General features: G+C 68.1%; 38 protein-coding genes. 25 read left to right on the top strand and 13 right to left on the bottom strand.

Going from position 1 to position 47,010, the window contains the following annotated elements; genetic code table 11:
* Positions 1-92: 92 nt before the first annotated feature.
* The 3 genes from AVE30378_RS27945 to AVE30378_RS27935 form a co-directional block, all read right to left on the bottom strand.
* Positions 93-1,370, bottom strand: a complete 1,278-nt coding sequence (locus tag AVE30378_RS27945; RefSeq protein ID WP_129245774.1) for a TRAP transporter large permease — start codon at positions 1,368-1,370, stop codon at positions 93-95.
* 36 nt (positions 1,371-1,406) lie between these two features.
* Positions 1,407-1,907, bottom strand: coding sequence for a TRAP transporter small permease (locus AVE30378_RS27940; RefSeq protein ID WP_129245772.1), 501 nt, complete (start codon positions 1,905-1,907; stop codon positions 1,407-1,409).
* A 104-nt stretch (positions 1,908-2,011) separates the two neighbouring features.
* On the bottom strand, positions 2,012-2,986 hold the full coding sequence (locus tag AVE30378_RS27935) for a TRAP transporter substrate-binding protein (RefSeq protein WP_129245770.1): 975 nt from the start codon (positions 2,984-2,986) through the stop codon (positions 2,012-2,014).
* 104 nt (positions 2,987-3,090) lie between these two features.
* Between AVE30378_RS27935 and AVE30378_RS27930 the strand changes: the two genes are divergently transcribed.
* The 9 genes from AVE30378_RS27930 to AVE30378_RS27890 all read left to right on the top strand — a co-directional run bounded on the left by AVE30378_RS27930 (position 3,091) and on the right by AVE30378_RS27890 (position 11,926).
* Complete coding sequence (locus AVE30378_RS27930; protein WP_129245768.1) at positions 3,091-5,622, top strand: ABC transporter permease; 2,532 nt, start codon at positions 3,091-3,093, stop codon at positions 5,620-5,622.
* Positions 5,622-6,044 (top strand): group II truncated hemoglobin, encoded by a 423-nt coding sequence (locus AVE30378_RS27925; protein ID WP_165360327.1) that lies wholly within the window; start codon positions 5,622-5,624, stop codon positions 6,042-6,044. The genes AVE30378_RS27930 and AVE30378_RS27925 overlap by 1 nt, the downstream gene beginning before the upstream one ends.
* A gap of 58 nt (positions 6,045-6,102) precedes the next feature.
* A complete protein-coding gene (locus tag AVE30378_RS27920) occupies positions 6,103-6,771 on the top strand; it encodes a 3-deoxy-D-manno-octulosonic acid kinase (protein ID WP_425265800.1) in 669 nt (222 codons plus the stop codon).
* Positions 6,772-6,916: 145 nt separating this feature from the next.
* Complete coding sequence (locus AVE30378_RS27915; protein WP_129245764.1) at positions 6,917-8,020, top strand: polyamine ABC transporter substrate-binding protein; 1,104 nt, start codon at positions 6,917-6,919, stop codon at positions 8,018-8,020.
* A gap of 5 nt (positions 8,021-8,025) precedes the next feature.
* The gene (locus AVE30378_RS27910) at positions 8,026-9,153 is read left to right on the top strand and encodes an ABC transporter ATP-binding protein (protein WP_129245763.1); all 1,128 of its coding nucleotides are present in this window, start codon (positions 8,026-8,028) and stop codon (positions 9,151-9,153) included.
* Positions 9,150-10,070 (top strand): ABC transporter permease subunit, encoded by a 921-nt coding sequence (locus AVE30378_RS27905; RefSeq protein WP_129245760.1) that lies wholly within the window; start codon positions 9,150-9,152, stop codon positions 10,068-10,070. The genes AVE30378_RS27910 and AVE30378_RS27905 overlap by 4 nt, the downstream gene beginning before the upstream one ends.
* Positions 10,067-10,876 carry an ABC transporter permease subunit gene (locus tag AVE30378_RS27900; RefSeq protein WP_129245758.1) on the top strand — a complete coding sequence of 270 codons (810 nt, stop codon included), beginning with the start codon at positions 10,067-10,069 and terminating at the stop codon, positions 10,874-10,876. Before AVE30378_RS27905 ends, AVE30378_RS27900 begins: the two co-directional genes overlap by 4 nt.
* Complete coding sequence (locus AVE30378_RS27895; RefSeq protein WP_129245756.1) at positions 10,873-11,229, top strand: Spx/MgsR family RNA polymerase-binding regulatory protein; 357 nt, start codon at positions 10,873-10,875, stop codon at positions 11,227-11,229. The genes AVE30378_RS27900 and AVE30378_RS27895 overlap by 4 nt, the downstream gene beginning before the upstream one ends.
* Positions 11,189-11,926: a DNA-3-methyladenine glycosylase gene (locus AVE30378_RS27890; protein WP_129245754.1), complete on the top strand. Its 738-nt coding sequence runs from the start codon at positions 11,189-11,191 to the stop codon at positions 11,924-11,926. The genes AVE30378_RS27895 and AVE30378_RS27890 overlap by 41 nt, the downstream gene beginning before the upstream one ends.
* Here the strand turns inward: AVE30378_RS27890 and AVE30378_RS27885 are convergent, their stop codons facing one another.
* Complete coding sequence (locus tag AVE30378_RS27885) at positions 11,927-12,625, bottom strand: YrbL family protein (protein ID WP_129245752.1); 699 nt, start codon at positions 12,623-12,625, stop codon at positions 11,927-11,929.
* 142 nt (positions 12,626-12,767) lie between these two features.
* On the opposite strand from AVE30378_RS27885, the gene AVE30378_RS27880 reads away from it, so the two are divergent.
* From AVE30378_RS27880 to phoU, 5 genes are all read left to right on the top strand, one after another.
* On the top strand, positions 12,768-14,129 hold the full coding sequence (locus AVE30378_RS27880; RefSeq protein ID WP_129245750.1) for a DNA recombination protein RmuC: 1,362 nt from the start codon (positions 12,768-12,770) through the stop codon (positions 14,127-14,129).
* A 118-nt stretch (positions 14,130-14,247) separates the two neighbouring features.
* Entirely contained in the window at positions 14,248-15,777 is a 1,530-nt protein-coding gene (locus tag AVE30378_RS27875; protein WP_129245748.1) for an amidase, read from the top strand.
* A gap of 57 nt (positions 15,778-15,834) precedes the next feature.
* Positions 15,835-17,496: an isovaleryl-CoA dehydrogenase gene (locus AVE30378_RS27870; RefSeq protein WP_129245745.1), complete on the top strand. Its 1,662-nt coding sequence runs from the start codon at positions 15,835-15,837 to the stop codon at positions 17,494-17,496.
* Positions 17,497-17,534: 38 nt separating this feature from the next.
* The gene (gene rpiA / locus AVE30378_RS27865; RefSeq protein ID WP_129245743.1) at positions 17,535-18,215 is read left to right on the top strand and encodes a ribose-5-phosphate isomerase RpiA; all 681 of its coding nucleotides are present in this window, start codon (positions 17,535-17,537) and stop codon (positions 18,213-18,215) included.
* A 171-nt stretch (positions 18,216-18,386) separates the two neighbouring features.
* Positions 18,387-19,118, top strand: coding sequence for a phosphate signaling complex protein PhoU (phoU, locus tag AVE30378_RS27860; protein ID WP_165360326.1), 732 nt, complete (start codon positions 18,387-18,389; stop codon positions 19,116-19,118).
* A gap of 281 nt (positions 19,119-19,399) precedes the next feature.
* On the opposite strand, the gene AVE30378_RS27855 is transcribed toward phoU, so the two are convergent.
* The 3 genes from AVE30378_RS27855 to argA all read right to left on the bottom strand — a co-directional run bounded on the left by AVE30378_RS27855 (position 19,400) and on the right by argA (position 23,212).
* The gene (locus AVE30378_RS27855; RefSeq protein WP_129245740.1) at positions 19,400-21,343 is read right to left on the bottom strand and encodes a phosphocholine-specific phospholipase C; all 1,944 of its coding nucleotides are present in this window, start codon (positions 21,341-21,343) and stop codon (positions 19,400-19,402) included.
* Positions 21,344-21,474: 131 nt separating this feature from the next.
* Positions 21,475-21,747, bottom strand: coding sequence for an oxidative damage protection protein (locus AVE30378_RS27850; protein WP_129245738.1), 273 nt, complete (start codon positions 21,745-21,747; stop codon positions 21,475-21,477).
* A 106-nt stretch (positions 21,748-21,853) separates the two neighbouring features.
* The gene (gene argA, locus AVE30378_RS27845) at positions 21,854-23,212 is read right to left on the bottom strand and encodes an amino-acid N-acetyltransferase (RefSeq protein ID WP_129245736.1); all 1,359 of its coding nucleotides are present in this window, start codon (positions 23,210-23,212) and stop codon (positions 21,854-21,856) included.
* Between the two features lie 163 nt (positions 23,213-23,375).
* Between argA and hrpA the strand changes: the two genes are divergently transcribed.
* On the top strand, positions 23,376-27,308 hold the full coding sequence (gene hrpA / locus AVE30378_RS27840) for an ATP-dependent RNA helicase HrpA (protein WP_129245734.1): 3,933 nt from the start codon (positions 23,376-23,378) through the stop codon (positions 27,306-27,308).
* Between the two features lie 222 nt (positions 27,309-27,530).
* Here hrpA and lpxO read toward each other — a convergent pair whose 3' ends face one another.
* A complete protein-coding gene (gene lpxO, locus AVE30378_RS27835; protein ID WP_129245733.1) occupies positions 27,531-28,430 on the bottom strand; it encodes a lipid A hydroxylase LpxO in 900 nt (299 codons plus the stop codon).
* A 117-nt stretch (positions 28,431-28,547) separates the two neighbouring features.
* On the opposite strand from lpxO, the gene dnaE reads away from it, so the two are divergent.
* From dnaE to AVE30378_RS27800, 7 genes are read left to right on the top strand one after another with little or no spacing between them, the layout of a single operon-like run.
* Entirely contained in the window at positions 28,548-32,039 is a 3,492-nt protein-coding gene (gene dnaE, locus AVE30378_RS27830) for a DNA polymerase III subunit alpha (protein WP_129245730.1), read from the top strand.
* Positions 32,039-33,139, top strand: coding sequence for a glycosyltransferase family 4 protein (locus AVE30378_RS27825; protein ID WP_129245728.1), 1,101 nt, complete (start codon positions 32,039-32,041; stop codon positions 33,137-33,139). Before dnaE ends, AVE30378_RS27825 begins: the two co-directional genes overlap by 1 nt.
* Positions 33,136-33,984 (top strand): polysaccharide deacetylase family protein, encoded by an 849-nt coding sequence (locus AVE30378_RS27820; RefSeq protein WP_129245726.1) that lies wholly within the window; start codon positions 33,136-33,138, stop codon positions 33,982-33,984. Before AVE30378_RS27825 ends, AVE30378_RS27820 begins: the two co-directional genes overlap by 4 nt.
* Complete coding sequence (locus AVE30378_RS27815; protein WP_129245724.1) at positions 33,981-34,733, top strand: glycosyltransferase family 2 protein; 753 nt, start codon at positions 33,981-33,983, stop codon at positions 34,731-34,733. The genes AVE30378_RS27820 and AVE30378_RS27815 overlap by 4 nt, the downstream gene beginning before the upstream one ends.
* On the top strand, positions 34,730-35,839 hold the full coding sequence (locus AVE30378_RS27810; protein ID WP_129245722.1) for a glycosyltransferase: 1,110 nt from the start codon (positions 34,730-34,732) through the stop codon (positions 35,837-35,839). The genes AVE30378_RS27815 and AVE30378_RS27810 overlap by 4 nt, the downstream gene beginning before the upstream one ends.
* A 24-nt stretch (positions 35,840-35,863) precedes the next feature.
* Positions 35,864-36,589: a polysaccharide deacetylase family protein gene (locus tag AVE30378_RS27805; protein WP_129245720.1), complete on the top strand. Its 726-nt coding sequence runs from the start codon at positions 35,864-35,866 to the stop codon at positions 36,587-36,589.
* Positions 36,564-37,712, top strand: a complete 1,149-nt coding sequence (locus tag AVE30378_RS27800; RefSeq protein ID WP_129245717.1) for a glycosyltransferase family 4 protein — start codon at positions 36,564-36,566, stop codon at positions 37,710-37,712. Before AVE30378_RS27805 ends, AVE30378_RS27800 begins: the two co-directional genes overlap by 26 nt.
* A 293-nt stretch (positions 37,713-38,005) precedes the next feature.
* Here the strand turns inward: AVE30378_RS27800 and AVE30378_RS27795 are convergent, their stop codons facing one another.
* From AVE30378_RS27795 to AVE30378_RS27785, 3 genes are read right to left on the bottom strand one after another with little or no spacing between them, the layout of a single operon-like run.
* A complete protein-coding gene (locus AVE30378_RS27795; RefSeq protein WP_129245715.1) occupies positions 38,006-38,287 on the bottom strand; it encodes a YkgJ family cysteine cluster protein in 282 nt (93 codons plus the stop codon).
* A complete protein-coding gene (locus tag AVE30378_RS27790; RefSeq protein WP_129245713.1) occupies positions 38,278-39,042 on the bottom strand; it encodes a YdcF family protein in 765 nt (254 codons plus the stop codon). Before AVE30378_RS27790 ends, AVE30378_RS27795 begins: the two co-directional genes overlap by 10 nt.
* 12 nt (positions 39,043-39,054) lie before the next feature.
* The gene (locus AVE30378_RS27785; protein ID WP_129245711.1) at positions 39,055-40,026 is read right to left on the bottom strand and encodes a glycosyltransferase family 9 protein; all 972 of its coding nucleotides are present in this window, start codon (positions 40,024-40,026) and stop codon (positions 39,055-39,057) included.
* Positions 40,027-40,128: 102 nt separating this feature from the next.
* On the opposite strand from AVE30378_RS27785, the gene msbA reads away from it, so the two are divergent.
* The 3 genes from msbA (at position 40,129) to AVE30378_RS27770 (ending at position 44,204) form a co-directional block, all read left to right on the top strand.
* Positions 40,129-41,904 carry a lipid A export permease/ATP-binding protein MsbA gene (gene msbA, locus AVE30378_RS27780; protein ID WP_129245709.1) on the top strand — a complete coding sequence of 592 codons (1,776 nt, stop codon included), beginning with the start codon at positions 40,129-40,131 and terminating at the stop codon, positions 41,902-41,904.
* Between the two features lie 142 nt (positions 41,905-42,046).
* Entirely contained in the window at positions 42,047-43,852 is a 1,806-nt protein-coding gene (locus tag AVE30378_RS27775) for a monovalent cation:proton antiporter-2 (CPA2) family protein (protein ID WP_129245707.1), read from the top strand.
* Positions 43,853-43,973: 121 nt separating this feature from the next.
* Positions 43,974-44,204, top strand: a complete 231-nt coding sequence (locus AVE30378_RS27770; RefSeq protein WP_129245705.1) for a hypothetical protein — start codon at positions 43,974-43,976, stop codon at positions 44,202-44,204.
* A gap of 46 nt (positions 44,205-44,250) precedes the next feature.
* On the opposite strand, the gene AVE30378_RS27765 is transcribed toward AVE30378_RS27770, so the two are convergent.
* Together AVE30378_RS27765 and rng are read right to left on the bottom strand one after the other, a co-directional pair.
* Positions 44,251-44,952 carry a DUF3053 domain-containing protein gene (locus AVE30378_RS27765; protein ID WP_129245703.1) on the bottom strand — a complete coding sequence of 234 codons (702 nt, stop codon included), beginning with the start codon at positions 44,950-44,952 and terminating at the stop codon, positions 44,251-44,253.
* A 204-nt stretch (positions 44,953-45,156) separates the two neighbouring features.
* The gene (rng, locus tag AVE30378_RS27760) at positions 45,157-46,620 is read right to left on the bottom strand and encodes a ribonuclease G (protein ID WP_129245776.1); all 1,464 of its coding nucleotides are present in this window, start codon (positions 46,618-46,620) and stop codon (positions 45,157-45,159) included.
* Between the last annotated feature and the right edge of the window lie 390 nt (positions 46,621-47,010).

The raw sequence follows: 47,010 nt of genomic DNA, 5'->3' as shown, positions 1-47,010 counted from the left end.
TGCTTCGGCGTGCTTAAAACCCGATCACGATACCGACCAGACTACGTCTGATCGCTTGACGGCCAAGACGGTATCTTGTATCTTGGTCCCCATCACTTCGCGTAGACCAGGTCGCGCAAGCCCAGCGACAGCCCCGGCCAGTACGTAATCACCATCAGGCAAACGATCACCACCCCCACGAACGGGACCAAGGGCTTGATCAAGCGCTCCAATGGCAGCTTCGCCACCGCGCAGGCCGCGAACAGGTTCACGCCGAACGGCGGCGTGATCATGCCCAGCGCCAGGTTCACCACCATGATGATCCCGAAGTGCACCGGCTCCACGCCGAACTTCAGCGCCACCGGCAGCAGCAAGGGGGCCAGCACCACGATGGACGCCGAGGTCTCGATGAACATGCCGATCACGAACAGCGCCGCGTTCACGCCCATGAGGAAGCTGAACTTGGTGTCGAAGATCTGCGCCAGCCAGACGCCCAGCGCGTCGGGGATGCCCGCGCGGTTGAGCAGGAAGCTGAAGATGCCCGCGTTGGCGATCACGAACATGATCACGGCGGTGGACACCACCGATTTGTGCAGCGTGTCGGACAATTGCTTGAAGCTCAGGCGGCGGTAGATGAACTTGCCCACCACCACGGCGTACATGACCGCCACCACCGAGGCTTCCGTCGGGGTGAAGACGCCGCCATAGATGCCGCCCAGGATGATGACCGGCATCAGCAGCGCCAGCCAGGCGTTCTTGAAGGCCGGCCACAGCGGCAGGCGGCCTTCGCCGTCGCGCTTGCCGAGGTTGTTGCGCTTGGCGTAGAGCCACACGTAGAACATCAGCGCCACGCCGATCAGGATGCCGGGCATGACGCCGGCGATGAACAGCTCGCCGGTCGAGGTGTCGGTGGACACGGCGAACAGGATCATCGGGATGGACGGCGGGATGATCACGCCCAGCTCGGCCGCGCTGGCCTGCAGCGAGGCGGCGAAGGGCGCGGGGTAGCCGTGCCGGATCATGGCCGGGATCAGGATGGCGCCGACGGCGAAGGTGGTCGCCACGCTGGATCCGGCCACGGCGGCGAAGATCATGCAGGTCAGCACGCAGGTGCAGGCCAGGCCGCCCTGGATGCCGCCCACCACGCTCTTGGCGAACTCCACCATGCGTTCGGAGATGCCGCCGGCCTCCATCAGGTTGCCGGCCAGGATGAAGAAGGGAATCGCGACCAGCGGGTACTTGTCCAGCGCGGCGAACAACTGCTGGGCGACCACCAGCCAGGGCAGGCCGGAGGCGCCGACTCCCGCCAGGCTGGCCAGGCCGATCGACACGGCGACCGGCACGGACAGCCCGAAGAAAATCAGCATCGAGACAATCATTAATTGGGACATGGCGATATCTGCTGCTTGTGTTCGATAGGGGGCGGCTCAGCCTTGCGCGTCGTTGCGCACGGGCACGTCTTCTTCCTCGCCGGCGCACCAGCGGGCCAGCACGGCGATGGCGGCCAGCGTGGCGCCCACGGGGATGGCCAGGTAGATCCAGGAAATCGAAATGTCCAGGCTGGGCACGTTCTGGAAGCGGACGCGGTAGGTCATGTTGCCGCCGATCCAGGCCAGGAAGCCCAGGAAGCCGGCGCAGGTCAGGCCGATGACCGCTTCGAGCGCGCGGCGGCGCGCGCCGCCCAGCAGATTGCGCAGCAGTTCCACGCTGATCATGGCGCCGTGGCGGAAGGCCAGCGCCACGCCCAGCAGCACGGTCCAGATCAGGAGGGCGCGGGTCAGCACCTCGCTCCAGTCGGCGGGCGAGTGCAGCACGAAGCGGGCGATCACCTGGTAGAAGGCGGCGGCCGCGGCGGCCACCAGCAAGAGTTGGGCAAGAATGGAGACCAGCTTGAACAGCCCGCGGTCAAAGGCGCAGAGCAAACGCATGATGTATCCCGTTGGCGGTGTACGCGAAGGATGGGGGACGAAAAACGGCGGGATCTCGATCCCGCCGCCAGGGCAGAGGCGCCCCGGGTAGGGGCGCGCCCTGTTTACTTGGTGTCGCGGATCGAGTCGATCAGTTTCTTGTCGAACTTCTTGTAGTACTCGGGGTAGGCGGGTTCGACGGCGGCGGCGAAGGCGGCGCGGTCCACCTCGGACACCTGCATGCCTTCCTTCTTCAACTGCTCGGCGCCCGTCTTTTCAATGTTGTCCACGTAGGCGCGCATGGCCTGGGCGGATTCCTTGCCTGCCTTGTCGAAGTTGGCCTTGTCCGCGGCGGACAGGCCTTCATAGACGTTGGCCGACATCAGCACCAGGGCCGGGCCGTAGACGTGGCCGGTCAGCGACAGGTACTTCTGCATCTGCGACAGCTTGGCCGAGGTGATCACCGACAGGGGGTTTTCCTGGCCGTCGATGGTGCCCTGCTGCAGGGCGGTGGCCACTTCCGGCCACGCCATGGGCGTGGGCAGGATGCCGATCTGGCGGAAGGCCGTGATGTGGATCGGGTTTTCGGTGGTGCGGATCTTCAGGCCCTTGGCGTCGGCCGGGGTCGCCACCGGACGCACGTTGTTGGTCAGGTGGCGGAAGCCCTGTTCGCCCCAGGCCAGGGCGACGATGCCGCGGCTGGGGAACTTGGCCAGCATGTCCTGGCCGATCTTGCTGTCCAGCACCTTGCGGGCGTGGTCCAGGTCGCGCAGCAGGAAGGGGATATCGAAAACCCCGGTTTCGGGAACAAAATTCAGGGTAGCCCCTGTCGAAACGATGGCCAGGTCGATGGTGCCGATCTGCAGGCCTTCGATCACCTCGCGTTCGCCGCCGAGCGCGCTGTTGGCGAATTGCTGTACCTTGTACTTGCCGCCGGTGGAGGCTTCGACGGACTTGGCCATGGCGTCCGCGCCGGCGCCGTAGTGCGACGACGTGGACAGGGCGTAGGCCATCTTCAGGGTAGTCTGCGCCGCCGAGGGCAGGGAGGTTGCGGCCGCGCAGGCGGCCAGAATCGTGGCGGCAAGCCAGGATTTACGCATTGTCTTCTCCAGGTGTGGTTCTTTATTCATGGGCGGCACTGCGCCCCGCCCCGGGATGATATCGGGATTCGGCCCCGATATTGGGCGTTGGTTAACATTGTGGAATGATGGATTTCCCTGATATGTCACGGGCCAGGCGCCCCGGTTTCTGGTCCACCCTGCGCCTGGGCGCCAGGATGATGATGCGCGACGCCCGCGCCGGAGAGCTGCGCCTGCTGGTGCTGGCGCTGGTCGTGGCGGTGGCCGCGGTGACCAGCGTGGGCTTCCTGGCCGACCGGGTCGGCCGGGCGCTGGAGCGCGACGCGGGGCAGATGCTGGGCGCCGATCTGGTCCTGGATGCCGACGAGCCCGTGCCGGCGGCCTTCATGGACGAGGCCCGCGGGCGCGGCCTGGCCGTGTCCAGCACCTGGCAGTTCCCGTCCATGGTGGGCGCGGGCGACGGCGCGCAACTGGCCGCGCTGAAGGCCGTCGAGCCGGGTTATCCGCTGCGCGGCGCCCTGCGGGTGACGGACGCGCCGTTCGCGCCCGAGGCCGCCACGCGCGACATCCCGCCCGAGGGCGCGGTGTGGGTGGACGGGCAACTGTTGTCGCTGCTGAACCTGAAGGTGGGCGACAGCCTGAACGTGGGCGACGCCCACCTGCGCATCGACCGGGTGATCACCTACGAACCCGACCGCGGCATGCAGTTCGTCAACGTGGCGCCGCGGGTGCTTCTGCGGGCCAGCGACCTGCCCGCCACCGGCCTGATCGCGCCGGGCAGCCGCATCGGCTATGCCCTGCTGGTCGCCGGCCAGCCCGACGCCGTGGCCGGCTATTCGGCCTGGCTCAATCGGAACCTGAAGCGGGGACAGAAGGTGGCCACGCTGGAATCCGGCCGGCCGGAGGTGCGCCGCACCCTGGACCGAGCACAGCGGTTTCTGTCGCTGGTCGCGCTGCTGGCCGTGCTGATATCGGCGGTGGCGGTGGCGCTGGCGGCCGGCCGCTACATGGCGCGCCATCGCGACGGCGTGGCCGTCATGCGCTGCCTGGGGGCGGTGCAGTCGCAGGTGTCGCGCATGCTGACGCTGGAATTCACCCTGGTGGGCCTGTTTTCGTCGGCCGCGGGCTGCCTGCTGGGCTATGCGGTGCACCAGGTGCTGGTCATGCTGCTGGGGTCGCTGATCGACACCGCCTTGCCCGCGCCCTCGGCCATTCCGGCCCTGCAAGGGCTCTTGACCGGCCTGCTGCTGTTGCTGGGCTTCGCCCTGCCCGCGCTGGCCCAGTTGCGCCACGTGCCGCCCGCCCGGGTGCTGCGGCGCGACGCGGACGCGCTGAGCGCGCGCAGCGCCTTCGGCTACGCCCTGGGCGCAACGGGATTCGCGCTGCTGATCTGGTGGTTCGCCGGCGACGCCAAGCTGGGCGCGGTCGTGGCGGGCGGTTTCCTGGGTGCCTTCGCGGTGTTCGCGCTGGTGGCCTGGCTGTGCATCCTGGGCCTGGCGCGCGTGCGCGGGCTGGCCGCCGGCCTGCCCGCGCTGCGTTTCGCGCTGGCGGGCGTGGTGCGCCGGCGCGCCGCGACCATCACCCAGGTGTGCGCGCTGGCGGTGGGCCTGATGGCGCTGCTGTTGCTGACGATGACGCGGACCGACCTGATCCAGGGCTGGCAGCGGACCCTGCCGCCCGACGCGCCCAACCGCTTCCTGATCAATGTGCAGCCGGACCAGCGCCAGGCCGTGACCGACGCGCTTACCCGCGAGGGGCTGGGCCGTATCTCGCTGTCGCCGATGGTGCGCGGCCGGCTCATCGCGGTCAACGGCAAGCCCGTCGGCCCGGACGATTACGAAGAACCCCGCGCCAAGCGGCTGGTGGACCGCGAGTTCAACCTGTCCTACGGGGATGAGCTGCCCTCGTCCAACCGGATCGAACAGGGCCGCTGGCTGGCGCCCGGCTCGTCGGAGGTGTCGCTGGAGTCCGGCCTGGCCAAGACCCTGGGCATCAAGCTCGGCGACAGCATGACCTTCGACGTGGCTGGCCAGCAGGTCGTGGCGTCCGTGTCCGGCACGCGCCGGGTGGACTGGGATACGATGCGGGTGAATTTTTTCGCCATCCTGCCCCCCGCCTCGCTGGCCGACATGCCCCAAAGCTGGATCACCTCGTTCTACCTGCCGCCGGAAAAGGCGGCGGTGCTGCCCGCGCTGGTGCGAGAGTTCCCCAACCTGACGGTGTTCGACGTGGGCGCCATCCTGCAGCAGTTGCAGTCCGTGCTGAACGAAGTGGGCCGCGCGGTCCAGCTACTGTTCCTGTTCACGCTGGCGGCGGGCGTGCTGGTGCTGTCGGCCGCGCTGACCGCCACGCGCGACGAGCGCATGCGGGAAGCCGCGGTGTTGCGCGCGCTGGGCGCGACCCGCAGCCAGTTGGCCCGGTCCCAGCGCATCGAGCTCTGGGCCGTGGGCGGCCTGGCCGGCCTGCTGGCCGCCGCGGGGGCAACGGCCATCGCTTGGGTTTTGTCAACCCAGGTGTTCGATTTCACGATTACTCTCAGCCTCTGGCCATGGGTGGCAGGCATAGTCGCGGGCATGCTCGGCGCCTGGGCGGGCGGCGCGCTCGCCTTGCGCGGCGTATTGCGCACGCCGCCTTTGGTCACCCTCCGAGAAACCTGATGACGTCCCGCGTCCACTCCATTACCGAACCCGTGGAAAACTCCCACAGCATTTTCGATCTCCTCGGCGGCGAGGCCGGCGTGCGCGCCCTCGTCGACCGCTTCTATGACCTGATGGACATGGAGCCCGACCTGAAAGAACTGCGCGCCGCCCATGGCCCCAGCCTCGACGAGGCGCGCGACAAGCTGTTCTGGTTCCTGTGCGGCTACTTCGGCGGCCCGGACCACTATATCGAGCGCTTCGGCCATCCGCGGCTGCGCGCAAGGCACCTGCCGTTCTCGATCGGCGAGGCCGAGCGCGACCAATGGGTCACCTGCATCGGGCGCGCCATGGAAGACCAGGGCGTCGAGCCCGCCCTGGTGGACCGGCTGCTGCAGTCCTTCTACGGCGTCGCCGACTGGATGCGCAACCGTGAAGGCTGAGGACGACCGCCGCTCGGGCGCGCGCCGCCAGGCCTGGCCCGGCCCGCTGGCCGGGGCCATGCTCAGCGACGCCTCGCGGCTGCCCGAGGCGGGGCCGGAACTGTTCAACCCCGGCCACTACGGCGACCGGGCCCGGCCGGTGGACGCCGGCGGGCGCCAGGCGGCCTGGTTCGTCCAGGGGCAGGGCTGGCAGGGCGTGCTGCGGCGCTACCGCCGCGGCGGAATGATCGCCCGCGTCAGCCGCGACGCCTACGTCTGGAGCGGCGAGGACCGCACCCGCAGCTTCCGCGAATACCGCCTGCTGGCCGCCATGCGCGCCCAGGGCCTGGCGGTGCCCGCGCCGCTGGCCGCCGCCTATTGGCGGCAGGGGCCGATCTACCGCGCGGCCATCGTGGTCGAGCGCATTCCCGGCGTCAGGCCCCTGGCCCAGGCGCTGGCCGAGCCGATCTGGCAGGCGGCTGCCGAGGCCATCGTCCGCATGCACCGGGCGGGGGTATGGCACGCCGACCTCAACGCGTTCAACGCCCTGGTCGGCAACGACGGCCAGGTCTGGCTGATCGATTTCGACCGCGGCACGCAAGGCGCCTTGTCCGAACGGCAGCGCCAGGGCAACCTGGACCGCCTGCGCCGTTCGCTGCGCAAGGTGGCCGGAGAGGACGGCGAGCGCTTCTGGCTGCGCCTGCGCGACAGTTACTGGACGGCCTGGGGCGTCGGAATCCAGCCCTGACGGCTCCCACCCGGCCGGCCCGCGCGCCCGCCCGGGCCGTATTCGCGCCAGCCCCCCGAAGTTGGGCTGGTCGCCGCCAAAAAGCTTTATCATTTCGCCTTTTGGAACTCCTGTCACATACGGCATAACGCAAGGGGGGCTGGTAATGAAACTACGGGCGGGTATGCGCTGGGCGCTTGGGGCGATGTTGGCCGCGGCGGCGGCATCGGCGGCGGTCGCGCAGAACAAGGTCGTCAACGTCTACAACTGGGCCGAGTACACGGCCCCGGACACGATCCCCGGTTTCGAAAAGGAAACCGGCATCAAGGTCCGCTACGACGTCTACGACAGCAACGACACCCTGCAGGCCAAGCTGCTGGCCGGCAAATCGGGCTATGACGTCGTTGTCCCGTCCACGCATTACGCCTCGCGCCAGATCGAGGCCGGCCTGTTCCAGAAGCTGGACAAGTCCAAGATCCCGAACTGGAAGTACCTGGACCCCGAAGTGATGGCGCTGGTCGCCTCCGTCGATCCCGGCAATGAATACGCCATTCCCTGGGGCTACGGCACCAACGGCCTGGGCTACAACGTCACCAAGGTCAAGCAGATCATGGGCGACGGCGTGGACCTCGCCAACTGGGACATGATCTTCAAGCCCGAGAACGCGGCCAAGCTGAAAGAGTGCGGCATCTCCATGCTGGACGAAGCCGCCCAGGTGTTCCCGGCCGTGCTCAAGTACCTGGGCAAAGACCCCAACAGCACCAACGCGGACGACTACAAGGCCGCGCTGGAAGTGCTGATGAAGATCCGCCCGTACATCCGCCAGTTCAGTTCGTCGGGCTATATCGACGAACTGGCCGTGGGCGACCTGTGCATGGTCTACGGCTTTTCGGGCGACGTGATGATCGCCCGCAAGCGCGCCCAGGACGCCAAGAAGTCCTACGAAGTGAACTACTTCATCCCGAAGGGCGGCGCGCCCGCGTGGTTCGACCTGATGGTCATCCCGAAGGACGCCCCGCATCCCGAAGAGGCGCTGGCGTTCATCAACTACATCGAAACGCCGAAGGTGCACGCCGCCATCACCAACACCATGTTCTATCCCAACGCCAACAAAGAGGCGCGGCAGTACGTGGTGAAGGACGTGGCCGAGAATCCCATGATCTACCCGCCGGCCGAGGTCTCCAAGACCCTGTACGTGATCAAGGCGCTGCCCTTGAACATCCAGCGCCTGCAAAACCGGATGTGGTCCGAGCTGAAGTCGGGAAGATAGTCATCATGAGCGAAAGCCGTTACTCGGCGCAGCATTCGGCGGACCCGGACGAGTTCGTCCGGATCTCCGACGTCGTAAAGATCTTCGGCGACGTGGTCGCCGTCCGTTCCGTCAATCTGTCGGTCAAGCGCAACGAGATCTTCGCCCTGCTGGGCAGCTCGGGCAGCGGCAAGTCCACGCTGCTGCGCATGCTGGCGGGATTCGAAGAGGCCACCTCGGGCCAGATCCTGCTGGACGGCGAGGACATCACCCACGTGCCGCCGTACCGCCGGCCCGTGAACATGATGTTCCAGTCCTATGCGCTGTTCCCGCACATGACGGTCGAGGCCAACGTGGCCTTCGGCCTCAAGCAGGAAGGCGTGGACCGCGCCGAAATCCACGACCGCGTGTTCGAGGCTCTGGACCTGGTCCAGATGGCCGGCTATTCGCGCCGCAAGCCCAACCAGCTATCGGGCGGCCAGCAGCAGCGCGTGGCCCTGGCGCGCAGCCTGGTCAAGCGCCCCAAGCTGCTGCTGCTGGACGAGCCGATGTCCGCGCTGGACAAGCAGATCCGCCAGAAAACGCAGATCGAACTGGTGAAGATCCTGGAGCAGGTCGGCGTGACCTGCATCATGGTCACCCACGACCAGGAAGAAGCCATGACCATGGCGCACCGGCTGGCCGTCATGACCGAAGGCCAGATCGTCCAATGCGGCTCGCCACAGGATGTCTACGCCTTCCCGAATTCGCGCTTCGTCGCCAGCTTCATCGGCTCGACCAACATGTTCACCGGCACCATCGTGGTGGACGAACCCGACCACGTCGCCATCGAATGCGGCGAACTGACCCGGCCGCTCTTCGTCAACCACGGCGTGAGCGAACCGCTGGGCATGGAAGTGCACGTCTCCATCCGCCCCGAGCGGCTGGTTGTGTCGCGCGAACAGCCCGAAGACGAGTACAACTGGGCCCACGGCATGGTCAGCCACATGGCGTGGATGGGCAGCTACGCGCTCTACCAGATCCGCCTGGATTCCGGCAAGACGGTGGAGGCCAGCGTGCCCAGCCTGCTGCTGGCCCAGATGGACGCGCCCGGCATCGACGAGGAAATCTTCGTCAGTTGGGACGCCGACAGCGCGACGGTGCTGGCGTCATGATCCGGTTTTCGCCCCGCGACTGGTTGCCGTCGGGCCGCGCGCTGGCGGTGGTGCCGCCGTTCGCCTGGCTGGTGCTGTTCCTGCTGGTCCCGTTCCTGCTGGTCTTCAAGATCAGCTTCGCCGAACTGAAGTTCGGCATTCCGCCGTATACGTCGCTGGCTGAATTCAAGGACGAAGCGGTGCAGTTCAGCCTGCACCTGCGCGGCTACATCCTGCTGTTCACCGACAGCCTGTACTTCGCCACCTACCTGAACTCGGTGAAGATCGCCGCCATCACCACGCTGTGCTGCGTGCTGATCGGCTATCCCATCGCCTACTACATCGCGCGTTCGTCGCCGGCCGTGCGCAACCTGCTGCTCTTGGGCGTGATCCTGCCGTTCTGGACCTCGCTGCTGCTGCGCGTGTATGCCTGGGTGGGCATCCTGCGCAACGACGGCCTGCTCAACAACCTGCTGCAGGGCCTGGGCATCATTTCCAGCCCGCTGGAAATCTACCGCACCGATGTCGCGGTCTATATCGGCATGGTCTATGCCTACCTGCCGTTCTTCATCCTGCCGCTGTACGCCACGCTGGTGAAGATGGACCTGCGCCTGCTGGAAGCCGCCTACGACCTGGGCGCCAAGCCCTGGCAGGCGTTCTGGCAGATCACCGTGCCGCTGTCGCGCCAGGGCGTGATCGCGGGCGCCATGCTGGTGTTCATCCCCGCCGTGGGCGAATACGTGATCCCGGAAATGCTGGGCGGCGCCAATACGCTCATGATGGGCCGCGTCATGTGGAATGAATTCTTCAACAACGCCGACTGGCCCATGGCCTCGGCCGTGACCTGCGTGATGGTGCTGTTGCTGCTGGTGCCGCTGGTGGTCTTCCAGTACAACCAGGTCAAGCAGCAGGAGCAGGCGGGCGGAGGCCGCAAATGAACGGGCCCAACAAGACTTTGCGCGCCGCCGTGCTGGGGCTGGGGTACTTCTTCCTGTACGTGCCCATCCTCAGCCTGATGGTGTTCTCGTTCAACGAGTCGCCCACCGTCACGTCCTGGACCGGATTCTCGTTCCGCTGGTATCACTCGCTGTTCAACGACGACGCGCTGCTGCGGGCGGCCTGGCTGTCGTTCCGCATCGCCGCCATGACCGCCACCGCCGCGGTCGTCATCGGCACGTGGGCGGGCTACGTGCTGGGGCGCATGGGGCGCTTCCGCGGCTTCGCGCTGTACGTGGGCATGCTCAGCGCGCCCCTGGTCATCCCCGAGGTGGTGCTGGGCATTTCGCTCTTGCTGATGTTCGTGGAACTGCGCGGCAGCCTGGGCTGGCCCGCCGAGAACGGCGTCTTCACGATCTGGGTGGGCCACGTGACCCTCTGCATGGCCTTCGTGGCGGTCATCATCCAGACGCGCATCCGCGACCTGGACCGTTCGCTGGAAGAGGCCGCCCTGGACCTGGGCGCCACGCCCATCACCGTGTTCTTCCGGATCACGCTGCCGCTCATCGCGCCGGCGCTGGCCTCGGCCTGGCTGCTGTCCTTCACGCTGTCGCTGGACGACGTCGTCCTGGCGTCGTTCCTGTCCGGTCCCAGTTCCAGCACGCTGCCGATGGAAGTTTTCTCGCGGGTGCGCCTGGGCCTGAAACCCGAGATCAACGCGCTGGCTACACTGTTCATCCTGGCGGTGGGCACCTGCGTGATCCTGGCCAACCGCATGCAATGGCGCAAGGAGTCCGAACCCAAATGAAGCAAACCACCCTGTATGGCCTGACCAAGTGCAGCACCTGCGTCAAGGCGCGCGACTGGCTGACCGAACATGGCGTCGACCATGCCTTCGTCGATTACCGCGACCATCCTGTGCCCGCCGCCACCCTGAAGTCCTGGGCCGACAAGGTCGGCGGATGGGAAAAGCTGGCCAACCGCGCGTCCATGACCTGGCGCAACCTGCCCGAAGACCGCAAGACCGCGCACACCGACGCCCAATGGAGCCAGTTGATCGCCGAGTACCCGGCGCTGGTGCGGCGCCCGGTCACGGTGACCCCGGATGGCGAGGTGAGCGTTGGCTTCAGCGAAAAGCGCTACGGCGAACGCTTCGCCTGAGGCGGCCGGCCCGGCGCTGCCCGACGCGTTCTTCGACCGCGACGCGGCGCAACTGGCGCGCGAACTGCTGGGCAAGGTCATCCGGCACCGCGTCGGCGGCCTGTGGCTGTCGGCCCGCATCATCGAGACCGAAGCCTATTACCTCGAAGAGAAGGGCAGCCACGCGTCGCTCGGATACACCCACAAGCGCCGCGCGCTGTTCATGGACGGCGGCACCGTCTACATGTATTACGCCCGCGGCGGGGATTCGCTGAACTTCAGCGCGGCCGGCCCCGGCAATGCCGTGCTGATCAAGTCCGGCTACCCCTGGACGGACGCGCTGTCCGGCCCGCAGGCGCTGGCCCGCATGCAGGAACTGAACCCCGACGCGCAAGGGCGGCCCAGGCCGCCCGCCAGCCTGTGCGCCGGCCAGACGCTGCTGTGCCGCGCGCTCGGGCTGAAGGTGCCCGACTGGGACGCGCGCTGCTTCGATCCCCGCGCCCTCTACGTCGAAGACGTGGGAGAAGCGCCGGCCCCGCTGATCTGCACCACGCGCCTGGGCATTCCCCTGGGCCGGGACGAGCACCTGAGCTACCGCTTCGTGGACCCGGCCTACGCCGCCTTCTGCACCCGCAATCCGCTGCGGCGCGGGCAGCGCGCCGGCCACGACTACGTGTGGGTGGACCGCCAGGGCATCGTGCTGCCCGAGGCGCCCTAGCTAGCCGGCGGGCGCTGCGAGGCGCTTGGCCAGCGACGCGCGCATTTCCGCGTACTTGCGCCGGATGCGCCGGCGGTTCAGGCGCTTGCTCCAGGCGTACAGCGGGATGAGGGGCAGCACCCCGAAGCCGTCGATCAGGTACAGGCCCGGCTTGCCGTCGGCATTCAGGCCGCAGGCGATATTGCTGGCGGACACGTCGTGCATGACGACGTGGGCGTCGGCCAGGTCGTCGAAGAATTCGTCCAGTTGCGCGCTCAGCGCCGCATCGAACTTGCCCTGGCGCGCCAGGTCGGCGACGGTGGGGGCGATATTGCCCTCGCCGTCGCGGATCTTCTCGACCACCAGGCCCAGGCCCAGCGTGGTTTGCGCCACGCCCAGGATGCGCGCCATGGGCACCTGCCACACGCCGGAAGGGCGGGTGGTGGTGGTCACGTATTCCGAGATTTCGTTCAGGTAGACCCGATAGGCGCTTTCGCGCTGGTACTGTTTGTACCAGCGCTTGAAGGGGCGCGCTTCCAGGTACACGGCGCGGGCGCGCATGTCCATGACCTTGACCAGCAAGGACGGCATGTGGGGATGCTGGAAGATGTGCCGGTCGCCGCCGGTGGCAAGCGGGACTTCGCCATCCAGGTTCAGCGGGCCGAATACGGACTGGAACGACGCCGCGGGCGTGCCGGAAGAGAGATCAGCAGGGTTCAAGGGGGTGTGAGGCCGGTTTGGATGGGCGAGAGTTTAATCCGCTTATCTCCCGGCGGGCAGCCGGGCAAGTCCCGATCCGGCTTTCTTTCGCCGCGGCGGGCGGGGCAGGGGTCCTACAATCCAGGCTTTGGAGACGCATCCGTTGAACGATATTCTGCTTTGGGCCGCCGCGGGCGGCGCCGTTCTGGCCTTTCTCGCGGCGCTGCTGGCCTGGTTGCGCCCGTCCGCCGCCGATGCCCGCCTGGACTCGCTGCTGGAGGGGCTGGAAAGAACCGAACGCGCCCTGCGCGCCGATATCGCGGAGGGCCAGCGCGGCCTGCGCAGCGAATTCTCGGAATCGGCGCGCGCCTTGCGGGCGGAGTTGGCGCAGACCCAGGACGAACTGCGCGCCGGGCTGTCGCGCGACGCGCAGGCCGCCCGCGCCGAGTCGGCGGAATCGCTGGCGCGCTTCGCCGCGGGCTTCGCCGAGCAGTTGCAGGGCCTTATCCAGATCAACGAGCGCCGCCTGATGGAAGTGCGGGCCACGGTGGACCAGCGCCTGCAATCGTTGCAAACCGACAACAGCGCCAAGCTGGATGAAATGCGGCGGACGGTGGACGAGAAACTCCACGCCACGCTGGAACAGCGCCTGGGCGAGTCCTTCAAGCTCGTGTCGGACCGCCTCGAAGCCGTGCACAAGGGGCTGGGCGAAATGCAGGCGCTGGCCGCGGGCGTCGGCGACCTGAAGCGCGTGCTGACCAACGTGAAATCGCGCGGCACCTGGGGCGAAGTGCAACTGGCCCGGCTGATCGAAGACAACATGACGCCGGACCAGTACGCCAGCAACATCAAGCCGGTGCCGGGCAGCGAAGCGGTGGTCGAGTTCGCCATCCGCCTGCCCGGGCGCGGCGACGGCGCCGGGCCGGTCTGGCTGCCGATCGACGCCAAGTTTCCCAAAGAGGAATACGAACGCCTCATGGACGCGCAGGACGCGGCGGACGCCGAAGGCGTCAAGAACGCCGGGGCCGCGCTGGGCCGCGCCGTCGAAGTGCAGGCCCGCTCGATCGCGGCCAAGTATGTCGCGCCGCCGCACACCACCGACTTCGCCATCATGTTCCTGCCCACCGAAAGCCTGTACGCCGAGGTGCTGCGACGGCCGGGCCTGCTGGACAGGCTGCACGACCTGCGCGTCAACGTGGCGGGCCCCAGCAACCTCGCGGCCCTGCTGAACAGCCTGCAGATGGGGTTCCGCACCCTGGCGATCGAACAGCGTTCGTCCGAGGTCTGGCAGGTGCTGCGGGCGGTCAAGACGGAATTCGGCAAATTCGGCGACGCGCTGGCCAGCGTCAAGAAGACACTGGACACCGCCAGCAACAAGATCGGCCAGACCGAGGTGCGCACCCGCGTCATGCTCAGGAACCTGAAGGACGTGGAGGCGCTGCCCGATGCCGATGCGCGGCTGTTGCTGGGCGAGGCCGGCGAAGAGGCCGGCGATCCGGAGACGCCGTCCGCTGGCGCCGACTGATCCGCCCGGAGGGACGGAGCAGGCGCCGGGCGTGGCCGCCCGCGCTTGTTGCCCGCTCCGACTGCCGATATCCTGGCATGTGCGGCAATTCGCCGCCGATACCTGGAGCATCGCAAGCATGAGCACCGCTGAACGCCATGATTCCTCTACCCTCGACGCGACGGCGCTGGGCGCCGATATCGCACTAGGGGTCACGACGGCGCTTGCCGCAATGCAGCAGGCGGTGGACCGGGTGGCGGCCCGCAATCCCGCGATCAACGCGGCTTGCGGCGTGCAGGCGGAAACCGGCCTGCGCCTGGCCAAGGCGCTGGACGACGAACTGGCGGCGCTGCCGCCGGAACAACGGCAGGCGCAACTGCGCCACCGGCCGTTCCTGGGCGTGCCCACCTTGCTCAAGGACCTGGGCACCGCCGCGCTGGGCCTGCCCAGTGCCATGGGGTCGGTGCTTTATGGCCAGGTCGAATGGAATGTCGACGCCGAGATCGTCAAGCGCTACCGCCGCGCCGGCCTGATTCCGTTCGGCCGCACGACCAGCGCCGAACTGGGCCTGAGCCCCACCACCGAATCGCCGGTGTACGGTCCGGCCACGCAGAACCCCTGGAAGGCCGGCCACAGCGCGGGCGGCTCCAGCGGCGGCGCGGGGGCGGCGCTGGCCAGCGGCATGGTGCGCATCGCGCACGGCAGCGACGGCGGCGGGTCGATCCGCATCCCGTCTTCCTGCTGTGGCGTGCTCGGCCTGAAGCCGTCGCGCGGCCTGATGCCGCTGGGTCCGCTCAAGGGCGAGGGCTGGGGCGGGCTGGCCACGGAACACATGATGACGCTGTCGGTGCGCGACTGCGCGGCATCGCTGGACATCAGCGCGGGCGCCGACGTGGGCGCGCCGTACGCGGCGCCGGCCCAGCCCGCGGAATCGTATCGCGGGGTCGTGGCGCGCGTGGCGGCCGATCCGCAAGCGGCGGCGCGCCGCCGCATCGCGTTCATCGATACGACCTACGAAGGCGAAGCCATCCACCCCGAGGTGGCGGCCACCCTTGACGAGGCCGCCCGGTTCTTCGCGTCGCTGGGCCACGAGCTGGTGCGGGCCGCGCCGCCCGTGGGGTCGGAGGAAGTGCTGTCGCCCATGCTGCCGCTGATCGCCAGCGCGGCGGCCAACGCCATCGACGCCTTCGTCGGCGGGCGCGGCCGCCGCCTCGCCGCCGATGAACTGCAGCCCACCACGCTGGGCGCGCGCGAATATGCCCGCGCGATCTCCGGCGCGCAATACGTGGCCTGTGTGGACACCTGCCACGACATCACGCGCCGCGTCGGCCGTTTCCTGGAGCGCGACGGCGCGCAGGGGCACGACCTGTTCCTGAGCCCGGTACTGGCGCAGCCGCCCGCGCCCATCGGCCGCTACGCCATGGACAACGCGGATTATCTGGCCTACCGTCTGGGCAAGAAGGGCGTCATCGGCTATTCGCCCTTCGCGCCGCTGGCCAACCTGACCGGCATGCCCGCCATCTCCATTCCTTTCGGCATGTCGTCCGACGGTCTGCCCATCGGCATCCAGTTGATGGGCCCGCTGGGCAGCGAGGCCCTGCTGCTGGAACTGGCCGCGCAGGTCGAGGCGCTGCGGCCCTGGGCCCTGGTGGCGCCCATGGCCCGCTGAGGCTGGCGGCGCGCCGCCAGCCGGCGGCGCATCGGCGGATGGATTCAGGGAGTTGCCATGTCATCGTTCGCGACGCACACCGTATTCAACCAGGTCCCGCCCCTGGAAGACTATTCCCTGTACGAGACCGATCCGGCGCTGCGCGCCGCGGTCGACCGGGAAGGCGCGCGGGCCTGGGCGGGCGAACTGGCCGCGCACGGCGCCTGGCTGGGCCGCGCGCAGACGCTGGAAGCCGGCGCGCAGGTCAACCGCTGCCCGCCGCGGCTGCTCGGCTACGACCGCGGCGGCCACCGCATCGACCATATCGAATTCCATCCGTCCTGGAATCTGCTCATGGGCGGCATCATGGCGCGCGGCCTGCACAGCCGCGCCTGGGCGCAGCCCGAGCCGGGCGCGCAGGTGGCGCGCGCGGCGGCCTACGTGATGCAGGGCCAGGTCGAGGCCGGCACGCTGTGCCCCACGACCATGACCTTCGCCGCGGTGCCTCTGCTGCAGCGCGAGCCGGCGGGGGCCGTGGATTTCGGCGGGCAGTGGCTGGCGGCGCTGTATTCGCGCGAATTCGACGGCGCCGACGCGCCGCTGTCCGCCAAGCGCGGCGCCCTGATCGGCATGGGCCTGACCGAAAAGCAGGGCGGCTCGGACCTGCGCGCCGTGAGCACGCGGGCCGTGCCGCTGGGGGCGTCCGGCCGGGGCAATCCCTACAGCCTGGTGGGCCACAAATGGTTCCTGTCGGTGCCGCAGGCGGACGCGCACCTGGTGCTGGCGCAGACGGACGAAGGGCTCAGTTGCTTCTTCGTGCCGCGCTGGATACCGGACGGGCCGCGCAACGCCGTCCGCATCCGGCGGCTGAAGGACAAGCTCGGCAATTGCAGCAATGCAAGCGCCGAGGTCGAGTTCGAGGACGCCTGGGGCGTGCTGCTGGGCGAGCCGGGCCGGGGCCTGGCCGTGCTGCTGGAAATGGCCGCCACCACGCGGCTGGATTGCGTGCTGGGCAGCACCGCGCTGATGCGGCAGGCGCTGGTGCAGTCGGCCCATCACGCGCGGCACCGGCAGGCCTTCGGCAAGCCCCTGATCGAACAGCCGCTGATGCGCAACGTGCTGGCCGACCTGGCCCTGGAAAGCGAGGCCGCCATGGCGCTGGCGCTGCGGCTGGCGCGCGCGGTGGACGAGCGCGCCGACGCGCAGGCCCGCGCGCTCGTCCGCGTGGGCACGCCCGCCGCCAAGCTCTGGGTGTGCAAGCGCGCCGTCGCCGCGGTGGCGGAGTGCATGGAGGTCTGGGGCGGCAACGGCTATGTGGAAGAGGGCCCGATGCCCAGGCTGTACCGCGAGACGCCGGTCAATTCCATCTGGGAAGGATCGGGCAACGTCATGGCGCTGGACGTGCTGCGCGCCTTGCAGCGCGAGCCCGAGGCCCTGCCCGCGCTGGAGCGCGAATTCGCCCCGGCGCGGGGCCGGAACCGCGACTTCGACGACGCGTTGGCGCGCTGGCGCGCCCTGCTGGCCGATACCGCGCAGGCCGAGTTCCAGGCGCGGCGCATCGCCGCCGGCCTGGCGCGGCTGTGGCAGGCCGCCTTGCTGATCCAGCATGCGCCGGACGCGGTCGGGCAGGCGTTCGCCGCCAGCCGCCTGCGCGCGGACGGCGGCATCCACGGCGAACTGGCCGCGGGCGCGGACACTCAGGCGATCCTGGCGCGCGCCTGGCCCGCCGCCGCATGCTAAATTTCCCGGCTCGACAACCCTTTCCGTTTCTTCCCGCCATGCTCTCCCAGCAAGAACTCAAGCAGCAAGCCGCCGACGCGGCCCTGGAATTCGTTGAACAGGTCGCCGGCCCGGACGTCGTCATCGGCGTGGGCACGGGCTCCACGGCCGATCTGTTCATCGACGGCCTGGCCCGTTTCAAGGGCCGAATCGGCGGCACGGTGGCCAGTTCGGAACGCAGCGCCGCCCGGCTCGCCGGCCACGGCCTGAAAGTGCTGGACCTGAACGACGTGTCCTCGATGCCCATCTATGTGGACGGCGCCGACGAGATCGACGCCAACCTGCACATGATCAAGGGCGGCGGCGGCGCGCTGACGCGCGAGAAGATCGTGGCCTCGGTGGCCGGGCGCTACATCTGCATCGCCGACGAATCCAAGCTGGTCCAGACCATGGGAAAGTTCCCGCTGCCGATCGAAGTCATCCCGATGGCCCGCGAATCGGTGGCGCGCGCCATGGTGGCGCTGGGCGGCCAGCCCCGCCTGCGCGAGGGCTTCGTCACCGATAACGGCAACATCATCCTGGACGTTTCCGGCCTGTCCATCACCGACGCCCCGGGCCTCGAAGCCCGCTTGAACAACCTGCCGGGCGTGGTGACCTGCGGCCTGTTCGCGATGCCGGGCGCCGACGTGGCGCTGCTGGCCACGCAGAACGGCATCCGCCGCCTGGACCGCCGGGCCTGACCGTTCCCCGCGCGGCGCATTGCCTCGTGCCGCCCCGCCTTGCGGGCGGCGGGGGCGCGATTCATAATCCTGTCACACTTGGGTCATAACCTTGCGGGTTGTGCAGGCCCGTTTCGTAACACTCTTCAATTTCGGGGCGATGCCATGAGACCAACCACGCAGGGAGCCCGGATGTCGGAGCACACAAACAAACAGTTCGACGCGGATCTGGAAAGCGTCCGTTCGCAGTTCTTGCAGATGGGCGGCTTGGTGGAAGCCATGATCCAGGAGGCCATCGACGCATTGGCCAGCGGCGACCTGTCGCTGGTTGAGAAGGTCCGCGAGCGGGAAAAGGAAGTCAACCGCCACGAAGTCGAGATCGACGAGAGCATCAGCCGGATCCTGGCGCGGCACCAGCCCACCGCCATCGACCTGCGCATGCTGATGGCCGTGTCCAAGATGCTGACCGACATGGAACGTTCCGGCGACGAGGCCGAGAAGGTCGCCACGGTCGCGCGCCGCATCCACGAAGCCGAACTGCGCCACATCCCGGTGATCGAACTGCGCCACATGGCCGCCAACGTGCGCACCATGCTGCACCAGGCGCTGGACGCCTTCGCCCGCCTCGACCCCATCCAGGCCGCCGCCGTCGTGCGCAGCGACAAGGAAGTGGATAAGGAATGGAAGGGCGCGCTGCGCCACCTCATCACCTACATGATCGAAGACCCGCGCACCATTTCGCGCGCCATCGACATGATCTTCATCGCGCGAGCGCTGGAGCGCATCGGCGACCACGCCAAGAACATGTCCGAACGCGTCATCTACATGGTCAAGGGCGCGGATGTGCGCCACACCGGCGTGAAGAACACCGAACGCCAGGCGCGCGGCGACGAAGACTCGGAAGAGCCGCAGCAGGATCAGTAGCTTCTTCGCGGTGGGTGTCTGACACGGGATCGCTGCCAGTGTCTGACACCCTGGGGAGATAATCTTCACACTGGGCGAGCGCGGCAAAGGGTGTCTGACACCCGGGCAGGCGGGCTTCAGCCTGGCGAGTTTCTCGTAGGGTGTCAGACACAGGATCGTCGCCAGTGTCCGACACCCTGGGGAGACAATTCTCGTTGCCAGTGTCTGACACCCTGGGGAGACAATCTTCACACTGGGCAAGCGCAGCAAAGGGTGTCTGACACCCCCGCAAGCCGCCACCCTCAGCCCTCAGGCAACGTCACCCCCACCCCCAGCCTAGGATCCGGCACACCCGGCTTGCTTCCGTCGATGCGCCCGGCAAGCCTCCGTCCGAAGGCCGGCAGTCCCGGGGCGCCGAGTTCCAGGTCGTACCAGCCTTCGCAGCCCGCGTACTCGATGTCCAGCGCGCCGCCGGCCGGCACCTGCGCCGCGGCGCGCCAGCCGTCTCCCATGCGCGACGACAATTCCACGGGCTGCGGCGAACCGCCGCGATTGAGCAGCCGCAGGCGCAATCCAGCGCCCGCCGGCGCCAGTTGCGCCTCGATCCGCCCGGCATCCCGGCCGTCGCCGCGGAACTGCCGGTGGAAGCCGTCGGGACCCAGCAGCCACAAGTCATAGGCGCCGCCATCGGCCAGGCGCCAGCCGTCGTCCAGGCGGCCGCCCGCGCCCACCGTGTAGCGGCGGGGCGCCCGTTCCAGCGCCAGCCGGTCGTAGACGTGCAGCACCGCGCCCGCTTCGCCCGGATTGCGCAGCGTCAGCCGGTAGTGCCGTCCGTCCGCCGCCATCCCGCCTTCGGCCTCCAGCGCATACGGCAGCGGGCAGGCGCGGCGCCCGCCTTCTTCCGGTTGCGGCCCGCGGTCCCCGGCGAAGTCGAAGGCCGAGGTCAGGTCTCCGGCCACCGCGCGGCGCCATGCGCTGATGTTGGGTTCGGCCACGCCGAAACGGGCCTCCAGGAAGCGGATCACGGAGGTGTGGTCGAACACCTGCGAGTTGACCCAGCCGCCGCGGCTCCAGGGCGAGATCGCCAGCATCGGCACGCGGGGGCCCAGTCCGAACCCGCGGCCGTGCAGGCCGGGCGGGTCGTCCGGCGTGGAGGCGCTGGGACCGTGCCGCGCGTCGTGGTATTCACCGTCCAGCTCGACGGTGGATAGGCCGCCCGACGACCCGTCGGCGGGACGGGCCGGCGGCGCGGGCGGCGGCACGTGGTCGAAGAAGCAGTCGTTTTCGTCGTAGGTGACGAAGAACACGCAGCGGCTCCAGGTCTCGGGGTTGCGCGTCGGGATGTCCAGCACGCGCTCGGTGTAGGCGCCGCCCTGGCGCGGCGACGAGACTTCCGGATGCTCGGAGTCGGCGGTGGGCGCGATGATCCACGACACCTGCGGCAGCGTGCCCCGGGCGACGTCGCGGGCCAGGTCGTCCAGGGTGCGCGTGGACAGGCCGCGATCGCGCAAGGGGGCGTCGGCGGCGCCTTCCGCGTGCTGCCGGCGGTACTGCCTGAAGCCGGCCAGCGGATTGTCGTGATAGTTGTCCTCCATGTCCTGGTAGATGCGCCAGTCCACGCCCGCGTCCTGCAGGCGTTCGGGATAAGTGGTCCAGGCATAGCCTTCGCCGGCGGGCCCCAGGCGGTCGTGGGTGTTGACCAGCGCCGGGCCGCCCGCAAGCCCCGCCGGATCGTTCGTGCCGGTCCACAGGAACAGCCGGTTCGGATTGGTGCCGGCGTGCATCGAGCAGTGGTAGGCGTCGCACAGTGTGAAGGCGTCGGCCAGCGCGGTCTGGAACGGCACGTCCGCGCCGTCGTAGGCGCCCATGCCTAGCCGGCTCTTGGCGGGCAGCCATTGGTCCATGCGGCCGTCGTTCCAGGCGCGCTGGGCGTCGTCCCAGGTATGCGGCGTGATGTAGCCCACCGGCGTGCCGCCGGGATATTCCGCTCGCAAGGCATAGGGACGGACCCGCGCCGCGCCGTCCTCCTGCGTCAGCACGTCGCCCGAGGCGGTGGGCGCAAGCAGCGGGTCGGCGAAGCCGCGCACCCCGGGCAGCGTGCCGAAATAATGGTCGAACGAGCGGTTTTCCTGCATCAGGATCACCACGTGGCGCACGTCCCGCAGCGTGCCGGTCTGGCGGTCGGGGGCGATTTCCAGCGCGCGGGCGATCGCAGGAAAGGCGGCGGGGGACGGTTCTGTTTTCATGGCGGCGCGATACCCATTCGATAGAGGGATCTTAAGCCCGCGGAGCAGGGCGGGGCCGCAAGCGCGAAGCCCCTCGCGGGCGAGGGGCTTCGGAAGCGGAGGGCCCGCGGGAGGGCGCGGGCGCGGCCCGGTCAGGCCGAGGGCGGAACGTAGCCCTGGGCTTCGACGCTGCCGTCTTCGAACAGGAAGCGCTCCATCTGTTCTTTCAGGTACTTGCGCGCGCGGGCGTCGGCCAGGTTCAGGCGGTTTTCGTTGACCAGGCGAGTCTGGATGCCCTTCCATTCTTCCCAGGCTTCCTTGGAAATGCTCTGCCAGATCTTGGTGCCGAGTTCGCCGGGGTAGGGCGGAAAATCCAGCCCTTCGGCTTCACGCTTCAGTTTCACACAGTTGACGGTACGGGCCATGGTTCGCTGCCGGAAAAGATAAGTAAGCCCGTATTTTAGCGGGCTTGGCGTCCAGAGGGCGCCAAGCCCCTTCGGGTCCTGCGGTTGGACGCCGGGGCCGGGACGATTACAGCTTTTTGATGAAGACCAGGCTGTTGCGCGAACGGTTGTAGTTGTTCTGCTTTTCGCGGGGCAGGTCGGCGATGCCGCCCTGCACGAAGCCGCGCTTCATGAACCAGTGCGAGGTCCGGGTGGTCAGCACGAACAGCCGCTTGGCGCCCGCGGCGCGCGCGCGCGATTCCATGTGGCGCAGCAGGATCTCGCCTTCGCCCGACCCCTGCCATTCCGGATGCACGATCAGGCAGGCCATTTCCGCCATCTGCTCGCCCGGGAAGCTGTGCAGGGTGGCGCAGCCGTAGATTACGCCGTCGTGCTCCAGCACCGTGAAATTCTCCACGTCGCGCTCGACCACGCTGCGGGGGCGGGGCACCAGGGTGCCGTCGGCCTCCAGCGGTTCGATCAGGCTGAGGATCGCGCCCACGTCGTCGATCGTGGCCGGGCGCAGGTCGTCCAGCGTGTCCTCGACCACCATGGTGCCCACGCCGTCGTGGGTGAAGATTTCCAGCAGCACGCTGCCGTCCAGCGTGAAGGGCAGCAGGTGCGCGCGGGCCACGCCGCGCTTGACGGCCAGGGACGCGCAATGCAGGAAGGCGTGGGTGTCCTCGTCCAGCGTGCCGGCGGCCAGCAGGGCGTCGGCATCCACCCGGGCCAGTTCGGTGTCCAGCGTGCCGTCGTCGTTCATCACGCCGGGCGAACCGGACAGGAAGATCAGTTTTTCGGCGCGCAGCGCCACGGCGGTGCTGGTGGCCAGGTCTTCCATGGCTAGGTTGAACGCGTCGCCGGTGGGCGAGAAGCCCAGCGGCGACAGCAGCACCACGGACGAGCCTTTTTCGATGGCGAATTTCAGCGCGTCGATATCGATCTTGCGGACCTGGCCGGTGTGCTTGTAGTCCACGCCGCCGATCACGCCGGCGGGGCGGGCGGTGACGAAGTTGCCGGAAATCACGCGGATGTGCGCATGCGACATGGGCGTGTTCGGCAGGCCCTGGCTGAAGGCGGCCTCGATATCCAGGCGGATCTCGCCGGCGGCTTCCTTGGCGCATTCCAGGGCGGCGGCGTCGGTGGGGGACAGGCCGCGGTCGAACTGCTGGGTAAAGCCCTTCAGGCGCAGTTGCTCATTGACCTGCGGGCGGGAGCCGTGCACCAGCACCAGGCGGATGCCCAGCGAGGACAGCAGCGAGAGGTCCTGCACCAGCGCATTCAGCGCGCCGGCCTGCACCAGTTCGCCGCCGAACGCCACCACGAACGTCTTGCCTCGGAAAGCATGCACATGGGGCGCCACGTCCCGAAACCATCGGACGAACTGGGCGGGTGCGAATTCTGGGGCTTCGAGGGCGGAGACGGTGTCTGGTTCCAGGTCGGGCATGATGGGCGGAAGGATTCCTGAGAGTCGGCAAAAACGCGGCGCCATGCCGCGTCAGAGCGCCGTCGCGCGGACGGCGTGGCGAAATTATATGACCGCCGGGGCCGGATTCCCCGGCGCGGCGCGCGCGGAAATTTATAATGTCGGCCTAACCGGACTATCGTACATGCCTGAATCCTCCAGCCCGCGGGCCTCCAAGGCCGCGGACGCGGCGGCCCCGGCGGCCGCCGCCGCGCCGAATGCGCGCCGGGCGCCGCGCCCCGAGCGCCCCATTCCCGCGGTGACCTATCCCGAAGACCTGCCCGTCAGCGCAAGGCGCCAGGAGATCGCGCGCGCCATCGCCGGCCACCAGGTGGTGATCGTCAGCGGCGAAACCGGCTCGGGCAAGACCACGCAGTTGCCCAAGATCTGCCTGGAACTGGGCCGCGGCCGCCAGAAGATGATCGGCCACACCCAGCCGCGCCGCCTGGCGGCGACCTCGGTGGCCAAGCGCATCGCCGAGGAACTGGGCACGCCGATGGGCGAGGTGGTGGGCTACCAGGTGCGGTTCAACGACCGCACCGGCCCGAACGCGTCCATCAAACTGATGACCGACGGCATCCTGCTGGCCGAGTCGCAGCGCGACCCGCTCTTGCGCCGCTACGACACCATCATCATCGACGAGGCGCACGAACGCAGCCTGAACATCGATTTCCTGCTGGGCTACCTGAAGCAGCTTCTCCCGCGCCGCCCCGACCTGAAAATCATCATCACCTCGGCCACGATCGATGCCGAGCGCTTCGCCCGGCACTTCGCGGCGTCCGAGGACAAGCCCGCGCCCGTCATCGAGGTGTCCGGCCGCCTGTACCCCGTGGACGTCCGCTACCGGCCCGTGCGCGAGGGACCGGCCGACGGCGAGGCCGCCCCGGCCCCGGGCAAGCCCGGCCGCGATCGCGAGCGGATGTCGGGCGACGAGGAGCGCGACCTGATCGACGCCATCGTGGACGCCGTGGACGAATGCGCGCGGCATGGCCCGGGCGACGTGCTGGTGTTCCTGCCCGGCGAGCGCGAAATCCGCGAATCCGCCGAGGCGCTGCGCAAACGCCATCCGGCGGGCACCGAAGTGCTGCCGCTGTATGCGCGGCTGTCGCAGGCCGAGCAAGAGCAGATTTTCCATCCGCGCACCAACGCGCGGCGCATCGTGCTGGCCACCAACGTGGCGGAGACCTCGCTGACCGTGCCCGGCATCCGCTTCGTGGTCGACAGCGGGCTGGCGCGCATCAAGCGGTATTCCTGGCGCAACAAGGTCGAGCAACTGCGCATCGAGCCGATCAGCCGCGCCTCGGCCAACCAGCGCGCCGGCCGTTGCGGCCGGGTGGGGCCGGGCGTCTGCATCCGGCTCTACGACGAGCAGGATTTCAACAACAGGGCCGCGTTCACCGATCCGGAAGTGCTGCGCTCGTCGCTGGCGTCGGTCATCCTGCGGATGAAGTCGCTGAAGCTGGACGATATCGAGCAGTTCCCCTTCGTCGAGGCGCCGCCCGGGCGCGCCGTGGCCGACGGCTACCACCTGCTGCAGGAGCTGGGTGCGATCGAACTGGAGTCCGCGGCGGGCGACGACGCGGACGGCGCGCGCACCGGCGCCTCGTTCGCGCTGACCCGCACCGGCCATGAACTCGCCAAGCTGCCGGTGGACCCGCGCATCGGCCGGATGATCCTGGCCGCGCGCGAACACCAGTGCCTGGCCGAAATGCTGATCATCGCGTCGGCCCTGTCGGTGCAGGACGCGCGCGACCGTCCCATGCAGGAGCGCGAGGCGGCCGAGGCCGCGCACGCCAAGTTCGCCGACGACAAGTCCGAATTCATCTCTTTCCTGAAGCTGTGGCGGTGGTACGGCGAACAGGTCCAGCACAAGGCCTCGCAGCGCAAGCTGGTGGCCCTGCTGCGCCAGAACTTCCTGTCGCCCATCCGCCTGCGCGAATGGCACGACGTGCACACCCAACTGGCCGCCCTGGTGGGCGAACAGGGCTGGCGCGTGAACCAGGCGGAAGCCACGTACGAACAACTGCACCTGGCGCTGCTGTCGGGGCTGCTGGGCAACATCGGCTTCAAGAGCGACGAGGGCGGCCACTACCAGGGCGCCCGCGAAATCCGCTTCCACATCCATCCGGGTTCGCGGCTGGTGAAGAAGGCGGGGCGCTGGATCGTCGCGGCCGAACTGGTCGAGACCACGCGGCTGTACGCGCGCTGCGTGGCGCGCATCGACCCGGCGTGGCTGGAAAAAGTGGCCGCGCACCTGATCCGCAGGAACTGGTCCGATCCCCGCTGGGAAAAGAAGGCGGGCCAGGTCGTGGCCAATGAACGGGCCACGCTGTACGGGCTGGTCATCTACGCCGGCCGGCGCATCCACTACGGCCGCGTCAATCCGGCGCACGCGCGCGAACTCTTCATCCGCCAGGCCCTGGTGCCGGGCGAGATCGACACGCGCCTGGCCTTCGTGGCGCACAACCGCAAGCTGATCGCCGGCATCGAGAAGCTGGAGCACCAGGCCCGTCGTCCCGACATCCTGGTCGACGACGAACTGATCTACGCTTTCTACGACCGCCAGTTGCCCGCCGACATTTCGCAGACGGCCTCGCTGGAAAAGTGGGTGTCGGGGCTGGACAAGGCTGCGGCCGCCCAGCTCATGCTGACCCGCGACGAACTGATGCGGCATGAAGCCGCCGGCGTCACGACCGACGTGTTCCCCAAGAAGGTGGAATGGCAGGGCGTGTCCATGGCCCTGGACTACCACTTCGAGCCCGGCTCCCCGCGCGACGGCGTGACCCTGTCGGTGCCGCTGTTCGCCCTGAACCAGATCGATCCGGCGCGCTGCGAATGGCTGGTGCCGGGCATGCTCAAGGAAAAGGTGCATCTGCTCCTGAAGTCCCTGCCGCAGAAACTGCGCCGCCATTGCGTGCCGCTGCCGGATTACGCCGCCGGGTTCTACGAGCGCTGGTTCGACCGCCTGGGCGATCCGCAGCAGGGCCTGGTGGACGCCGTCATCGCCGATATGTGGAACCAGGTCCAGGTGCGCCCGGCCGTGGGGGATTTCAAGCTGGAAACCCTGCCGGCGCACTTGTTCATGAACTTCCGGGTGGTGGACGAGCACGGCCGCATGCTGGCCGCCGGCCGCAACCTGGCGCAACTGCGCGCCGAATTCGGCAAGCAGGCGCAGGCCACCTTCCAGCAACTGGCGGCCAGCGACACGCAGGTCGCCCAGGCGCTGGCGCACGAGAACCTGACTTCCTGGTCCTTCGGCCCGCTGCCGGAGATCATGGAGATCAAGCGGCGCGGGCAATCGGTCATCGGCTATCCGGCGCTGGTGGACCGCGGCGCGCATTGCGACCTGGACGTGTTCGACGATCCGGACGAGGCCCGCAAGCACCATCGCGCCGGCCTGCTCAGGCTGTTCCGGCTGGGGCTGCGCGAACAGGTGAAGTTCCTGGAAAAGAACCTGACGGACCTGACCCGGATCAGCATGCTGTACATGACGCTGGGCACGCAGGAAGAACTGCGCGACCAGATCATCGATTGCGCGCTCGGGCAGGCCTGCCTGGCCGATCCCTGGCCGGTGAACGAACAGCAGTTCGACGCCCGGCGCGCCGAGGGCAAGGGCCGGCTCGGCCTGCTGGCCCAGGAAGTGGCACGGCTGGCGGGGGCGGTGCTGACGGAGTACGCGGCGGTGCAGCGCAAGCTGCCCCAGGCCAAGCCGCACGCCACCGCCTACGCGGACCTGCAGGCGCAACTGGGCGCGCTGATGCCCAAGTGGTTCATCCGCGACACGCCCCACGCGCAGTTGGCGCATTTCCCGCGCTACCTGAAGGCGATCCAGGCGCGCATCGACAAGCTGCGCGCCGATCCGGCGCGCGACGCCAAACTGGTGGCCGAGATGGCGCCGCTCCTGACGCAGTACCAGCGAGCGAGATCGGCGCTGAAGGGGGCGCCCGATCCCCGCCTGGACGAATTCCGGTGGCTGCTGGAAGAGTTGCGGGTGGCGCTGTTCGCGCAGGAGCTGCGCACGCCGATGCCGGTTTCGGTGAAGCGGCTGATGAAGAGTTGGGAGTCGTTGAAGCGGTAGAGGGGGGCGGAGGCTGTGAAGGGACGAAGGCTGTGTCTGGCACTCGGGCGAAGGCTGTGTCTGACACCCGTACGAGACGATCCAGGACTTGCGCTGGCGCCACCCGGGTGTCTGACACCAACGAAAGCACAAACACCTTGGTGTCAGACACCCGGGAAGGTCTGCTTCAGCCGGACGGGCGTCTCGTACGGGTGTCAGACACCGGGCGCGGGGTCGCCTCCCCTACAGCGCCAGGAACCCCAAGATGACCAGAACGATCAGCCCGTACTTGGTGGCCTTGTAGACCTTGCGGTTCCAGGCCTTGAAGGCCTTGCGCTTCTGGTCGATGACCCAGTGCGCGTGCGTCAGCTTGTTGATCGCGCCGGTCTGGTCGCCGCCGTCGTTGGGCGAACTTGCCGCCGACATGACGACCCGGCCGAACCAGCGGTTGAAGGCTTCGGCCCAGCGCCACTTCAGGGGGCGCTCCACGTCGCAAAACAGGATGATGCGGTTCTGCTCGGTGCGGTTGTAGGCTTCGTGGACGTAGGTCTCGTCGAACACCACGCTTTCGCCGTCGCGCCAGCTATAGGATTCGCCGTCGACGATGATGTGGCAGCGGTCGTCGTTGGGAGTGACCAGGCCCAGGTGGTAGCGCAGGGACCCGGCGAACGGGTCGCGGTGCCGGTTGAGCTGGCCGCCCGGCGGCAGTTCGGCGAACATCGCGGCCTTGACCTTGGGCAGGGTCTTCAGGATGGCGACGGTCTTGGGGCAGAGTTCTTCGGCGGACGGGTGGCGCGCGTCATACCACTTCAGGTAGAAGCGCTTCCAGCCGTACTTGAAGAACGAGTTGAAGCCGATGTCGTTGTGGGTGTCGGCGGCCTTGATGCGCCGCAGCTCGGCCATCTGCACGGCCTCTTCGCGGATCGTTTCCCAATGCTCGTCCAGCACCTTGAGTTCGGCGATCTCGCTCGTCGTCAGGTAGGGCGTGGGCGGCACGCGCGAGGCCAGCACCATGAAGGCGTTGACGGGGGCGAGCAGCACGGAGTGGTCCAGCAGTTGCCGGCCCAGCGGCAGCTTGACGCGGCCGCGGAAGTGCGCGAAGAGGATGGCGGCCAGCCAGATCCCGGGGATTAGCCATTTCATACGTAAATCTCGTGCAGCAATGGTGGGTCAGGTCCAGAGGCTATTGTTACACAGGCCGCGCGCGCGGGGCTCCCCGGATCGCCCGGGACCGTGGCTTTGACCGGTACAATTCTCCCTATGTCCGAAGCCGTAACAAACCCGTCCCCATTTGTTCATCTGCGCGTTCACTCCGAGTTCTCGGTCGTGGACGGCATCGTGCGCATTCCCGACCTCATCAAGCGCGTCGCCAAGCTGGGCCAGCCCGCCGTCGCGCTGACCGATCTGTCGAACCTGTTCGGCCTGATCAAGTTCTACAAGGGCGCGCGCGGCGCGGGCGTGAAGCCCATCGCGGGCTGCGACGTCTGGCTGTCCAACGACGAAGATCCCGCCAAGCCTTTCCGGCTGCTGCTGCTGGTGCGCAACCACAAGGGCTATCTCAACCTGTGCGAATTGCTCTCCAGGGCCTTCCTGACGAACCAGGGCAAGGGCCGCGCGGAGATCCGGCGCGAATGGCTGCAGGGGCAGGACGGCCTGATCGTCCTGTCGGGCGGCCGCGGGGGCGACGTGGGCCAGGCGCTGGACGCGGGCAACGCCGTGTCGGCGCTGGCGCTGGCGCGCCAATGGGAGCACCTGTTCCCGGGCAGCTACTACATCGAACTTCAGCGCGCCGGCATGGACGGCGACGAAGCCTATACCCAGGCCGCGATGCGCCTGGCGGGCGAAGCGGGCTTGCCGGTGGTGGCCACGCATCCGGTGCAGTTCCTGGACGAATTCGAATTCCAGGCGCACGAGGCCCGGGTCTGCATCGCCGAAGGCGAGATCCTGGCCAATCCGCGCCGCGTGCGCCGGTTCAGCAAAGAGCAGTACCTGCTCAGCTCCGAGGAAATGGCCCGGCGCTTCGCCGACGTGCCTTCGGCGCTGGCCAACACGGTGGAAATCGCCAAGCGCTGCAACCTGAGCCTGGTGCTGGGCAAGCCGCGCCTGCCCAACTTCCCCACGCCCGAGGGCGTGACGCTCGACGACTACCTCGTGCAGTTGTCGGAAGAGGGCCTGGAAAAGCGCATGCGCTTCCTGTTCCCCGACGAGGCCGAACGCGAGTCCAAGCGCGAGCAGTACTACGAACGCCTGCGCTGGGAATGCAAGACCATCATCCAGATGGGCTTCCCCGGCTACTTCCTGATCGTGCAGGACTTCATCAACTGGGGCAAGAACAACGGCGTGCCGGTGGGGCCGGGCCGGGGCTCGGGCGCGGGTTCGCTCGTGGCCTACGCGCTGGGCATCACCGACCTGGATCCGATCCGCTACGACTTGCTGTTCGAGCGCTTCCTGAATCCCGAGCGGGTCTCCATGCCCGACTTCGATATCGACTTCTGCCAGGACAACCGCGAACGGGTCATCGACTACGTCAAGGAAAAGTACGGCCGCGCCGCCGTGAGCCAGATCGCCACCTTCGGCACGCTCGGCGCCAAGGCCGTGGTGCGCGACGCGGGCCGCGTGCTGGACATGCCCTATATGTTCTGCGACGGCCTGTCCAAGCTGATCCCGTTCAACCCGATGGATCCCTGGACGCTGGAACGCACCCTGAAGGACGAACCCGCCTTCAAGGACCGCTACGAGCAGGAAGAAGAAGTGCGCGGGCTGGTCGACCTGGCGAAACCGCTGGAAGGCCTGACCCGCAACATCGGCATGCACGCCGGCGGCGTGCTGATCGCGCCCGGCAAGCTTACCGACTTCTGCCCGCTGTATTGCCAGCCGGGGCAGGAGAACAGCGCCGTCTCGCAGTTCGACAAGGACGACGTCGAGGCCGCCGGCCTGGTGAAGTTCGACTTCCTGGGCCTGCGCAACCTGACCATCCTGGATTGGGCCGTGCGCTACGTGCGCCAGTTCAACGAAGACAAGCGCGACTTCGACGTCATGGCGCTGGCGCTGGACGATCCGGCCGCCTACAAGATCCTGTGCGACGCCAACACGACCGCGGTGTTCCAGTTGGAATCGCGCGGCATGAAGGAACTGCTGAAAAAGCTGCGGCCCAACACCTTCGAAGACATCATCGCCATGCTGGCCCTGTACCGTCCGGGGCCGCTGGAATCCGGCATGGTGGACGACTTCGTCAACCGCAAGCACGGCCGCGCCGCGGTGGACTACTTCCACAACGACCTGGAAAGCACGCTCAAGAGCACCTACGGGGTCATCGTCTACCAGGAACAGGTGATGCTGATCTCGCAGATCATCGGAGGCTATTCGCTGGGCGGCGCCGACCTGCTGCGCCGCGCCATGGGCAAGAAAAAGCCCGAGGAAATGGCCAAGCACCGGGAACTGTTCGAACAGGGCGCCAAGGAAAAGGGCCACGATCCCGACCTGGCGGTCAAGCTGTTCGACCTGATGGAGAAGTTCGCGGGCTACGGCTTCAACAAGTCGCACTCGGCCGCGTACGCGCTGATCTCGTACCAGACGGCCTGGCTCAAGGCCTACCATCCGACGGAATTCCTTGCCGCGACCATGTCGTCGGACATGGACGATACGGACAAGGTCCAGATTTTCTGCCGCGACGCCCAGGACAACGGCGTCGAGGTGCTGCCGCCGGACGTCAACTTCTCGGCCTACCGGTTTGAACCGGTGGCCGACAAGCACACCGAAAAGGGCAGGCCGCCGCGCACCATGCGCTACGGCCTGGGGGCGGTCAAGGGCACGGGGCAGGGCGCGGTCGAAGACATCCTGCGCGCGCGCAAGGAAGGCGGCCCCTTCCTGAACCTGTTCGACTTCTGCCGCCGCGTCAGCAAGCAGGCGGTCAACCGCCGCACCATCGAGGCCCTGATCAAGGCCGGCGCGTTCGACACCATCGAACCCAACCGGGCGGCCATGCTGGCCTCGGTGCCCACCGCCATGGAGGCCGCCGAGCAGGCGGCCCGCAGCGCCAACCAGGCCTCGCTGTTCGGCGACGACAGCGGCGACGTGGTGGCCGGCGAACTGGCCAAGGTCGCGCCCTGGGACCTGCACAAGAAGCTGACCGAAGAAAAGTCCGCGCTGGGCTATTACTACAGCGGCCACCTGTTCGACGCCTGGCGCGACGAAGTGCGCCGCATCGTGCCGATGCAGCTCGCCCGCGTGGAGCCGCAGCGCGACCTGCAATGGATGTGCGGCGTGCTGGCCAGCGTGCGCGTCATGATGACGCGGCGGGGCAAGATGGTCTTCGCCGTGCTGGACGACGGCACCGCGCAGGTGGAAATCTCGGTCTTCAACGAACTCTACGAAAAGCACCGCAACCGCTTGCGCGAAGACCAGCTCGTCATCGTGCAGGGCAAGGTCAGCAACGACGATTATTCCGGCGGCATGCGCATCGTGGCCGAGCAGCTCTACGACCTGCAACTGGCCCGCGAGGCCCGCGCCAAGTCCCTGCGCGTCAAGCTCAACGGCAGCGCCGACGCGGCCCGCCTGCGGCAAATGCTGAATCCGTTCCGGGCCGAACCCGAGAACGGCATTCCCGGCGTGCCGGTCGATATCGTCTATACCAAGAATAATTTCCTGTGCACGGTCCGGCTGGGCGAGGAGTGGCGCGTCCGCATGGCCGATACGCTGCTGGCGAACCTGAACGAATGGACCAAGCCCGACGGGGTGGAGGTGACTTATTGATGCGTAGCCTGCGTATCGTTCACTCGGAAGCCGCCACCAGCTTCGGCGGCCAGGAAGGGCGGATCTTCAAGGAAATGACCGCCATGCGCGCGCGCGGCCATCACATGGAGGCTATCTGCCAGCCCAAGGCGCTGTTGGCGGAACGCCTGTCGGACGCCGGCTTCACCGTGCACACGCTGGAAATGGACGGCGTGGCGAACTACCTGAAAGGCGTCGCCACCATTCGCGGCATCCTGCGGGAAGGCCGTTTCGACGTCCTCAATACGCACAGCCGCCGCGACACGGTCATCGCGGCCGCCGCGGCCCGGCTGGCCGGGACGCCGCTGATCGTGCGCACCCGCCACCTGTCCAACAAGGTGGGCTCGCTGTGGTCCTACACCCGCCTGCCGCACCGCGTCACGACGGTGAGCGACCACGTGCGCCAGCACCTGATCGAACGCGGCGTGCCCGCCGCAAGCGTGGCGACGGTCTATTCGCCCATCGTGCTGCCCCCGCCGGTCGAGCGCTCCACCCTGCGCGAGGAACTCGGCCTGGCCGATGACGATATCGTCGTCGGCTGCGTGGCCGTCATGCGGGCCACCAAGGGGCACAAGGACCTGATCGACGCGATCGCGCCCTTGATGGCCAGCCGCCCCAGACTGCACCTGGTGTTCGTCGGGGGCGGTTCGCCGGTGTTCGAGCAGACCCAGGCCTATGTCGCCGAACTCGGGCTGCAGGACCGCATCCACCTGATGGGCATGCGGCGCGACGTGCCCAACCTGCTGGCGGGCTTCGACCTCTTCGCCCTGGCGACGCAGCAGGAGGCCTCCGGCACCGTCTACGTCGAGGCGCAGGCCAGCGGCCTGCCCGTCATCGGCACGGACGTCGGCGGCGTGTCCGAGATGTTCCGCGACGGCGAAACCGGCATCCTGGTGCCGCCCAAGGACGCCCGCGCCCTGGCCGGCGCCCTGGAGCGCCTGATCGACGACGCCGGCCTGCGCCGCCGCATGGGCGAGGCGGGCCGCAAGATGGTCTGGGAAGAGGGCGTGTTCTCGCCCGCCCGGCTGGCCGAGACCACCGAGGCCGTCTATACCAAGTGGCTGGCGGAGCGCGCGGGATGAACGCGCCCAACGTCCCGGTGCTGATGTACCACCACGTCACGCCGGCCGGCGGCATGATCGCGGCGACGCCCGACGTCTTCGAATCGCAGATCGCGCGCCTAGCGCGCGCCGGCTACCAGTCGCTGTCGACCGCGCAATTCGCGGCGTACCTGGCGGGCGGCGCCGCGCCCGAACGGTCCGTGCTGATCACGTTCGACGACGGCTACCTGAACAACTGGGTGCATGCGCATCCGGTGCTGGCGCGCTACGGCATGCGCGCCGTCCTCTTCACCATCACGGGCTGGATCGGCGACGGGCCGGTCCGGCCGCATGCGGGCCAGGGCGGCCCCTTGCCCGCCACGCCGGACCACGACGCCTGCAAGCGGCTGGTGGCTGAGGGCAGGGCCGACGAGGCCATGCTGCGCTGGAGCGAGATCGAGGCCATGCGGGCCGCGGGCACCTTCGAATTCCATTCCCACACGCACACCCACACCCGCTGGGACAAGGTCTGCGGCGCGGACACGGACGCCAAGCGCGCGCATATCGCGCAGGAACTGCGGGACTCCCGGGACACGCTGGAACGCCGGCTGGGCCAGGCGAGCGACCACCTCTGCTGGCCGCAGGGCTATTTCGACGCGGACTACGTGGCCGCGGCCCGCGAGGCCGGCTTCCGCCACCTGTACACTACCGACCCTTTCGGCCAGAACGCCCCCGGCGCGGATCCCGGGCACATCTACCGTTTCGCGGTGCGCAACCAGGGCGGCGGGTGGCTGAACCGGCGCATCTGGCTGTCGCGCGACCCCTTCTGGGGCCCGCGCTTCCATGCCTGGAAGGCCTGGAAAAAGCGTCTTAGGAATCGCGGATGAAGTTATCAGTCATCATCATCACCAAGAACGAGGCGGCCAATATCGCCGCGTGCCTCAAGTCGGTGGCGTTCGCCGACGAGTTCATCGTCGTCGATTCGGGCAGCACCGACGGCACCGTGGAACTGGCGCAAGCCCTGGGCGCGCGGGTGGAAGTCACGCCGGACTGGCCCGGCTTCGGGCCCCAGAAGAACCGCGCGCTGGACCTGGCGACGGGCGATTGGGTGCTGTCCATCGACGCCGACGAGCGCGTCACGCCGGAACTGGCCCAGGAAATCCAGGAGGCGCTGCGCGCCCCGCGGGCCGACGCCTACGAGATCGCGCGCCTGTCGAATTTCTGCGGCCGCGACATCCGCCACAGCGGCTGGTGGCCCGACTACGTGCTGCGCCTGTTCAAGCGGGGCACGGCGCGCTTCACGGACGCCGCCGTGCATGAGCGCGTGGTGCCGGCCAGCGGCCAGCCCCTGCGGATGCGCGGCTATTTCCTGCACTATCCGTACGACAACCTGGACGCCCTGATCAACAAGGTCAACCGCTACTCGTCGGACGCCGCCGCCATGATGTACGCCAAGGGCCGGCGCGCCTCGGTCTTCGGCGCGCTGGGCCACGGCTTCTGGACCTTCGTGCGGATCTACCTGATCCGGCGCGGCTTCCTCGACGGCAGGCACGGCCTGGTGCTGGCCGTCACCGCGGCGGCCGGCAGCTTCTTCCGCTATTCGAAGCTGATGTTCCTGGCCGACAAGAAAAAGTGAAGATCCTCTACACCAACTTCCATGGCCGCAACGGCGGCGGCCATGTGACCTATATCATCAACCTGGCCAAGGCGCTGGCGGGCAGCCACCAGATCACCGTCGCCACGCCCGAGGCCAGCCGGCTCTACCGCTACGCCAAGGCCATCCCCGGCGTAACGGCGGTTCCCATGCAGTATTCGTCTCGCCCCGCCGCGCTGCTGGGCGAGCGCGCGCAACTGCGGCGGCTGATCCGCCAGGGCGGCTACGATGTCATCCACTGCAACGGCTCGGCCGACCACAAGCAGGTCATGTTCGCCACGCTGGCCCTGCCGCGGCGTCCGCGTATCGTCTTCACCAAGCACAACGACCACCCGGTGACCAGCCTGGGCAATTGGCTGCGCGCCCGCCTGGCCACCGACCACAGCATCGCGGTCAGCGATTACGTGCGCCGCCTGATGGAAAATTCGCCCTACCGGCGCCGCCCCATCACGACCATCCGCCACGGTATCGACACCAACTTCTTCGCGCCGCCGCCGCCCGAAAGCCTGGACAAGCTGCGCGACATCTTCTTCGGGCCGGATTGGCGCGGCAAGCTGCTGCTGGGCAGTTCCGGCGGCACCGACTACGACAAGGGCTGGCTGGACCTGGTCGCCGCCGTCGCGGCGCTGCCCGCCGCGGACAAGGCCCGCGTGCGGCTGCTGGTGGCCGGCGACCCGCCCTCCGAGGCCAAGCTGGCGCGCGTGCGCGAACTCGGCATGATCGACCAGGTGGTGTTTCCCGGCCTGCTCGACGACGTGCGGGCCGCCCTGGCCGCCTGCCACGCGGGCTTCGTGCTGTCGTACCGCGAGGCCCTGTCGTTCGCATGCCGCGAGATCATGGGCCTGGGGCTGCCCGCCCTGGTCAGCGACGCGGGCGGCCTGCCCGAGAACGTCGCCGACGGCGTGGATGGCTGGATCGTGCCCGCGCGCGACGTGCCGGCCATGACCGCCAGGCTGCGCTTCATGCTCGACCACCCCGAAGCCGTGCGCGCCATGGGCGTCAAGGCCCGGGAAACCGCCGTGCGCGACTTCAACCTGGAACGTTTCGCCGCCGCGACACTGGACGTCTATCAGCTTACATTGCGCTGAGACCGGGCTCTATAATCCGCAGTTATGTCTATCCCCATACTCATGTACCACCAGATCGGCGAGCCCAATCCCAAGGGCACGCCGTATCGCGGACTGACGGTACACCCCGCCAGCTTCGCCCGGCAGATGCGCTGGATGCACAGGCTGGGCTATCGCGGCCTGTCCATGCGGGACGCCATGCCCTACGTGCGCGGCGAACGGCAGGGCAAGGTGTTCGGCATCACGTTCGACGACGGCTACCGCAACGTGCACCGCAACGCGATGCCGGTGCTCAGCGAACTGGGCTTTACCGCCACCAACTATTTCGTGGCGCGCCAGTTCGACGGCGGCAATGTGTGGGACTTGCAGAAAGGCATCCCGTTCTCGGCGCTGATGACCGTGGACGAAATGCGGGAATGGGCGCAGGCCGGCAACGAGGTCGGCTCGCACACCCTGGACCACGTCCACCTGCCCGAAATGACGCCCGAGGAAGCGCGGCGCCAGATCGTCGAATCCAAGGACGAACTGGAACAGGCGCTGGGCGGGCCCGTCACCGCGTTCTGTTATCCCTATGGCGACCACGGCCCGGAACACCGGGCCATGGTGCGCGAGGCCGGTTACGACAACGCCACGCTGACCCAGCGCGGCCTGGCGGCGGCGTCCGACGATCCCTACGGGCTGCCCCGCGTGACGGTGGCGCGCTCCACCAACATCATCCGCTTCCTGCAGAAATGCCTGACCCGGTATGAAGACTCCCGCCGGCGCCGTTGAGCGGCGGCTCCGCATCGCGCTGCTGGTCGACCGCTTCGGCAATCGCTTCGGAGGCGCGGAAGCCTATGGCGTGGAGCTGATGCGCGTACTCGGCCAGCGTCATGACGTCTCCGTCGTGGCGCGCGACTTCGACAGCGACCTGCCGTTTCCCTTCCTGCCGGTGCGCTTCCCGGCCTGGCTGCCAAGCTGGATGCGGGTGCTGTATTTCGCCTGGCGCGCCGACCGGCTCACCCGCGGGCGCTACGACATCGTGCATTCGCACATGAACGGCTGGGCCGGCGAAATCCAGGTCATGCACGTCACGCCCGTGCGCTACAACCGTGTGACCCGCGCCAAGCCGATGCAGCGCCTGGCCGCCTGGCTCAGCCCGCGCCTGGCCACGTACCTGATCCTGGAAAAACTGCGCGTGCGCAACGCGCCCGCGCGCCGGGTGGTCGCCGTTTCCGGATTGATCATGGATCAACTCCATCGCAGCTACGGTCCGCGGCTGCCGGTGGACATCATCGCGCCGGGGGTCAAGCTGCCCACGGCCGCGCAGCGGGACGGACGCGACGAGACCCGCGCGCGGCTGGGATGGGACGCCGGCACCGTCGGCTGTCTGCTGGTCGCGCGCAATCCCCTGCGCAAGGGCCTGCCGGCCCTGCTCGACGCCCTGGGCAAGCTGCCGCCGCAATACAAGCTGCTGGTCGTGGGCGCGGACGAGCCCACCCGGGAACGCGTGCGCGCGGCCGGCGCCATCGCCAGCCGCGTCACCCTGATCGACCCCACGCCCGACGTCGCCCGCTATTTCAGCGCGGCCGACATCTACGCGCATCCCACGCTGAACGACAGCTACGGCATGGCGCCGCTGGAAGCCATGTCGCACGGGCTGCCGGTGGTGGTCAGTTCGCCCGTCTACTGCGGCTTCGCGCAGTACCTGTCGGCGGGCAAGGACGCCCTCATCCTGCAAGATCCCCGCGACGGCGCGCAACTGGCCCAGGCGCTGGAGCGGCTGGGCTCCGAACCCGGCCTGCGCGCGGCGCTGGCCGAGCGCGGCCTGGCGATCGCCCGCGATCAAAGCTGGGAGACCGTGGCCGCACGCTACGAAGTGCTATACGAAAAAGTGCTGCTGGAGCGCCGCTGACCAAGGCGGAGCCAAGAGCCCGACGCACGTGTCCGACACAGGGGGAAAGACCCGCCGCACGTGTCTGACACCCGTACGAACAGCCCGTCAAGCTGCGACGCACGTGTCTGACACCCCTACGACCTGTCCGTCAAGCTGAAGTCACTCTTCCCGGGTGTCTGACACAGCGATAAAGGCCCGACGCACGTGTCTGACACCCCTACGACCTGCCCGTCAAGCTGAAGCCGCTCTTCCCGGGTGTCTGACACAGGAAGCGTTTCTCGCCATGACGAACCGCCCAGCCCACAAGAAAATCACCCCCCCGGCGCCGTCGCCCGCTCCAGCGCCGCCAGCCACCGTATCGCGTATTCCCGGTCCTCTCCACACATTTCCGCCTGCGCCTGCAAGCCGCCGCAGAAATCCGGGCGCGAAGGCTGGCCGAATATCGCGCAGCGCATGTCCGGCAGCAACTGGACGCAGGGCACGCCGGCCGGCTTGCCCGCGGGCATGCCGGGGATCGGCCGGGTGATCGACGGCGCGATGCAACAGGCGCCGCAGCCGGCTCGACAGGCCAGCGCCGCGGAACTCATACCCATCCGCGCAGCCAGTAGACGAAGAGGCCGGCGTATTCCTTGATGATGGAGCGGCTGGCGTCGAAGGTGCGCTGGTCGGGCAGCCACAGTTGCAGCGAACCGTCGGTGGGCGGCACGATCTGCGGCGGGGCGGGGGCGGCGATGGCCTGCACGCCCTGCTTGGAAAACGCCGCCATCGCGCGCGGCATGTGCAGGGCGGAGGTCACCAGCAGGACTTTGCCGATGCCGCGGGACTTGAGCTGGTCCTCGGTCAGGGCGGCGTTTTCGTAGGTGGTGCGGCTGGCGTTCTCCAGGATGAGCGCCGTTTCGGGCACGCCTTGCTGGCGGATGGCGTGCGCCATTCCGCGGGCTTCGCTGATGTCGCCTTCCAGCGCGCCGCCGGACAGCACCACCTTGGGCGCGCGTCCGGCCAGATAAAGCTGGGCCGCCGTGTCCACGCGCACCACCGCGGTGTCCTTGTCGTAGGGCTGGAACCAGTTGGCGCGGCCGTTGGCGGTGTTGCCGCCCAGCACCACGATGGCGTCGGCCGTCGGGGATTCCGAGGGCGGCAGGTGCGGATAGCGGGATTCCAGCGCCCCGCCCAGCCAGAGCGACGTGGCCGGCAGCGACCAGGCCAGCGCCCACAGCAAGCCGGCCGCGATGAGGGCGCCGCCGGTCTTGCGGAGCCGGAACAGGCCCAGCACCAGTCCGACGACGACCAGGGTCAGGCACAGGTTGTAGGGGATGATCAGATTCGCGAGATAGGTGGAAAAGGGCATTTCAAATCCTGATTACTGCGTCTCGTCCAGCAGGATCCTGGCCTGCTGCGCGACTTCCTCGACCGACGGCCAGGCGTTCTCGGCGCCGATGCACACTGCCCGAGGCGACCACGGCCCGGTCCGTTCGGGGCGGGTGACGCCGAACAGGGTGAGTTCCCTGGCGGCGGCCGCGGCGGCGACGTGCGACACGCCGGAATCGTTACAAACCACCAGCGCCGCCCTGGCCGTGAGCGCCGCGAAGGCGCCCAGCGACAGAGGCGGCAGCAGGAGCGCCGTCGGCGCGTTGCGCCGGGCCTCGTCGGTCTCGGCCGGAGGGGGGCACATTACCACGGTATGGCCGTCGGCCTGGAGGGCGCGGGTAAGTGTATCGAATCCTGGCCAGACCTTGATCCTGCCCTTGTGCAGGCCCGTGGCCGTCGGGGCGATCAGGACGAAGCGCCGGCCGGCCAGCCCGGCCGCTTCCAGCGCATGGGCGGCCGCGTCGCGGTGGGCCGCGGTCAGGGGCAGGTCCAGGGTCGGGCCAGGCTCGGCGGGGCCGCTGGGCAGGCCCCAGCGCCTCAGGGCCTCGCGGGTCAGGTAATGCCAGGACTGGACCGCGTGCAGGGAGTCGCCGGGCTTGGAGACCGGCCAGCGCAGCAGGAAGCTGCGGCCGTCGTCGCGATAGCCGGCCGAGGGCAGGCCCGCCAGCCGGAATACCAGCGCGCTGGACAGGGAGTCCGGCAGCAGCAGGCCCCGCGCCCCGCGGCCCTGGGGCCCCAGGCCGCGCCGGTGGGCGCTGACGGCGGCCCGGTCGGGGCCGACCTTGCCCCGCATCGGAATGAAATCCTGCTTGGCCACGCCGTCGAGCAGGTCGCGGGCCCAGGGGCGGGCGCAGATCACCAGGGGCAGCCCGCTGGCGTGCAGGGCACGCAGGCTGGGCAGGCTCATGCAGACATCGCCCACCCAATTGGGCAACCGGACGTACAGACAACTGATATCGGACATGGATGGGCGCTGGGCGCGTTAGGGCTAAGGTCGGTCCGGGCGGCGCGTCGGCGCGCAGCCGGTACAATTCTCGCCACAATTGTATAAAAGCGAGTGATCCCTTTGAATTCTGCCGCACGCCATGCGCCCGCGGGTTCCCAACCCGTCAAAGCCGAACTCTGGAGGCGGATCTACAGCCGCGTGGGCTCTTACTGGAAGGGTTTGCTGCTGGCCATCCTGCTGATGGCGGGGGCGGCGGCCACGCAACCCGTCCTGGCCGTCATTATGAAGCCTTTGCTGGACGGCGGCTTCTCGGGTGCCAAACCCTACTATGTGTGGGCGCTGCCGCTGGCGGTGGTGGGCCTGATCCTGCTGCGCGGAATCTGCAACTTCTTCAGCGATTACCTGCTGGCCTGGGTCGCCAACAATGTGCTGCTGGGCATGCGCCGCGACATGTTCGAGCGCCTGCTGGGCCTGCCGGACGCCGATTTCAAGCAGGGCGACACCGGCCGCCTGCTCAACCGCTTCACCATCGACGCGGGCAACGTCACCGGCTACGCCACCGACGTCATTACGGTGCTGGTGCGCGAAACCCTGGTCGTCATCGCCCTGATCTGCGTGCTGCTGTACATGTCCTGGGTGCTGACGCTGATCATCCTGATCATGCTGCCGGTCTCGGTGCTGATCTCCCGCTTCTTCATCAAGCGCCTGCGCCGCATCAACCGCGAAACCGTCAACATGAACGCCGAGCTGACCCGCGTGGTCGGCGAGGGCATCGACGGCCAGCGCGTGATCAAGCTGTTCGACGGCTATGAGGTCGAGCGCGGCCGCTTCGATTTCGTCAGCCGGCGCCTGCGCCGGTTCGCCATGCGCACCGCGACGGCGGACGCCGCCCTGACGCCGCTGACCCAGGTGTGCATCTCGGTCTCGGTCGGCGCGGTCATCGCGGTGGCGCTCAGCCAGGCCAACAGCGGCGCGCTCACCGTGGGCAGCTTCGCCTCGTTCATGGCCGCGCTGGCCCAGATCTTCGACCCCATCAAGCGCCTGACCAACGTCGCCGCGCGCATGCAGAAGATGCTGGTGTCGGCGGAAAGCGTGTTCACCCTGATCGACCAGGTTCCCGAGTGCGATACCGGCACCAGGGAACTGCCCGAACCCGTGCGCGGCAAGGTCGAGTTCCGCAATGTGTCGCATCGCTTCCCGGACGCCGACCGCGACACCGTCAACGACGTGTCGTTCGTCGTCGAGCCCGGCCAGACCGTGGCCCTGGTGGGGCGGTCCGGCAGCGGCAAGACCACCCTGGTCAACATGCTGCCGCGCTTCGTGCTGGCCGACAGCGGGCAGATCCTCGTGGACAACGTGCCCGTCGAGGACCTGACGCTGCGCAGCCTGCGTTCGCACCTGTCGCTGGTCAGCCAGGACGTGGTGCTGTTCGACGACACCATCGCCGCCAACGTCGGCTATGGCGCCCTGGGCAAGTCCAGCGAACAGAAGGTGCGCGACGCCCTGGCCGCCGCCAACCTGCTGGAGTTCGTCGACGGCTTGCCGCAGGGCATGAACACGCCGGTGGGCGAGAACGCCGCGCGCCTGTCGGGCGGCCAGCGCCAGCGCCTGGCGATCGCCCGCGCGCTCATCAAGAACGCGCCCATCCTGATCCTGGACGAAGCCACCTCCGCGCTGGACAACGAATCCGAGCGCCAGGTCCAGGCCTCGCTGGAACGCCTGATGAAGGGCCGCACCACGCTGGTCATCGCCCACCGCCTGTCCACGGTGCAGAACGCCGACCGCATCATCGTGCTGGATGCCGGCAGGATCGTCGAACAGGGCGCCCACGCCGAGCTGCTGGCCGCCAACGGCCTGTACGCCTCGCTCTACAAGATGCAGTTCCGCGAGGACTGACCGGGCTTCCCCCGCGTCCGGCGGCGGCCGGACGCGTTTTCCTTCTGTCGCATTTCCGGATTGCCAATCCGGCGGATTGCCGGAAAATGGATCCCGGCCGGTCCGCAGGCATCGGGGCGGGCCCTGCACCCTGGAGCGCCCCATGTCCCTGCCTTCCGATGGCACCCAGCTAGTCAACGTCGTCGTCCTGCTGGGAGCCGCCGTCGTCGCGGTCCCGCTCTTCAAGCGCCTCGGCCTGGGGTCCGTCCTGGGCTACCTGGCCGCCGGGCTGGCCATCGGGCCGTTCGGCATGGGGTTTTTTTCCGATCCGAAGTCCATCCTGCACGTCGCCGAACTGGGCGTGGTGATGTTTCTTTTCATCATCGGCCTGGAAATGCAGCCGTCCCGGCTGTGGAAACTGCGCGGCGAGATCTTCGGCCTGGGCGTGGCCCAGGTGGCCGCCTGCGGCGCGCTTCTCACCGGAGTCGGCCTGTTGGCCGGGCTGTCCGGCCTGGCCGCCTTCATGGCGGCGATGGGGTTCGTGCTGTCGTCCACCGCGATCGTCATGCAGATATTGGCCGAACGGGGCGAGACCGCCAGCGCGCAAGGGCAGCGCATCGTGTCCATCCTCCTGCTGGAAGACCTGGCCATCGTGCCGCTGCTTGCCCTGGCCAGCCTGCTGGCGCCGGCGGGCGGCGCCGAGCACGGGGATCCGTGGCTGCAGGCGGCCATCGCGCTGGGGTGCATCCTGGCCCTGCTGGCCGCGGGCCGCTGGTTGCTCAATCCTCTGTTCCGCCTGCTGGCCGCCGCGCATGCCCGCGAGGTCATGACGGCGGCCGCGCTGCTGGTGGTGCTGGGCGCGGCGCTGCTGATGGAACTGGGCGGCCTGTCCATGGCCATGGGCGCGTTCCTGGCGGGCGTCCTGCTGTCCGAATCCACTTTCCGCCATCAGCTCGAGGCCGAAGTCGAACCCTTCCGCGGCATTCTCCTCGGCCTGTTCTTCCTGGGCGTGGGCATGTCCCTGGACCTGTCGGCGGTGGCCCGCGAATGGCCGCTGATCCTGGCGGCCGTCGTCGTCTTCATGCTGGTGAAGTCGGTGGGCGTCTATGCGGTGGCGCGGGCCTTGCGCGCCACGCACGCCGAGGCGACCACCCGGGCCGCGCTGCTGGCGCAGGGCGGCGAGTTCGCCTTCGTGCTGTACGGGGCGGCGGCCGCGGCCGGCATTTTCGACGCGCATACCGGCGCCGTGCTGACCGCGGTCGTGATCATTTCGATGGCGTTCACGCCCCTGTGCGTGCTGGCGCTGCGCTGGCTGCTGCCCAGGCCGGCGCCTTCCATGGAAGGCGTGGACGTGGCCAGGGACCTGGACGGCTGTGTGTTGATCGTGGGATTCGGCCGCTTCGGCCAGATCGTGACCCAGGCGATGCTGGCCCGGGACCTGAAAGTCTCCATCCTGGACGTCGACACCGACGCGATCCGGGCGGCGGCCAAATGGGGCGTCAAGGTCTATTACGGCGACGGCACCCGCGTCGACATGCTGCGCACCGCCGGCGCGGAGAATGCCTGCGTCATCCTGATCTGCATCGACAATCCGCAGGCGGTCAACCACATCGTCAAGCTGGTGAAGGCCGAATTTCCGCTAGTCCGGGTGGCGGTGCGCGCCTATGACCGCATCCATTCGCTGGCGCTGGCCAAAGAGGGGGTGGACTATCAGGTCCGCGAAACCCTGGAATCGGCGCTGGCGTTCGGCGAAGCCGCGCTGCGCGTGATAGGCGTGCCGGCGGACGAGGCCGCCGAGGTGGCGCAGGACGTGCGCAAGCGCGATACCGACCGTTTCGACCTGGAGGTGGCGGGCGGATTGTTCGCCGGCCGCTCGCTGCTGTACGGCAACATGAGCGGCCCCGCGGACGGCAAAAACGACAAACCCGACCGCGAGGCCGGCGAAACGGCGCCCAGCCCGTCGGCATGAACCAATATTTCCATTTGTTCGCATTACGTTACGCATCATTTCACGCGCAAGCGCCAGTGACTGAGGTAGATTAGTTCGCACAGACTCTTCGTCCATGAAGAGCTTTTGCCAGGGGGCTGCCATGCTGCAATCGGATCGGATTTCCACGACGCCTCATGCTGTTGGTGTAGAACTGGCCCGGCGGCAGGCCTTGGTCCTGCGCTGCGGGTTTTCGGCGGGCTCCATGCGCCAGTTGCTCTCGCAGACCGGCGGGGCGGGGCCGGCATGGTCGATCCGCGCGCACCGCGAGACCGACCGCGCCCGGGGCGCCAAGGCCTTTCCTTTCCGCATCGCCGCGGCCGCGGCGTCCTGAACTGCGGCCCGGACGCGGGCGCGTCCGCCGGCCGGGCCTCGGCCGCCTAGCGGCCGACCATGACCGCCTGCATGCGGGTTTGCGCCTGCTGCACGTTTTTCGCTTGCGCGTTCAGGTCCTGCAGCAGTCCGTTCAGTTCGGCTTGCACGGCCGGGTCCTGCACCTTGACGATCGGACCGGACAGATCGATCTGGGCGGCGTGCGCGGCCACGTAGTCGGCGATCTTCAGGCTGGCGTCGAACGTCGCGTTCAGTTGCGGCAGCGTGTCGCGGAACGTGTCGGCCGGCAGGCTGACGGTTTTTTCATAGGCCTTGTCGTACACGGCCTTCAGGTCTTCAGGCTGCTTGAGCTGCGCGCGGGCGGCGTCGGCCTTGGCTTGCTGCGCCTGCAGCGCCGCGCCCATCTCGTTCAGCGATGCCTGCACCGCCTTGAAATCGTCGCGGCGCGCCACGACGTCGTTCAGCGAGCGCACCGCGCCCTTCTGCATGATGCCGGACAGCGGCTTTACGGAAGCGTCCATGCCGGCGTTGAAGTCGGTGATCACCGCATAGTGCGCCGTGTAGTCGCCGAAGGACTGCTTTTCTTCGTCCGTCAGCTTCGGCACGCGCACGCCGGGCTTGTCCACGATGCGGGTCTGCAGGAACTGCGTGAACGCGGCACGCTGTTCGGGCTCCTTGTCGCCGCACGCGGCCAACATGAACGGCAGCGCCGCGGCCAGCACCAGGAACGGACGGAATAGGGACTTCATTGCATTGACCTCCGAAAGCAAAAGAAAGGGCGCCATGCGGGGCATGGCCCGCAAAGCGCCCGCAGCTTATCGGCTCGTTCTTCCCGTCGCCATCGGTTTCAAACTTCATTGCAAACGAATCGTTAAGACACACAATTCATACACAATGAGGTGAAATTCCGCCGGCTACCTGCTATGGCCGGCGTCCGTCCGCACTGAAGAAGCCTAGACCAGGATGATGTCGTACTGCTCCTGCGAATAGCGGCTTTCCACTTCCAGGGACACGCGCTTGCCCACGAAATCGCCCAGCATCGCCAGGTGCTGGCTTTCTTCTTCCAGGAACAGGTCGACCACTTCCTGCGAGGCCAGGATGCGGAATTCCTTGGGGTTGAATTGCCGGGCTTCGCGCAGGATCTCGCGCAGGATCTCGTAGCAGACGGTGCGCGGCGTGCGCACGTTGCCGCGCGCCTCGCACATCGGGCAGGGTTCGCAAAGCTGGTGCGCCAGGGAATCGCGCGTGCGCTTGCGGGTCATTTCCACCAGTCCCAGTTGCGTAAAGCCATTGACCGTCATGCGGGTGCGGTCGCGCGATAGCGCCTTCTTCAGTTCGGCCAGCACGGTTTCGCGGTGTTCCTGGTCCTCCATGTCGATGAAGTCCAGGATGACGATGCCGCCCAGGTTGCGCAGGCGCAACTGGCGGGCGATCGCCTGCGCCGCTTCCAGGTTGGTCTTGAAGATGGTGTCGTCGAAGTTGCGCCCGCCCACGAAACCGCCGGTGTTGACGTCGACCGTGGTCAGCGCCTCGGTCTGGTCGATGATGAGGTAGCCGCCCGACTTCAGGTCCACCCGGCGGGACAGGGCGCGCGAAATCTCGTCGTCCACGTTGGCCGTGTCGAACAGCGGCCGCTCGCCGCTGTAGTGCTGGATGCGGTCCACGACCGAGGGCGTATAGATGCGCGCCCACTCGAGCATGGCGGCGCTCGTCGTCCGGGAGTCGACCAGGATGGCGCCGGTGCCGGGGCCCACCATGTCGCGCAGCACGCGCTGCGCCAGCGTCAGGTCCTGGTGGAGCAGGGCGGGGGCGGGCTGGGTGCGGGCGGCCGCCTGCACGCTGGTCCAGAGCTTGCGCAGGTACTCTACGTCCGCCGTCAGTTCTTCGTCGTTGGCGCCTTCCGCCTGGGTGCGGACGATGAAGCCGCCTTTTTCTTCGGCGGGCATCAAGGCCTGCAGCCGCTCGCGCAACTGGATGCGCTCCGACTCGGTGTCGATCTTCTGCGAAATGCCGATATGCGGGTCATGGGGCAGATAGACCAGCATCCGTCCGGCCATGCTGATCTGGGTCGACAGGCGGGCGCCCTTGGTGCCCAGGGGATCCTTGACCACCTGGACCATGAGGGTCTGTCCCTCGAACAGCAGCTTCTCGATCGGCGTGGGCGTCAGGCCCTGGCTTCTTTCGCCCCGGTTCTCGCGCAGGTCCGCGATGTGGATGAAGGCCGCCCGCTCCAGCCCGATGTCGATGAACGCGCTCTGCATTCCGGGCAGCACGCGGACCACCCGTCCCAGATAGATATTGCCGACGTGGCCCCGCTGGATGCTGCGCTCCACGTGCAGCTCCTGTACCGACCCCTGTTCCACCAGCGCGACTCGGGTTTCGAAGGGGGTAACGTTGATCAGGATATCTTCGCTCAGGGCGATGGCTGGGGGCATAGCGTGCTCGTCTCCATATTAGGTGCGGCGTACAAGCCGAATAGTAAACGTACCCTTTCCCCAGGCAAGCCGGGCGGCGGCGATGGCGCGAAAACTTGTGCTATAGTCTCGCTCCTTCGCAGTTCGGGCAGTTTTTCGAAGCGCGGGGCCAGGCAGGCATCATTGCATGGATAGCGCGAATCAGACAGAAGTCCGTTGCGCCGTTCGAAACAATATGCTATAGTCTTGGGCTTGGCTGGTGAAGCGAATCAAGGGTTTACCCTTACGAATCATTAGCCATCCGAAGTGACCGACTCCTGGTTTCAGGGCGATGGCAAGGCTGGAGGTTCAGCGGCGCCGCGGGTTGCAAGATAGGATGCAAATTAGGCAAAA

Source organism: Achromobacter veterisilvae (genome assembly GCF_900496975.1).
In the GTDB taxonomy this organism is placed as follows: Bacteria; Pseudomonadota; Gammaproteobacteria; order Burkholderiales; family Burkholderiaceae_B; genus Achromobacter; species Achromobacter veterisilvae.
The sequence above is the reverse complement of the archived record's forward strand: the minus strand, read 5'-3'. Positions and strand labels throughout refer to the sequence as shown.

Coding starts and splice junctions, on each gene's coding strand:
- AVE30378_RS27905 (WP_129245760.1), top strand. CDS start 9,150: ATGATCCGGTTTTCGCCCCGCGACTGGTTGCCGTCGGGCCGCGCGCTG.
- AVE30378_RS27770 (WP_129245705.1), top strand. CDS start 43,974: ATGCTGCAATCGGATCGGATTTCCACGACGCCTCATGCTGTTGGTGTA.
- AVE30378_RS27855 (WP_129245740.1), bottom strand. CDS start 21,343: ATGAAAACAGAACCGTCCCCCGCCGCCTTTCCTGCGATCGCCCGCGCG.
- AVE30378_RS27940 (WP_129245772.1), bottom strand. CDS start 1,907: ATGCGTTTGCTCTGCGCCTTTGACCGCGGGCTGTTCAAGCTGGTCTCC.
- AVE30378_RS27825 (WP_129245728.1), top strand. CDS start 32,039: ATGCGTAGCCTGCGTATCGTTCACTCGGAAGCCGCCACCAGCTTCGGC.
- hrpA (WP_129245734.1), top strand. CDS start 23,376: ATGCCTGAATCCTCCAGCCCGCGGGCCTCCAAGGCCGCGGACGCGGCG.
- AVE30378_RS27895 (WP_129245756.1), top strand. CDS start 10,873: ATGAAGCAAACCACCCTGTATGGCCTGACCAAGTGCAGCACCTGCGTC.
- AVE30378_RS27945 (WP_129245774.1), bottom strand. CDS start 1,370: ATGTCCCAATTAATGATTGTCTCGATGCTGATTTTCTTCGGGCTGTCC.
- AVE30378_RS27805 (WP_129245720.1), top strand. CDS start 35,864: ATGTCTATCCCCATACTCATGTACCACCAGATCGGCGAGCCCAATCCC.
- AVE30378_RS27875 (WP_129245748.1), top strand. CDS start 14,248: ATGAGCACCGCTGAACGCCATGATTCCTCTACCCTCGACGCGACGGCG.
- AVE30378_RS27935 (WP_129245770.1), bottom strand. CDS start 2,986: ATGCGTAAATCCTGGCTTGCCGCCACGATTCTGGCCGCCTGCGCGGCC.
- AVE30378_RS27925 (WP_165360327.1), top strand. CDS start 5,622: ATGACGTCCCGCGTCCACTCCATTACCGAACCCGTGGAAAACTCCCAC.
- AVE30378_RS27920 (WP_425265800.1), top strand. CDS start 6,103: ATGCTCAGCGACGCCTCGCGGCTGCCCGAGGCGGGGCCGGAACTGTTC.
- rpiA (WP_129245743.1), top strand. CDS start 17,535: ATGCTCTCCCAGCAAGAACTCAAGCAGCAAGCCGCCGACGCGGCCCTG.
- argA (WP_129245736.1), bottom strand. CDS start 23,212: ATGCCCGACCTGGAACCAGACACCGTCTCCGCCCTCGAAGCCCCAGAA.
- AVE30378_RS27915 (WP_129245764.1), top strand. CDS start 6,917: ATGAAACTACGGGCGGGTATGCGCTGGGCGCTTGGGGCGATGTTGGCC.
- AVE30378_RS27790 (WP_129245713.1), bottom strand. CDS start 39,042: ATGCCCTTTTCCACCTATCTCGCGAATCTGATCATCCCCTACAACCTG.
- AVE30378_RS27815 (WP_129245724.1), top strand. CDS start 33,981: ATGAAGTTATCAGTCATCATCATCACCAAGAACGAGGCGGCCAATATC.
- AVE30378_RS27765 (WP_129245703.1), bottom strand. CDS start 44,952: ATGAAGTCCCTATTCCGTCCGTTCCTGGTGCTGGCCGCGGCGCTGCCG.
- AVE30378_RS27800 (WP_129245717.1), top strand. CDS start 36,564: ATGAAGACTCCCGCCGGCGCCGTTGAGCGGCGGCTCCGCATCGCGCTG.
- lpxO (WP_129245733.1), bottom strand. CDS start 28,430: ATGAAATGGCTAATCCCCGGGATCTGGCTGGCCGCCATCCTCTTCGCG.
- AVE30378_RS27775 (WP_129245707.1), top strand. CDS start 42,047: ATGTCCCTGCCTTCCGATGGCACCCAGCTAGTCAACGTCGTCGTCCTG.
- AVE30378_RS27930 (WP_129245768.1), top strand. CDS start 3,091: ATGATGGATTTCCCTGATATGTCACGGGCCAGGCGCCCCGGTTTCTGG.
- AVE30378_RS27820 (WP_129245726.1), top strand. CDS start 33,136: ATGAACGCGCCCAACGTCCCGGTGCTGATGTACCACCACGTCACGCCG.
- AVE30378_RS27910 (WP_129245763.1), top strand. CDS start 8,026: ATGAGCGAAAGCCGTTACTCGGCGCAGCATTCGGCGGACCCGGACGAG.
- AVE30378_RS27850 (WP_129245738.1), bottom strand. CDS start 21,747: ATGGCCCGTACCGTCAACTGTGTGAAACTGAAGCGTGAAGCCGAAGGG.
- AVE30378_RS27795 (WP_129245715.1), bottom strand. CDS start 38,287: ATGGGTATGAGTTCCGCGGCGCTGGCCTGTCGAGCCGGCTGCGGCGCC.
- phoU (WP_165360326.1), top strand. CDS start 18,387: ATGTCGGAGCACACAAACAAACAGTTCGACGCGGATCTGGAAAGCGTC.
- AVE30378_RS27785 (WP_129245711.1), bottom strand. CDS start 40,026: ATGTCCGATATCAGTTGTCTGTACGTCCGGTTGCCCAATTGGGTGGGC.
- dnaE (WP_129245730.1), top strand. CDS start 28,548: ATGTCCGAAGCCGTAACAAACCCGTCCCCATTTGTTCATCTGCGCGTT.
- AVE30378_RS27870 (WP_129245745.1), top strand. CDS start 15,835: ATGTCATCGTTCGCGACGCACACCGTATTCAACCAGGTCCCGCCCCTG.
- AVE30378_RS27900 (WP_129245758.1), top strand. CDS start 10,067: ATGAACGGGCCCAACAAGACTTTGCGCGCCGCCGTGCTGGGGCTGGGG.